The sequence below is a fragment of the Parasphingorhabdus sp. genome, assembly GCF_048267785.1.
Taxonomy (GTDB): Bacteria; Pseudomonadota; Alphaproteobacteria; order Sphingomonadales; family Sphingomonadaceae; genus Parasphingorhabdus.
The window spans coordinates 1-57,671 of sequence record NZ_JBLWWU010000006.1 but is presented as its reverse complement, the minus strand read 5'-3'; the positions used below and the strand labels follow the sequence as shown (position 1 = coordinate 57,671).

Here is a 57,671-nt window from a genome sequence, read left to right as displayed (position 1 = left end):
CCCCAGTTTGCGACATTGAACAATGTCGAGGGAATCAATACCACGGCCTATTCCGTGTCAGGCCAATATACCCGTCAATTCTCGATGAAATTTTTGACGACTACGACCGCCACCTATCTCAAAGGCAGGGATGGCAGGGGTGATAGCTATCGGCTTGGTACGACCGGCTATTATCGCCTGAATCGAGAGTGGACTTTCCGGGCCGGGGTTGATTACGCGAAATTTTCGGGACTATCGAACGCCAATGGGTTCAGCGTCAGCATCGGCTTGGTATTCCAGCCGGATTATCGCCGCCGGGCCGAAGCACGATATGAAAGCCGTAATGATCTCAAGGAAGTATCCTACAATCAGTCAGGTCTGAATCAGTTGAACAGCCTTGGCTTCGGCGCGATCGTCGCGCATGAGAACGACAGCGCGCGCGCCCAAGGCTATGCGGCTTATGCGGCAAACCGGTTCGATGCGTCGGTCAGTCACGCCAGCTTTGGTCCGAGCCTTTCCGATTTCGGGGCGGTCAATGCCACATCCGTCCGCGTCGGCACCACGCTGGCCTTTGCTGACGGCATGTTTGGCGTCGGTCGGCGAATCAATGACAGCTTCATGCTGCTTTCCGCCCACGAAAATCTGGGCGACCGCGCGGTCGTTGCCGGACAGTCGCTCGCCGAAAATAATTATATCAGCCGTAGCGGCGCGTTGGGGGCAGCCGTCAACAACTTCCTCGGTTCCTATTCCACCCAGTCCGTACAGTATGACGTCGAAGATCCACCGACCGGCTATGATGTTGGTTCGGGCGTATTCCGCGTCTATCCATCTTACAAGAGCGGCTATGCAGCGCGCATCGGAACCGATGCATTTGTCACCGCAATGGGTACTTTAATGTTGACTGCGGACAAGCCCGTCTCGTTAATAGGCGGACGAACGACCCTGCTCGACGTGGAAGAAGGCGAGAATCCGCAACCGCTTTCCTTCTTCACCAATTCGGTTGGCCGCTTTGCGATTGCGAACCTGCTCCCCGGTCGCCGCTATCTGGTTGAAACATATGGCCCGAATGGTACGATCGATAAGAGTTTTGAATTTACTGTACCGGCTGACACGGATGGACTTGTCAATCTTGGCATCGTCAAGCCGGGTATGAAAAAATAGGAGACTCTCATGCTGCGCCCATTTTTGACTTTTGTTGCCGCTTCCGTGGCCGCACCGGCCCTGGCACAGACTTCTGGCGCGGCTGCGCAATCCACAGACTGCCAGCTCCGCATCAATCCGACACCGGCAAGCTGGATCATCACCGGCTTCGACCCTTTCGCTGACGCGATGCCCGAAGGCACGTTCGGCGTTACCTTTGTCAATGAAGGAGGCGCCGAATGCCGGTTCACACCAACATTCGAGCTGAGACAACCGCCATTCGGGTTGTCAAAAGGCATGGGCAAGCCGGTCCGCTACGCGCTTTTGAACCTGACCGACACGCACGACGTGACACCACGTTCGGGCCGGTCCCAGCGCCTGGCTGCGCGGCGTGAAATCGTGGTCCAGCCCAAAGAATCGCGCTCCATCATGTACAAGCTTATCGTGGACCCCACCGATGTACGCGCGGCGGGAACATTCACGCAAGATGTGACGCTGGAAGCCCAGGATCGTGATTTCCGGTCGCTGGGAGGCTCCTCGCTGGTATTGGGTATCACCGTATTGCCGTCCGCGCGCATCGGTCTGGCCGGCGCCTACCGGATGAGCGACGGACAAGCCGTCGTCAATCTCGGCGAACTGAAACAAGGTATCGCACCGGTACCGCTACAGCTTCGCGTCAACAGCACGGGTGAATATGATATCAGCGTGACATCAGCCAATTCCGGACAACTCCGTCTGGGTTCAACGCAATGGTTCGTCCCCTATTCTGTCGCGATCGGTAACGAGAGCTTCAACCTCAGTGGAACCCGTACGGTTTCCGGGACGATTGAGCCAGAGAGATCCCGCGGCAGCCGTGATTCCTTGCCATTTCGCTTCATCATCGGTGATGTCTCGAATAAACGCGCCGGGGTGTACAGCGATGTCATTTCGGTTTCGATTACCGCACGCTGAAACCCGAACGAACGACTGATCGCTTGCCGGGCCACTTCACAAACCCGAAGGCTTGTCGATTTTCTGTTTATTGAATCGCGATACCACGCCCAACACGGTTGATACCGGGATTCCGCTGCCGCTTTCAAATGGTGAAGGGTTTGTTAACTCTAACCATTGACGTAACTTTCAACTGCTTCTGCCAAAACACGTTTATCAAAAACGAAAGTTAGGCAAAGCAATGGTCAAGAAACTGACTGGGATGGTCGCAGCAACGGTAGCTGTAGCATCCGCATCCGCAGCAATCGCAAGCGATTCAATGAGCTTCAATCTAAGGGCATTTGTTCCCGTAGCCTGTACGGTGGGTTATAATCCGACCGGGATATCATTTACCAATGATACGGTCCGCCTGGGTGAATTGCGCGAATATTGCAATGCCCCCAACGGTTATGATCTGGAAGTGCGCTATAGTCCCAACAGCTTGCGCGGGGTTACCGTCAATATCGGGAATGAGCGGGTAACCCTCGATGGTTCCGGCTTTGCAGCGATCCGGGGAGCAACGGGACCAAAAATTCAGACGCGGGCGCTTTCTGTCCAATTTGGTGAGGACGGCTTCGATACCGATGAATTCCAGGTCGCCGCGATTGCGAAATAATTCCCGAATGAATTAATCTGCCGACCGTCATCTCGTGACATCAAATGCAACGCCTGGACTCACCTCCCCTTCGGGAAAATCACGAAGAGAGAGGGTGAGCCACACTGAGATGGCGGTCCAACGCGATTGGCTTTATCGATTGCAGCTAGCTCACCAGCGCCAAATATTGCTCGCTATGTTCATATGACACCGGCGGTCTTCGCACGGTTCGGAACAAGAGCCGACTGAGCGATAGCTTTCAGATCACGACTTTGGCTGGTTGACGGTCAGGTCGAACTCCAACAGCATAAGCGTTGAATCTCCCGGACAAGTACGGGCGGAAAAACCCATTTCCTTTTCCAGTTCGATCGCCGCGTAATTGTCGCGACTTTCCAGAGACTGCAACTTCTTGATGCCGCGCCGGCGCGCTTCTTCGATAACATATTTCAGGAACGTCCAGCTCAGCCCGCGATGTTTGTAGTCGCTACGCACGACAATCGCGACTTCGGCTTCCGATTTGTCATTTTTTGCACCGACCATAGCACTGGCGATGATCGTTTTGTCATCAATATCAAACGCGATATAATCTTCCTTGTTTTCATGATCTACATTCACCAGCATGTCCAGCAGGGATCCGGGCACTTCCTGTACAGCGGAGAGAAAGCGGAAACGCAGATCCTCTTTTGATACATGGGTAAAAAATTCTGCCAGCGCTTCCTTGTCGGAAGGCTTTACCGACCGTACATGAAACTCGAATCCGGAGCGCGTGATAAGTGGAACAGCATCGCTGACAACAACGGCGTGGTCCGGCTTTATCGGCTCTACAGGTGCAGGATTTGAACTGAGGCTTTCACTTTGGGCCACGGGAAGTCCTTTCATCAGTTTGAACCTTGTCTATAGTGAAAGGGGCTGGCCGACCGATATCCGTAAAGCCCCTTAGTCCGCGAAAATTTGCCGTGCCCGCACGGCAGCAAAATGGCTTGAGTAAGGACTCCGGAAATGATGAAAATATTGGGCTGACGTCAATATTTTCGACGCCGGTGTTTCGGGCCTAGCCGATCATCACATGTCATTCATTCATGCCGCAAGGCATCGATCGGATTGAGTGAAGCGGCGCGCCTGGCCGGAAAATAGCCGAATACAACACCGATAAGAGCGGCGAAGGCGAAGGCGAGAAGGTTGATTTGCACGTTGAATATGAATGGCAGGCCAAATAGTGAGGATAAGCCTATTGTGGCAATCAGGGCCAGGATCAGCCCTATGATCCCACCAAGGCAAGACAAGACCACGGCTTCTACCAGAAATTGCAACAGCACTTCTCGCTGCACCGCGCCGATGGCAAGCCGGATACCAATTTCATGGGTGCGCTCGGTCACCGAGACCAGCATGATATTCATAATCCCGACACCGCCAACAATCAGGCTTACCGCTGCGACCGCCCCGAGCAACAAGGTCAATGTCCGGGTGGTTCCGGACAGCGTGTCCGACAACTGCTTGGAATCGAGAATATTGAAATCATCTTCAGAGCCGGACGTAAGGTTGCGTCGTTCGCGCAGCAATTTTGCAATCGCCGCGCTTACCGCCGTGCTGTCATATGCAGGGTCAACGGCAACCTGGAATGCAATCACATCCTGATTGCCTGTTAGCCGCCGCATCACCGTCTTGATCGGCATGATGACCTGATCGTCCGGGTCAAGCCCAAAGCCGGACTGTCCTCTTTTTGTCAGCAGGCCGATCACCTGACAGCTGATATCATTCAGACGGATTTTGCGGCCGATCGCCTCATCATCGCGAAACAGGCTGGAACGGACGGTTTCACCGATAACACAAACGGACTTGCCAGCCGTTTCTTCAGCCTCGCTGAAGATACGTCCTTCGGCAAGTTCCAGTTGCGAAGCCGCAAAATAATCATTGGTTGTACCGGTTACCGTTGTTGACCAGTTCTGTGCTTCATAGATGGCGGTTACCGACGCTGTCGTCTGCGGCGCAACATATTCAACACCGCCAATCTGTGTCCGGACGGCATCGACATCGTCTTCCTTGAATTGTGCCGGTGAATCACCGCCGCCGCGGCCCATGCCCTGGCCGGGTCGTACGGTAAGCAAATTTGTCCCAAGGCTCGAAATCTGCGCTTCGATGGAGGCGGTCGCGCCGTTGCCGAGCGACACCATTGTTACGACCGAGGCCACCCCGATAATCACGCCCAGCGTCGTCAGAAATGAACGCATTAGATGCCGGCGAATTTCCTTGAGCGCGAGCAGAAAAGTTGTTCCCAGCATTACACCCGATCCGCTTTGTCGCTGACATTGTCTACCAGACCATCCCGAAAGCGGATGATCCTGTGGGCATATTCGGCCATTTCGGGTTCATGCGTCACCATCATGATCGTGATCCCGGCGTTGCTGTTGAAATCAGCAAGCAGTTCCATAATCTCTATCGACGTTTCGCTGTCGAGATTACCAGTGGGTTCGTCAGCCAGTAACACTTCAGGTTCGGTCACAATGGCACGGGCAATAGCCACGCGCTGCTGCTGCCCGCCGGACAATTCTCCCGATGTATGGGTGGCCCAAGGCGCCAGCCCCACCTTTTCAAGCGCTGCCATAGCCGCCGCACGCCGGACCGCACGTTTCTCACCGCGATAGAGCAACGGCAATTCAACATTTTCCAGCGCGCTCGTACGCGCAAGCAAGTTAAACCCTTGAAAGATAAAACCGATATACCGACGGCGTAAATGTGCGCGCTGATCATTATTGAGGCTTCCAACCTGATGGCCATGGAAACGATAGCTACCCGTGGTTGCGACATCCAGACATCCGACAATATTCATCATTGTGGATTTGCCGGAACCCGAGGGGCCCATCACAGCGATAAAATCGCCCCTGTCCACATCAAGATCAACACCGCGAAGGGCCTGAAAAGCGTTCGGCCCTTGGCCGAAAACCTTGGTAATCCCGCGGAGTTCAATGAGCCGCGTCATTCGCTTTGCGCGAGTGCGCCCGTAACAATCTTCGCACCTTCCTGCAGTTTGGAACCGGTAACGATGGTTCGGGTGCCGTCGCTTGCCCCGGCGGTTACGGAAATCTTTTCAAGCTGGTCATCCGGGCCGAGAATGTAGAGCATCTGGGTGGACCCGCGCCCGATCGTGCTTTCCTGGGTTGATTGCCCTCGGGGCCGCTGGGGCAACATCGATATTCCGCCACCGCTTTCCGTTTCTGAGTCTGCCGTCGGCGTGAAACGCAGTGCCGCATTGGGTACAAGGAATACATTTTTCTCTTCGCTGGTGACAATGGTCGCGGTTGCCGTCATGCCAGGCCGCAATATCAGGTCATCATTCCGCACCGACAGGACCGCACCATAAGATATTACGGTAGAGGTAGAGGATGTTGATGTCGCGGAATTGGAACCGAGGTTTACCCGTTTGATGGTCGCCGGGAAGACCTCTCCGGGCCAGGCATCGACCGTGAAAGTTGCTTTCTGCCCCTCCTTGACCTGACCGACATCGGCCTCGTCAACCTTGACTTCCAGCTCCATCACGGAAAGGTCCTCGGCGATGTTGAAAAGCGTTGGCGTACTGAAAGATGCGGCCACGGTTTGTCCCGGTTCAATCTCGCGCGACAATATAACCCCATTGACGGATGAGCGGATTGTCGCCTTGCTCAGATTGTTGCGATCCGACGATAGCTGTGCCGCGGCGCTGCTTACGCTTGCCTTGGCGGACGCGAGGCTGGCAAGCGCGCGCGCATATTCAGCGCGGGCAGTGTCGAGCTCTGTGCGCGACGGAACTTTGCCGCCGGACAGCCGCCATACTTCTTCCTGCCGGTCCAATGTCTGCCGGGTTTGGGCAACAGTAGCACGGGATTGCTGAACACTGGCCCGGGCAGAATCAAGAGCCGCCTGACTGATCTGGATTGCGTCCCGCAACTTGACCATGTCTATTTGTGCCAGTGGTTGGCCTTTGGCAACACGGTCGTTCACGTCTACAAAGACTTCGGTAATCAGTCCGGACAATTCGGAACCAACGGACACTTCATTGATCGGTGCAAGATTGCCGGTGGCGGTTACTTCAACCTGAATATCGCCGCGTTCCAGCGTTGCCGTTGCGTAACGTGGACCGCTATCTCCGCTACTCAACCACCAGATAAAAAGCGCACCCGCCAACATCACCAGAGAGATCAGCGTCCAGCGCCACCATTTGCTGATTCCACCTGCCTGGCTGTCGCCGAGGAATTCATCCAGACTTTCGGTTGCCCCGGTTTCCTGGGGGTCACTTGGTTCGTCTGTCATGGCTTGATCCGTTCATTATCGGAGAATTGGTCAGGACTTGGCTCGACGCCCGGCATATTCCAGCCCCCGCCAAGAGCCTTGTAGAGCTGAATTGCAGCAGTGGCACGCGCAGCAGTGGCAGATGTAAGGCTGTCCTGGACTGTGAGCAGATCGCGTTGCGCACTGAGCAGGACGGTGAAGTCGCTCAAACCATTGCGATAGTTGATCTCGGACATTCGCACAGTTTCCCGTGCGGCCTGCTCAGCCGTTTTCAGCGATGCTTCCCTTTCCCGTGATCGTTTGACAGCCACCAGACTATTTTCAACATCACCGAGAGCAGTCAGCACTGTTCCGCGATAGATTGCCAGCGCCGCCGCTGCATCGGCTTTTTGCTGGTCGATCCGGGCGCGTATCTGTCCCCCCTGAAAAATCGGCGCGGTAACACTGCCGATCAGATTGCCAATCACACTATCCATCAGCCCGCCAAGAGAAAGGCTGCTGCTGTTCAACGACCCTGTCAGTCGCAATTGGGGATATAGATCCGCTTCAGCCACACCGATCAGCGCGCTTTCGGCGGCCAGATTTCGTTCTGCCATAATGATATCAGGACGCCTTTGCAGCAACCCGGCGGGAAGGCCTGTACCAATATCATCGGGCCCGATGGCGATCGGGCGCACTGGGGTGAGTTCAGCGATGCTACTGCCCGGATTTTGGCCGGCAAGGACATCGATATTATTTATCGCGGCTGCAATCGCCTGCTCAATAACGGGCACCCGTGCCGCTGTTTGATCGCGCAGCGAACGGGCTTGCTCCACATCAAGCGCACTGACCAGTCCCGCCTGGTATCGCCATTGCCCAATTTGCAGATTATCATTCTGGATCGCCAGATTGTTTTTCGTAACCGTCGATTGGGCCTGCGCTTCGCGGAGATCAATATAATTAAGCGCGACTTCCGCCAGGATTGTGCGTTGAACATTGTAAAGCGATGCCTCGCTGCTTTGGGCGCTGGCGCGCGCCGCGGTTTCCGATGCCCGCAATCCGGCAAAAACATCTGCTTCCCATGCAGCATCAAGACCAATCTGGAAACCGGTCGATTCGACACCATCTCCCCTGATCATCTCCTGCCGATTGACCGATCCCCCTGCTGACAAGCTCGGCAAACGAGCACCGCGGGCTACGCGAACGCCGGCGCGCGCCGCAGCCAGCCGCGCCCGCGCTTCGGCAAGGTCATTATTGGCAACCAGCGTCCGTTCGATCAAATCGCCCAGTATCGGATCGTCAAAATTCTGCCACCAGCTGGCCAGCGCTTCGGGCTCCATATAGGAATCGTCCTGAGCGAAATAGGCTTCGGGGAGCACCATCGCCGCTTTCATAGCGACGTTATCATATCCCGGTGAGGCACAACCGATCAGCGGCACCGCTGTAATGATCATCGCGTTCCAACGGATTGCGCTGCGCATATATCCTTGCACCGGCGTTGAACCCAAAAACCGTCGCTTGACGGCAGACATGTCCCCTTCCAGCTTATCGAGTTGCGGCATCATATTTTATTCATCCGTGCCGCTATTGCCGCTGCCGAAGCACCAAGCATTGATATTGATTTTTCAAGACCTGAACTCCTTGGAGGGATAGCATTGCGTTCATCACTGAGGATACAGTCTCCAGACAACAAGGTCAGCATCTTGTAATTACGTAATTTCCACGAGTTCGGGTCACAGAAAAATTGCAGAATTGTTGCAATCCCGTCTCATCATTTTGACGCCGTTCAATCCTCCGTCGCGAATTTCTGGCGGGATGCGAACAGGCAATGACATCGTGCAGGCGAAGAAGGGCCGATCAGGTACAATACATATTTATCTCAGGTACGATCACGCGGTAGAGGAAAGGCAACGATATGACCGAAACCATGAAAATCATATGTCCCACCTGCAACACAGCAAATCGTGTTCCGTCCAGCAAATTGAATGATCACGGCAAATGCGGGAGATGTGGCAAGGCGCTTTTTCTGGGCCAACCCGTGACCTTGACCTCCGCCAATTTTGACAAGCATTCAGCGGCGAGCGACATACCGTTGCTGGTGGACTTCTGGGCGAGCTGGTGCGGGCCATGCCGTCAGATGGCGCCAGCATTTGCCGCCGCCGCGAAACAGCTTGAGCCGAGGGTAAGGTTGGGCAAGCTGGATACCGAAGCCGAGCAGGCGATTGCCGCAAGATTCCATATCCGTTCGATACCATCGCTTATATTGTTTTCCAAGGGCAGGGAACTATCCAGAACCGCAGGAGCAATGCCAACGTCTGCCATTGTCCAATGGGCGACGACCGCTCTGCATTAGGTTATTGCAATGGCACCGATTTGCGACAAGCCGGTTGCCGACGGTCGATTCTACTCGGTTTTCTGGTCGTGGTTCAGTGCATCCCGGTGTTCCGCCAGCCCCGACCGGTAATTATCACCATCCCCATATTCCTCAAACAGACGATATCGCGCATGCGCGCCTTGCCTGCGTCGCGCATGTTTGATCGGGCACCAATATTGTTCCGTCCGTGCCGCCACTTCCCGGACATAGGCAATCACCCCGTTTGCATAGCTGCAGTAGGTGCAATTGATCTTCTCTATCAGATTCAAATAGGGAAGCTTCTGGCGATCAAAAATCAGATAATCGGAACGCCGGACACGATCGATTTTATAGGCCCGGAAACAGACCGCTTGATAAATTGTGACGGAAAGATCCAAAAATATAAAAGGGAAGATCAGCGCATATATGAACGGAGCGGTCAAAATATTGAGAATTTGCGCCCGCTTCAAATATCGGAAAATTCCGACGCGCAATGACTTCTGAAAACGAAGCATGTCCCGATCAAATTCATGTCCGCCTTTCGCGATGCGTTGGTTGAGTCGCTCTTTTTCCAGATTGATCTGTTTTTCCAGCTCCACCTCCAGATCGCGGATACGACTCACTATTTCCTGGGTCTTGCTGCTCATTTGATATTCCCTTTACGCTAACCAAAGACCTGGATCACATCTGCCTCAACCGATGCCATAACCATATTACAAGCTCTGGCTCGGGGGCGGTGCGACCGCACAGCTCGAAATATCCGGATCGGTTCAACTTGCCATAAGGTGTAATTGAGGGAAATCTGGCCGGGATATCAATAAGGGCAATTGCTTAGTTGGCCCGCTCTGCGACATTATCAGGCTCTGTCCGGCATATTACAATATCGGCCCGGACGCCGTGCCTAGGTTACAACATCGGGAGCGGTGCGGCCTATATGCCGCTCAATGCCGGCGCAATCATCGGCCGCCGCGATCAGATCCGCCAGCATTTCTGAAGTCTGACCAATTATTTCGCCTTCTGCAGGTTCATAGCGTTCGAGATAGACGCGCAGGGTAGCGCCCTTTGTACCTGTACCCGAAAGGCGGAAGACGATCCGCGATCCGCCTGCAAACAAAATGCGAATCCCCTGATTATCGCTGACCATCCCGTCGACCGGGTCAACATAGGAAAAGTTGTCAGCCGCCTCCACTGTCAGCGGGCCGAATTTGGTGCCCGGCAGGGATCCGAGCGAGCCGTCGAGTTCCGCCATCAATGCTTCTGCCCGGGCGGGCTCTATTGCCTCGTAATCGTGCCGCACATAATAATTTCGTCCAAAACGGGTCCAGTGATCCTGAGCAAGAGATTCAACCGAAACCTTGCGGATTGCCAAGATATTCAGCCACAATAATACGGCCCAAAGCCCGTCCTTTTCGCGGACATGATTGGAACCCGTCCCGGCACTCTCTTCTCCGCAGATCGTCACCATGTCGGCGTCAAGCAGGTTACCGAAAAATTTCCATCCGGTCGGCGTCTCGAAACAGGGGATATTGAGCGCTTCGGCAACATGATCTGCAGCGGCGCTTGTAGGCATGGAACGCGCAATGCCTTTGAGACCCGCGGCATATCCGGGTGCCAGATGCGCATTGGCTGCCAGCATTGCGAGCGAATCCGAGGGTGCAATGAAACATCCCTTGCCAATGATCAGATTCCGATCACCATCCCCATCGGAAGCAGCGCCAATATCCGGAGCTTGTGGCCCCATCATCAAATCATGAAGTTCCCGTGCATTGACCAGATTAGGATCGGGATGTTGATGACCAAAATTTTCAAGGGGGATTCCGTTGCGAACGGTACCAGGAGGAAATCCCAAGCGATTCTCCAGAATTTCGGTTGCATAGGGTCCGGTTACCGCGTGCATAGCATCAAAAGCCATTGTGAAACCGCTGTTCACTGCTGTTCGAATGGCATCGAAATCGAACAATGTCTCCATGAGAGCAGCATAGTCGGCCACTGGATCGACAATCTGCACAGAAGCGCCTGCGAGCGAAATTTCGCTTTGCCTGTCCAAATCGATGTCGATCGTCTCCACGGTCAACCAGCGATCGATAGTCTTGGTTCGGGCGTAGATAGCCTCCGTCACCTTTTCCGGGGCAGGCCCTCCATTGGAAATATTATATTTGATGCCGAAATCCCCGTCCGGACCACCGGGGTTATGGCTGGCGGAAAGGATCAGGCCGCCGACCGCCTTGTTCTTTCGGATCAGGTGACTGACGGCGGGTGTTGAAAGTATCCCGCCTTGGCCGACAAGAATCCGCCTGAAGCCATTGGCAATGGAAATCCGGATGGCTTGCTGAATGACAATACGGTTGTGGTACCGACCGTCACCGCCAATCACAATGGTTCCGTTGGCCTTGTCATCCGTCACGTCAAAGATAGACTGGATGAAATTCTCTGCATAATTGGGTTGCTGAAACACCTGCACCTTTTTGCGAAGACCCGAAGTGCCAGGTTCCTGATCTCCAAATGGGGCAGAAGGGACTGTTTTGATCGTCATAGCTTATCCTGAGATTGTGCATCGGGAAGGACTGGAATCTGATGATATTGTCACATCGAACGGTAGCGCGCGCAAGCACGGGAAAATACTAATATCAGACATCTTGCAGACCTCTACCATACTATCCTCGTCCAGCGTACGAGTTCCAATATCAGAGACATGATCCCCATATTCTTCACGGCACGATTCAGGGTCGTCAGTAACGCTAAACTGATGAAATCATAATATTTTTCTACAAGAGAATGGATCCGTTCGGTGGCTTGAAACCGGGAGTCAGCGCTGAGATTGCGGACGATCAGATAGTCATGGCAACAGCATTTCTGGCCGCGGACATGGCTCCTCCATTACTTAGAATCCACGAATGCAGCGTCCGGAAAACATCTGTATCCATCAAATATCGTTACTGAAGAACAGCGCAATGTTCTTCAATTCTGCATGAAAGACCGATCATGCGGGACTAGAACTGGCAGCCCATTGCCGAATGGCCACCATCACCAAATCCAGAACCAAGGACGGACTGATGAACAAACCGACCAAATTGCGCCAGGAATCTCGCGTCGCTTCGGACGAACTGATAGCAGCATTACGAGACCATGCGGAAATCCTCCCGCCACCCGAAAAATATGACGAATTTGGAGAATTTTTTGACCGGTTCGCCGACGCGCAAGTGGTTCTGCTCGGTGAAGCCACGCACGGTACATCGGAATTTTATAATGCCCGCGCGGCGATAACCCGGCGGTTGATCGAAAAACACGGATTTACCGTTGTCGCGGTCGAAGCAGATTGGCCCGATGCCGCAAGAATTGACGGCTATGTCCGCCACCATGCCCCCCGACCGCGCAGCGGAGAGAGTTTCGTGCGCTTTCCGACATGGATGTGGCGCAATCAGGAGGTTCTGGCGTTCGCCGACTGGCTCCGTCATTATAACGAAGACAAGAAAGATTTTGCCCAAGCATCGTTTCACGGTCTGGACGTTTACAGCCTGAGTGAGTCGATCGCGGCGGTTCTGGAATATCTTGATGCCGTCGATCCGGACGAAGCCGCCCGGGCCCGTTGGCGCTATGGCTGTCTGACGCCTTGGCAGGATCATCCGACAGAATATGGCAAAGCCGTGATCCATGGCCAACAGCATCCCTGCGAAGATGCAGCGGTCGAACAAATACATCAGCTCTTTTTCAAGCGCTTGAAATATATCGAAAATGATGGCGAGAAATGGTTTGATGCCGCACAAAATGCAAAAATCGTGGCCGCGGTCGAACGTTATTATCGTGCCATTTATCAAGGCGGCCCAGAATCCTGGAATCTGCGTGATCGGCATATGTTTGAAACGCTGCAGGCTATTATTGCCCATCGCGGCGTTGGCACCAAGGCCGTTGTCTGGGCCCATAATTCTCATATTGGCGATGCATCGGCAACCGCAATGGGCTGGCGCGGCGAATTTAACATCGGACAGCTCGCCCGGATCGCCTATGGTGATGACGCTGTCTGTATCGGCTTTGGCACTGATAACGGTACGGTCGCTGCTGCCAGCGACTGGGGCGCTGATATGCAGATCAAGACAGTCCGTCCGGCCAGGCCCGACAGCTATGAGCATGCCTTTCGCCTGACCGGTTATGCCCGCTCGCTCACCGACTGGCGCGGACGGGAAAAACAGAAATTTGCCCATATGTTGCGCGAGCCCCTGCTCGAACGCGCAATCGGCGTCGTCTATCGCCCGGACACCGAACTTGCCAGCCACTATTTTGAAGCGATTCTGGCAGACCAGTTTGACGCCTATGTCTGGTTTGAAACCACCAAAGCCGTCACGCCGCTTGGCCGCGAAAAGCCACATGGTGCCCCCGAAACCTATCCATTCGGCCTGTAAGGAAAGCAATATGACCGAGCATGTTCTTGAAGAAATCAAACCGACGGAAATAGATATTACGCCAATCGGACTGCAGGCAATTTTTGGAGTTCCGCCCAACGCAAGCGGTATGGTCATTTTTGCCCATGGCAGCGGCAGTGGGCGACTCAGTCCTCGTAATAATTATGTTGCCTCCGCGCTGCGCGACGATGGTTTCGGGACATTGCTGCTGGACCTGCTGACGCCAGAAGAGGAACAGGACCGGGCCAATGTTTTCGATATCGGCCTGCTCGCCTCGCGCCTGTCCATGGCGGCCCAGTGGGTGCGGGAGCAGTGGTCTGCTGCGGAGATGCCGATCGGATATTTCGGAGCCAGTACTGGGGCCGGTGCCGCTCTGGTCTCTGCTGCCCGTGATGAACCGGAAGTGGCGGCGATCGTCTCGCGCGGCGGTCGCCCCGATCTTGCCGGCGCATGGCTCAGCAATGTCCAGACGCCCACTCTGCTTCTGGTGGGAAGTCGCGATGGACCGGTAATCGGACTGAACAAACAGGCTTTCGATGCAATCCCGGCACCGAAGCGGATGACAATCATCAACGGTGCGGGCCATTTGTTTGAAGAACCGGGAACGCTGGAAGAAGTGATTGTCCACGCCAGCGCATGGTTTGGCGCATATTTCAAATGATCCCATCAAAGGAATAACAATGGAACAGATGACCAGATTGTTCGCAGATCGGCGGGATGCCGGTCGGCAATTGGCGGCCAGGCTGACAGATAAGGTCGCCGAGAACCCGGTAATATTGGCCCTGCCCCGCGGCGGCGTTCCTGTTGCCTATGAAATCGCCAAAGCGTTGGATGCTGAACTGGATTTGCTCATGGTTCGCAAAATCGGTGCGCCGGGATGGCCAGAATATGGCATTGGTGCGGTTGTTGACGGAGCCGATCCCCATCTGGTTATGAATGACGATATTGTCCGGCAGATTGCACCAAGTCCTGAATATATCCGTGCTGAATTGCAACGGCAACTCAAGGAAATCGAACGTCGCCGACACATATACTGCGGCGACCGGAAACCGGTCAATCTTGCTGGCAGAACCGTCATTATCGTCGATGACGGGATAGCGACGGGAGGCACGATCAAGGCAGCGCTCAAAGGTGTCCGTAGAAACCGGCCCCGACGGATCATCCTTGCCGTTCCCGTTGCGCCGCAATCGACGCTGGACGAATTAGAAAGCCAGTGTGACGAAATCATGTGCTTGTATGTTCCCGCCGATTTTGGCGCTGTCGGAGCCTTTTATAGGGACTTCACCCAGACAGAAGATCGCGAGATTATTTCCCTGATGGATTCATTGAACGATTCGTGAACTCCCATGCTGTCACCTACAATCACTTTCACTTCCCGTGTCAGTACCACGTGGAATTCCAGCGCTTTTTAACCAGGTCATGACCTCATGAGTTCGTGGCCAGAATTTCGCTTATCGCTTCCGGTGCGCTTTCTGGCTGACTAGATAATTCGCAATCCTCGCAGCTTGGCAATCTCTTCCGCGCCAAATCCCAGTTCTGCCATTATCGCATCCGTATGTTCACCGAGCAGTGGTGCGCGGGCAAAATCATCCACTGGCGTTTCGGAATATCGCACCGGATGCCGGGCCAAGGGAGCCGGTAAGGGCAGACCCGGATAGTCAACAGGCTGAAAAGCCTCGCTTCCAACTACATGCTCATTTTCAAGCACTTCTTGCGGACTCAACAATTCCCCGCACGGAATACCCGCTCCGGCCAGTGTAGCAAGGGCCTGCTCGTTGGTCCTGTCCTCGCACCATGTACGCATCCGGTCGCCGATAATTTCACCGTGATCGCCCCGCGACTGGTCGGTCGCGAAACGTTCGTCCGACAACCAGTGATCTTCCCCGATCATATCGGCCCAGCGCTTGAACAAACCGCCACCAACGATCTGGACCATGATCCAGCCGTCCTTCGTCCGATAAGAATCAGTCGGTGCATTATATTGCCCCCTTGTCCCCGTGCCCTCACGGCATAGCTGCAATTCAGACTGCTCGATCAACGCAGCATTGTTGAAGGTCAGTGCGGTATTCAGCAGCGATGCCTCGACTATTTGTCCTTCCCCGGTTTTCATCCTGTGGATGATCGCAGCCAGCGTGCCAAAGGCGCTGAGCGAAGCGGTACCGAAGTCACAATAAGGCGCGAAGGATTTCGATGGCTTGCCAGGCGTGCCGCTGAGATACATGGCGCCCGACATAGCCTGCGCCACCGTATCAAAACCGCCGCGCGACGTATAAGGCCCGGTGGAACCAAAGGCAGACCCCATGGTCAGAATGATATCCGGTTTGATCGCCCGCAATGAATCATAGTCCAACCCGAGCTTCTTGAGTGCAGGTGGCGGCAGATTGACGATGACGACATCGGCGGTTGCGACGAGACGGCGAAGGATTTCCTGGCCCTCGGGCTTCGCCGGGTTGAGCGTCATGCCCTTCTTGTTGCGGCCAATCTGCATATGATAGGCACCCTCGCCTTCCGCAGTGACCGGCACCGTGTAACGGTCCTCTCCCCCCTCCGGCCTTTCGACGCGGATCACATCGGCGCCCAGATCGGCGAGCAGCGTCGCGCAAAAAGGGCCGGCGATATAGCGACCGAAATCAAGGACCCGGATGCCTTCTAGCAGGCCGCTCATCAGAACTGCTCCTTAAGAATAAATCCCGATCCTGTCATACCCATCAAGCCGCGATTGAAGCGACAGATGATGCAGGCTGGCGATATTGCACAATGCGGAACCGGCTGGCGACAAACGCGAGATCCGCAAGACAGGCATTGCCGGCAGGGTTCAGCCCGGTGACATGATAATCGCTATAAGCAGCGGCAAAGTTAATCCACATCGCGCCGTGCATGTTGATGGTGAGATTCATCCCGCTGCGGACATATTCTTCAACCGCCCAGTCAACAAAATCTGCATCGGTTGAATACAGAAAGGATGAAATAGCCCCATGTTGGCGGGCCAGACGGGTCGCGTCATTCACGGCACCCTCGGCATCTTCAGCGGCAATGATGAACAGCACAGGGCCGAAATGCTCTTCACTGTATATTTCCTCATTGCCTGCTTCAAGTGTCACTATCAGCGGCGTCAAGGTGCGCGCATCCGGGAAATCAGGATGTACATAGGGCGACGCTCTGCGAATGACTTGCGCGCCCTCGTGCCCGTCCAGGCGCTCCATCAGATCCAAGACGAGATCGACGCTGTTCTGAGCCTGCACTGTCCCCATCACACCGGCCGCAGCCGCAGGCGCGTTAGCGATATCGTCGACCGCCGAAACCAGTGCCGCAGCAACATCGTCAAAGCTGGCATGCCCGTCGGCCGTCATGATACCGGATTTCGGGATATGGATGTTTTGCGGGCTGGTACACATTTGCGCCGAGAACAGGCAGGTTCCACGCGCTATGGCTTTCGCGGTTTCAGCGAGGTTTTCGGTGGAGTCGATCACTACCGAATTCAGCCCCGCCGTTTCAGTATAAAGCAGTTTTTCGGTGACGGTCTTTTCCAGATAGCCGCCATAGCGCGGGCTGCCGGTGAAATCGATGATCTGGACATGCGGATTGTCGATATATTTCTGGGCCACAGGCTCTTCAGGCGTATCCGCGGCCATCGTTACCAGATTGGGATCAAAACCAAAATCAGCGAGAACTGCACGGCATTCTTCCACGGCGATCGCAATCGGCAAAATTGCGATCGGATGCGGTTTTACGATCACCGGATTTCCGGTGGCAAGACTGGCAAACATCGCGGGATAGGCATTCCATGTCGGAAATGAAGCGCAGCAAATGACCAGGCCTATGCCGCGCGGCACCATCCGGTATTTTTTTTCCAGCACAATGTCATCTGCGCCGAAGCGCCGTTCCCAGGTCCCCGACGGCGCTACGTCCTTCATCGCCTTTGCCGCATAGGCCAGTGCTTCTATACCGCGATCCAGCGCATTGGGTCCGCTGCCGCTATAGGCTTGCGTAAAGCTTTGCCCAGCCACGTGCATGATACTGTGCGCCATTTCAAAACCGCGATCGTAGATCCGCAGCGCCATCTCCAGACACAGGGCAATACGCTCTTCAGCAGTGGTCCTGCCCCAGCTGGCCATCGCAGTCTTCGCGCTGTCCACCAGTATATCGGGATCACTCAGGGGATAGGTGATGCCGAGTTGTTTGCCGGTATAGGGTGACACTTCTGCCCCGGTCCAACCCGTGATGCCAGGCTGATCAATTTCGTATTTCTGTCCGATCCTTGCTTCAAAGGCAGCCTTGCCCTCTTCAGGCCTGCCTTCGGGATAAAATTTGCGGCTGGGAGAATCCTTGAACGGACTCCAGTTGCGGCGCGTGTTGACGGCATCCACTGCCTTTTCAATCAGCTCTTGATGCTGTGACACCAGTTCTGACAGCGATTTGGTCATTTCGTATTCCTATTCCTGTTTCAATATCACGTGGGGCCGACGGTCAGTTCAGACGCTCTACAATCATTGCGCCGCCGGATCCGGACGCCCCGCTGACCACAACCATTCCGATTTTCTGATCCGCCTCATCAAGGCAATCCAGCAGTGACGAAATCAATATCGCTCCGCTCGCTCCGAGAGGATGGCCTTTTGCGATATGACCGCCGCTGACGTTGACCTTTTCTGGATTGACCGGATAATCCCGCAGAAATTTTGCGATAGTGACCCCGAACGCTTCCATGAATTCGATCCGGTCTATCTGTTCCAGCGATAGCCCCGCGCGTTCCAGCGCCCGTTCCATGGATGCAAAGCCGGCTGTGAGTGCCGCCGCCGGATCGGCACCGCAATCCGCATAGGCCAGAATCCGGGCGCGCGGCTCACCCTCGCCCAGTCCGGCACCACCGACCAAAGCGAGACCCGCACCGTCACATATGGGTGGTGCGTGCGATATGGTGTGGATAGGATCAAAGGTTTCGTCACCCAGTGCCTCGGCATAATGTGTCGCCAGTTCACCGAAACCAGGCGCCATGGATGCAAGCGATGCCGCAGTGGTTTTACCGCGAACGCATTCATCCCGATCCAGCACAACCGACCCATTGGCATTTTTAATCGCTATTCTGGATTTCTGAAGCGCCCCGGAATCCTGGGCAACGGCGGCTTTCTGCTGTGAAGTCAGCGCGGCTTCATCGAGCTGCTGTCTTGTGATCCCCTCCCTCTGCGCCAATCGATCAGCTGCCAGGACAACGGGGATATATCGGGTTCTGGCGGGGAAACGATCATCATCATAATAGCTGGCCTTGTCGCCCATGAAGGGAACCTGAGACATCATTTCAACACCGCCAGCCAGAACCGCTTTGGCATTGCCGGAGGCTACGGATTCAAACGCCTGGCCGATTGCCGTCAGTCCCGATGCGCAATAATTATTCAGGGTGCTGGCCGACGCACTATCGGGAATGCCGGCATGCAATTTTGACACGAGCGCAATATTCCCGCCCTGGCTACCAAATTGACCAACACAACCGAGAAGAAGGGAATCAGGGTTTTCCAGTGCGCCTTGATTACGGTCTTTCAACGCCGTGTGCAGTTGACTGATCAATTCCTGCGGAGAGAGCTGTGCCAGTGGCGCATCGGCCTTTGCTTTGCCGCGTGGCGTGCGCACCGCATCATAAATATATGTAGAATTGCTCATGCTATTGCTCAATCTCCTGAAATCCTGATCTTGTGACGCTATGTCCCGATGACAAAGCTGACCGAAGTCGTCGCGCTGCCACCGACGTTGAATGTCGCAAAATTCTGTGCACCTTCCACCTGATAATCGCCCGCATCGCCGGTGACCTGTCGGGCGCTGTCCAGCGCCATACGGATGCCAGTAGCGCCAACCGGATGCCCCAGACCGATAAGCCCACCGGACGGATTGACCGGCAGCTTGCCGCCAAGCTTGATCGTACCATCCTCGATCGCACGCCAGCTTTCGCCCGGCGGAGTAATACCGAAATGGTCGATGATCATATATTCGGTGATCGAAAAGCAGTCATGCACTTCGACCCCGTCGACTTGATAGATATCGGACATTCCTGCGCGTTTCAGGGAATCCATCATCGCGCTGCGGACATGCGGAAAGACATAGGCGCTGTCGCGGCTTTCCTCGATTTTTGTCCGATATAGCATTGGTGCAGTACTATGCCCCCAGCCCTTGATACGGGGAATGCTGTCGAGCGATATCCCGCGCCGTCGGGCATAGGCTTCCGCATATTCGCGCGAGGCCAGGAAAATCGCCGCCGCTCCGTCTGTTACCTGCCCGCAATCTGATTTGCGAAGGCATCCTTCGATCGGCGGATTAAACTCATCATTATCCGCAAAATGCTCGGGAGTGATTTTCCAATCGCGGGTCTGTGCTCTGGAATTTCGCTTGGCATTGGAAAAATTATTTTCCGAAATCGCCCGCAAATGGGCCGCATCGAGACCGTAGCGTTCGCCATATTCATCCGCCAGCTCGGAAAACATATAGGGCCACAAATAGCGCGCTTCATTCGCTTCACGACCCGTCCAAGCGGCTGCGCCGAGATGTTCTGCCGCCCGTTGGCCCGGTACATTGCGCATGAGTTCCAGCCCGATAACGAGGGCCAGCCCATAACGCCCCGCCTCTATTTCCGCGCTCGCCGCCAGCATCGCGATGCTGCCCGATGCGCAAGCGGCCTCATGGCGCGATGCCGGGACACCGGAAAGATCGGGATGAACATGACCCAGAAAACCACCGAGTTGCCCCTGTCCGGCAAACAGTTCGGCAACAAAATTACCGACATGGGCCGCTTCGACGTCTTTGGGTTCGATGCCGGATGCTTCAAATGCATCTTCGGTGACGTCGCGGAACAGGTCAAAAATGCCTTTGCCTTCGCGCGCATAATTGGCCGCAAAATCAGTCTGCGCACCGCCGAGGATAAAAACTTCACCTTTGGTCATTGTCGTCTCCTGCATTGCGACCGAAAGCGGGAAGCTTTATCGCATCGTCATATTCCGCCCCCATCCGGCTGATGATATCAGCGATCGGCGCGTTTTGCGTCACCGCGCCGACGCCCTGCCCCGCAGCCCAAACGTGCTTCCAGGCCTTTCTGTCATTTTGGGGATCGGCAAAATTGATTTTGCCCGGACCACCCATATTGTCGGGATCATGTCCGGCATTGATCAGACTTTGTTTCAGCCAGTTGGCCGTCACGCCGGTAATGGCGTTGGACGGTATGATATCCTCGGCACCGGCATCGAGCACCATCTGCTTATATTCCTGCACAGCCAGGCTTTCTTCGCAGGGAATTAGCGATGTTCCCAGATAGGCAAGGTCTGCGCCGAGCACTTCGGCTGCTCGGATCGCGTGACCACTGGAAATGGCGCCGCCCAGAACAATTGCGCCATCCCAGAATTTTCTGACCTCTTCGACAAAGGCGAAACCGGCAATCTGGCCGGTATGGCCACCCGCACCAGCGCCTACCAGAACAAGTCCATCGACACCGGCTGCGGCGGCCTTGCGCGCAAACGCAACGGAATTGACGTCCGCATAAACCAGACCACCATAGCTGTGCACCTGTTCGATAATTTCGGCCGGGCTCCCCAACGCCGTGATGACCAGTGGCGGCTTATATTTGACGACGCAGGCAACATCTTCCGCCAGACGCGGATTGGATCGGTGAACAACCAGATTGGCGGCCCAAGGCGCAGCATTCGGCTCGGCCGCAAGAGTTGTTGTGATCTGCGCCATCCAGTCATCCAATATTTCAGATGTGCGGGCATTGGGGGTCGGAAAGGCCCCGATAATCCCGGCTTTGGATGCGGCAATCACCATTTCCGGTCCGGATATTAGAAACATTGGCGCTGCGATTGCAGGCAGCGTCAGATTTTGATCGGATGCGAAGTGCATTTGCCCCCCTTTTGTGATCGCCAATGCGCATTGAATTTGCAGTATTGACTTGTTTAAACATACCTTATAATCGGTGATATGTTATGGCAAGCTCCTTTTGAGAAAATTGCGATAACAAAGGGAATTAGGTTAGTTTGTCTGCGGGGTTTTTGGTTGAAATACAGTTTATGGCATCGGGTGGATGTAATGAACTGGATGTTCGGAATACCGATACAGATACAAGTAACTTGCATATAAAGACAACGTTAAATGAAAATGTCCTGGGAGGGGATTCTGATGAAATCACATATATTAAACAGCACCGCCATAGCCTTGTCCTTTGCTTTATGCAGCACGCCGGTTTTCGCACAGGATACGCAAGAGGAAGGGGGATTGGATGTCATTGTCGTTACCGCACAGAAACGCGCCGAAGGCCTGTCTGACGTCCCGATTTCGATCAGCGCAGTCTCAGGCGAGAAGATTGACTCCTACGGGCAAACCAGCCTCGAGGAAGTCTCTTCTTCAATCCCCAATCTCAAGATAACCCAGACCGCAATTGCCAATCGCATCGCGATCCGCGGCATCGCATCGGGTGACAATAAGGGTTTCGAACAATCAGTCGCAATGTTCGTTGACAATATCTACTATGGACGAGACCAACTCAGTCGTCTGCCACTTGTCGATCTGGAACGGGTCGAGGTGCTGCGCGGTCCTCAGCCGACCTTATTCGGCAAAAACGCCATCGCCGGCGCTGTCAACGTAACCACCCGCAAACCCTCCGATGAATTTGAAGGGTCGCTCAAGGCGTTATACGAATTCAATCATAATGAAGCCCAGATAACAGGCGTATTATCCGGCCCGGTATCGGAAAACATCGGCGCGCGAGTAGTCGGCTATTATCGCGATATGGACGGTTATGTCTTTAACACCTTGCAAGATCGAAACGAGCCGAATGTGCGTGAAGCATTTGTTCGCGGAATCTTGAGCTTTGAAGGCGACAGCCCGTTATCTGCCAACGTCAAATTGGAATATGCCGACTTCAAGACCAAAGGCCAGCCGCGGGAAGCATTTGGTCCAGTTGGAACTTATTCTGCGATTTTTTCAGGACCTCTTGCGGTTGAAACCGATCTTGACAATGTCCGGGCAGACGGAGGCTATGAAAGTCGCAACAAGATTTTCAATGCGGTGCTGAATGTCGATTACGAGATCGGCGATCACACGTTGACCTCGACAACCGGATATCTCGATTATAGCGTCCGGGAGCTATTGGATGTTGATTTTATTGAATTGAACTTTCTCGATGGCACCAACCAGACGGAAGATTACAGCCAGTTTTCCCAGGAACTGCGGATCGCGTCCCCGGGCGACAATCCATTCAATTATATCGCAGGCGTTTATTATCAGCACAGCAAACTCGACGCGACGGATCAGGTCAAATTCTCTCCCTTTTTCCTGGCAACGGCTTTTGCGGCGATCGGCGATACGTCCAATGACCGGGTTTACTCGCAGAAGTCGGATTTGATTTCCGCCTTTGCGCAGGGTGAAATATCGCTAACCGATTCGCTACGGCTAACCGCAGGCGCCCGCTTCAATCATGAGAAAAAAAGCGGCGACCGGGAACTTGCCATTAGCGTCGGCCCTTTGAACGCCTCACCACTTGCTGCCGTGACCGCCACATTCCGGGCCTTGAATATCGAAGCGCATAGTATCAGCGGTTCATTGAGTGAAAACTCCTTCAACCCGATGGCGAATGTCCAATATGATATCACCAACGAACTGATGTTCTACGCATCCTTTGCACGCGGGACAAAGGCAGGTGGATTCGATATCCGGTCGAACGCACTTCCCGGCTCGACAACGGTTGCGACACCGGGCGCATTTCAGTTTGGAGATGAACGGGCAGACAATATCGAAGCGGGACTCAAATATGACACGCGGAATTTTGCTCTAAATCTGTCCCTTTATCGAACCAAATACAAAGATTTGCAGGTAAATATCTTTGATGGTGTATTGGGTTTCAACGTTCGCAATGCCGCCGGTGCGACGACGCAAGGCATTGAGGCGGACATGCGCTGGGCCGTCGACAAACATTTCACGCTGAGCGGCGCAATCGCCTATCTCGATTTCGAATTCACCAACTTTCCCCAAGGCCAATGTTATTTCCAACAGACCCCGGGACCGGGTGGCTTTTGCGACTATTCTGGACAGCGCAATGCGTTGACCCCCAAATGGTCGGGCAATCTGAACGGAGATTTCAGGCATGAATTGACGGACTCTCTCAAACTGGGGATCAATTTAAACGCTGACTTTTCCAGCAGCTTTATAGCAGCGGCCAATCTGGATCCGCGGACCCGCCAAGCAAGCTATGTAAAAATGGGTGCTCGAATTTCGCTCAGTGAAGTGGATGATCATTGGAGCCTTGCCCTGATCGGCAAGAATCTGACCAACGAGCGAATCTTGACCACCGCTGGCAACCTGCCACTTTCGACAACGATTACCGGGGGTACCGGCGTCGCCTATAATGGTATATTCGAACGCCCGCGCAGTATCGCCTTGCAAGCCAATATCAAATTCTGACGACACGAAAACAGTAAGGAGAAATGGCCATGACCAAACGGATTATCAGTTCGGGCATGGCCATTTTTGCATTATGTGCCTCGACAATCAGCTTTGCACAATCTACCGATCAGCGACCGGAGGATTCCGATCCGGTAACCATGGGATGGATGCAAGGCGATCCGGTTCCACCCGACAAGATCGTCCGTCATGGCGATATGGGGTTTTACCAATTCCCGAAGTCGCGCTGGTCATTTTCCCATATGCGCGAACTGGTGCCGACCAAAAATGTAGCGAGAGGCAATGGCGCGGTATCGCTATTGCCGAGAGCAGAGCGATCTGATCTTGATGACGTGCAGTTTTTGCCGCTTGGCAGTGACCAGAGCATGACCTGGGCACAATCGCTCAAGGTAAATTATACCGACTCGATCATCGTGCTGCACAAGGGACGGATCGTCTACGAACGTTATTTCGGTGCCGCGAAACCCGACTTGCCGCACATGTCCTTCTCCGTAACAAAATCCTATTTTGGAACGCTTGCGGCGATGTTGATCAGCGAAGGGAAGCTTGACCCAGACGCACTGGTCACAAAATATATCCCCGAAATGCGGGGTTCTGCTTTTGCCGATGCAACGGTCAGACAAGTGCTCGATATGACGACCGGGATCAGCTATTCCGAAAAATATGCCGACCCGAATTCCGATGTCTGGGAATTTTCCTATGCAGGCGGTATCCTGCCACCACCGCCTGGATATGACGGAAAGAAGACATTTTACGATTATCTTCCGACGCTGAAAAAGGAAGGCGAGCATGGCGGGCAATTTATTTACAAATCGGTCAATAGCGAAGTTCTGGGCTGGCTGATCCAGCGTGTAACCGGACAAACGGCGGTCGCGGCGCTGGAAACGCATATCTGGCGCAAACTGGGCACAGAAATGGATGCCTATATGCTGATTGATTCCGCCGGCACTGGTTTTGCAGCGGGCGGGTTTAACGCGGTGTTGCGTGATCAGGCCCGCTTTGGCGAGATGATGCGACGGGGCGGATTCTTCAATGGCCAACAGATTCTGCCCAAGTCGGTTGTTGAAGATATGCGGGCCGGGGCGAGCAAATCGGATTTTGCCAAGGCGGGATATGCCACATTGCCTGGCTGGAGCTACCGCAATCAATGGTGGGTTTCCCAAAATGCCCATGGCGCTTATACGGCACGGGGAATCCATGGCCAGACCATCTATATCGATCCCGCAGCGGAAATGGTGATTGTCAGATTCGCCTCCCACCCGGTCGCCACGAATGGAAGTTTTGATGCAACGTCGCTGCCAGCCTACCAGGCTATTGCCGAGCATCTGATGGCTGAATAGCGGCGGCAGGTCGTCAGGATGCTGAAAGCTGACGCTGCCCGTTTACCGGGCTCGCCGGTGACAGATTACAAACATCTCTTTCCCGCTATTCCCAAACATCAAACTGCTGCCGAGGTTAACATATTGTCAGATGTCCCCTCTTTTTCTTCGAGAATTTGATAGTCCAGATCACCCAGATCGACCGATTCACCGCAGGCAGAACATGCCATATCGATCTGCAACGGATGGTTGCACGGACGATGGGTCAACAGCAGCGGCGGCCCTTTTGGATCGGGATACCATTTATCACCCCACTCCATTATCAACATCATCACCGGATAGACATCAAGCCCCTTGTCGGTCAGCTTGTAGGAGAATCTCTTGGGATTCGACTGATATTGTTCCTTCTTCAGAAACCCTTCTTCACAAAGGCTTTTTAGGCGATCCGTCAGAATATTCGTCGCCATTTGGGTGTCGCCCAATATCTCGTCATATTTGTTCAGATTTCGAAAGATCGAGCGAATGATCAACGACCGCCAGCGGTCTCCGATGACATAGCTGAAATTGTCGAAAAGAGCGGTATGTGGCCGCCCCTTATTGAACGCGTCCTGCCGCCGGCGACCATATTCCGCGACCATCTCGCCGCCACCAGGCCCCAGGCGCCAGTCGGTTTCCCGCGCCTTGACGTTTGATCTGCAACAACTGCATACGGGTGCTGGATCAGTAACCTTTCCACAATTCTTGTGCCGCAGTTCGATGTGGACCTTGTGCTCATTGGTCCCGTCAAACCATTTCCGTTCCCAGTGTAGCATCGCAAGAGAAAGCTTATACTGGTCACGTAATTTCTCGGTTCCAACATATTCGTATCTCAGCGGTCGCTCCGAATAGACGACTTTCTTGAAACAGCCCTCCTCGACAAGTTTCTTCAGCCGGTTGCTGACCAGCGCCTTGAGCAACCCCGTTTGCTTTCTAAACTCTTCGAACCGACGCGCACCAAGCCAATAGCTCTGGATGATCAAAAGTGTCGGTGTATCCCCGACCACTTCCAGAGCGCGCCAAATGGAACAAGCTGGAACCAATTTTTGTGTCAAAGCTACATTGTCCTTCATTCTTGTCGGTCGGCGGAGCCGAAACATCCAGATCTTGCCTAAGTGTCTCTCAATAACCGTTATTGGGAGGCAATTTCAAAGTTTAGCGACTGGCTCTCGTAGCCATACCATATGGGACGAGGCTCCGAATTGCCAATAGTCAATTCCCTGCCTCTGGATCTACCGCATACGGAAATTGCCAGAGAAAAAGAGCCAAATAGGATTTGCATATACAATGGTATGTTTATACAAGTTAGATCATGAAAGACAATATTTACATAATCGGGGCTGCAACAACGCCATTCCGGAAATGGCCAGAAAAATCCGTGAAAATGCTCGCCACCGAAGTCGTATCAGATGCCCTGCGCGATGCCGGACTGGAAGCCGACCGGATCGAGGCCGCCTGGTTTTCGAACACGCGCCAGCCTATGCTGGAGGGACAAAACACCATCCGCGGCCAGATTGCGCTTGGCGCGGCTGGACTCCCCAGTGTGCCGATATTCAATATCGAGAATGCCTGCGCCAGTGGATCAAGTGCGGTGTTTAACGCTGCCAACCATATTCGCGCGGGTCAGGCGGATATTACGATGGCGGTTGGCGTAGAGAAAATGTATTTTACCGACCGGCGCGAAAAAATGTTCGCCGCTTTCATGGGCGGCACCGATATTGAAATCGTAGACGAGACCGCGGAGCGTATGTCCGCCATCGGCAGGGACATCATTCCCGAGAGCGCTGACAATTCAGCGGAACGCAGCTTCTTCATGGACGTCTATGCAGCCATGGCCCGTCAGCATATGAAAACTTTCGGCACCACGCAGGAACATTTGGCAGCAGCGGCAGCCAAGGCCCATTTTCATTCTACGCTCAATCCCAAATCGCAATATCGACAAGACATGTCGGTTGAAGAGGTGCTGGCGGACAAACAGATCGTCTGGCCATTCACGCGGGCGATGTGTGCACCGATAAGCGACGGTGGCGCTGCTGTCATTTTGGCGCGGGGCAGCGCCCTCACCGACGACCAGAAAAAACGGGCTGTCGAGATCAAGGGGGTCGGCATAGCGTCCGCACAAAAGCGCGAGATGACCGATTATGCCCAGCATGCAGGCCGGCGTGCTGCCACGATAGCCTATGCGCAAGCCGGTGTGGACCCGGCGGATATTGACGTCGTGGAACTGCACGACGCGAGCGCCTTTGCCGAGATACAACAGATTGAAAACCTCCAGCTTTGCCCGATGGGCGAAGGCGGTGCCTTCACCGCCAGCGGCGCGACAAAGCTGGGCGGATCCGTGGTGGTGAACCCGTGCGGCGGTTTGATGTCAAAAGGTCACCCTGTCGGCGCAACCGGAATCGCGCAGCTCGAGGAACTGGTATTGCAACTGCGCGGCGAGGCCGGTGCACGGCAAGTTGAAGGGGCCAGACTTGGTGTCGCAGAAAACGGCGGAGGCTTTCTCCATGTCGAAGAAGGCGTGACCGTCGTTACCGTTCTTTCCAGATAGGCGCGCTCGAGACTGCCAAGAATAATCTCGAACAGCCTGGATTATCCAGCGATCTTGCCGCTATGTCGCGACCTCTCTACCGGGACCGGCATTTAGTTCCAGTTGGCAATCTGACTCGGCTTCATCCAGCACGCGTGAAAACCGACCGGGACATGCCGGGGAAGCGTCACGCGGGCAATCGGCCCCTTGTTGAGATCCAGCGCATCGAACACCTGTAGCTGCTGCACACTGGTTTTCTCATTCCACACAAAGGTAATTACATAACCATGATCTTCACTTTGCGGATCATCGGCCGGCGCAAACCAGGGCTCGCTATACCAGCAATCGTCATGTCCGTCCGACCACTCTCCGGCGCTCTCCCCCGTATCGGTGTTGAGCTTGCGAATACCGGTCCAGTGCAGAGTGTTAGGATTATGATCAACCACATAGGTCCAGCTTGTATGTCGCCCTGTTTCAGCGGTGTGATAGCTGGGAAATTCTACATTATGATCGGCATTCAGACATTCTTCGTGCGTCTCGCCGGTTTTCATATTCATCCGATACCGCCACAAGCGGCTATACATGCCAAGCTCGGCGATCATCCTCGCAGTGCGCGCCTCGTCATATTCGCCATTTTCCTTCATCGTCGGCATGAAGCGGCAGGCTACCATGACCACTTCATCGCCCTCTTCCCAGCAATTGACCACATGATAGAGAAAGCATGGCGTGAATTCGAACCATTTGATGCTATCGGATGCCCCGTGCCGGGGAATAACGCCGAAGCGCGTTGGTATTTTGGAGTTGAACCGAATCTTGTGCCGTCCGGCCTTCAATGCTTCTTCATCATGATAGACGGGCAGATCATGCAAAATAGAATAGTGTTCCGTGATTCCCATATCGTGCGGCAGACGGTCCCCAGGCAATTCTATCGGAACATTATGAACCAGCTTTCCTTCCCGGTTTACAACGCTGTAGGTCATGAATGGTGCATAATCAAAATAGTCGAAAAACATCAGTTCACCGGTATATTCATCGACCTTGCCATGAGCCGAAATCCCGTTGCCCGGTGCGCTGGTATATTCCGCAGCCTCGATTGTTTCGAGCGTAATCGGATCAATGATATGCGGCTTTCCCGAAAGATACCAAGTCGCCACGGCATAGCCGGCATGCCCCAGAACATCGGTATTGGCAGCATCGGCCAGCACCATATCGGTCCGGCCTTTTAACGTCTGCCGAATGCCCCAGTGGGTTTCTTCCCCGGCTGCATCATCTTCAAGCCAGCCTTCGGACCGCACCCATTTGTTCCGATAGACCACCTTGCCATTTCTAAATTCCGCGGCATGGAGCATTCCGTCACCATCAAACGGATGGTAGGCCCCTTGTGGTTCAAAGCGCGGATTTGGCCCATTGCGGAGATAGACACCGTTCAAGTCAGCAGGGATTTCTCCTTCAACCGGCAAATCGGTGAGCACGGATTCATCCGGAACCGGGGCAAATGGACCAGTTATCATTTCACCATAAGCATGGCCGAACGGTGCTTTGGGTTCCTTGAAGGGTGCATTCATTTTAGCCTCCTGAGCATAATCTGTTTGAGAGTCGTTTAACCGACTGATTAGATCATAATCCCATATAGTATGTTTATACAAGTTATAATTGGGCTGCCGCGCCATAACTTGACACTCCCGCATAGCAATTCTACCAAGTATGATTAAACAAGTGAGGGGATATATGCAGACGTCATCATGTGAGAAAATCACTGCCATGAAGCAGGCCGGATGGTGGGGCAACACGACTCTCGACCAGATATTTTCCGCCGCGCTGGCTTCCCATCCAGACGATCTTGCATTGATAGATCCGAGCAACCGTGGCGATCTGGTTCACGGCGACCCGAGACGCCTGACCTTTCGCGAAATCGATTTGTTGGCCGACCGGCTGGCATCGCGATATTTCGAGGCCGGATTGCGCCAGGGGGACCGCATCGCTGTCCATTTGCCCAATACGGTCGAGATTATCCTTGTCTATCTGGCCGCCGCTAGGCTTGGACTGATTGTCAGCCCAATGGCGGTTCAATACGGAACATTTGAAGTCAGTCATATTACCCAGACCATTGATCCCAGCGCCTATATCGCGTTCACGGATTTTCGCGGCGCTCCATTCGCAGAACCGATTCTGGATATTTTGCCAGACAGTTGTACACCGCTGCTATTCACTTCCGATAGCGATGCGACAGGGTCAAAGGCTGACGTGACGCAAGCCTATCAGGATTACCGGAACGGGCTCGCCCATTCGGCTGATGATATACTGACAATCTGTTGGACATCCGGCACCACCGGACGACCAAAGGGCGTACCGCGCAGCCACAATCACTGGTTGTCATCCAGCGTCATGTGCGGAAAGCCGGTAGAGCTCCCGACCGGCGCGGCAATGCTTTGTCCTTTCCCGTTCATCAATATGGCTGCGATAGGTGGTTTCCTTTTCCTCTGGCTCCAGTCAAAGGCAAAAATGATCCTGCACCATCCGTTTGAGCCGGCGGCATATCTGCAACAGCTGAAAGACGAGCAGTGCGCTTATACGATCGCTCCACCGGCGATATTGAGCAAACTTCTTCTGCAAAAAGACATGATCAAGGCGGCCGGGTTTCTCGAAAGCGTAAAGACGATTGCTTCCGGTAGCGCGCCGCTGGACCCTGCGATGGTGCAAGGGTTTACCGAGACTTTCGGGATCGACATTTTCAATCTGTTCGGATCGAATGAGGGCATGGCCCTGATTGGGACACCCGTCGACGTCCCCGATACGAGCGACCGCGCGACCTGCTTCCCCCGATTTGGAAGACCCGAATTCAGCTGGTCGACGGGCATTGGTGATCGCATCGATACCCGCTTGATCGACAAGGACAGCGGTGCAGAAATCACCGAGCCGGGCGTCCCCGGCGAACTGGAAATCGCCGGATCGACGGTGTTCGACGGATATTATCAATCACCGGAAGACAATGCAGAAGCCTTTACGCCCGATGGCTATTTCAGAAGCGGAGACCTGTTTGAAATTACCGGCGATAAAAATCAATATTACCGGTTTGTCGGGCGCTGCAAAGATCTGATCATCCGCGGAGGCATGAACATTTCGCCTGAAGAGCTTGATGGGATTCTGCAATCGCATCCCCGGATACTCGAAGCAGCGGTATATGGTAAACCGGACAGTATATTGGGCGAGAAAGTCTGTGCCGTGGTCGTACCGATGTCCGGCGAGACAATTACCCTCAAAGACCTTACAGATTTTATGAATGAACACGGTATCGCAAAATTCAAAAGGCCGGAATATCTCAAGATTGTCGATGCGCTACCACGATCGGCCATGAACAAGGTGCCTCGCCATATGCTGAAAGATCTTTAGACCGATCATTAACACCACGAGTTCCGTTTAAAATGAACGCAACTGGCACAAATGGCGCTGTCGGCACTTTGCTTGCAACCGGGACGTTGCTCACCGCACCGTCGTCAATGACAGAATATTGCTCTTTGCGATGGTAACCCTGCATATGAGAAACCTGAATCACTTGCCCTTCGACCTAGTCGCACCGCTTCGCCAATCAGCATCAGGGCGGGACCATCTCCCAGGGCCGATTTCGCTGAAAGCGCCAACAGATCAAGGCGCGTGCTGAACTGGCGCTTTTCGGGCAGGCTGGCGTTTTCTGTCAGAAGCACGGGTGTGTCTCCGGGCAAACCGGCGTCGACAAGCTGCCGTGAAATGGTTCCCGCGGCCGCCTTGCCCATATAGATTGCGAGCGTTGCCTTGGGATCCGCCAGCGCCTGCCAATCTAGATCGAGCTCTTCACCCGCTTTTGCGTGAGCGGTTACAAATATCAGCTTGCGGGCGAGACCGCGCAAGGTCAGCGATATTCCGGCGCTTGCAGCGGCGGCTGAGGCGGCGGTTATGCCGGGGCAGATATGACAGGCGATGCCATGTGACGCCAGCGCATCCATTTCCTCTGCTGCGCGGCCAAAAATTCCTACATCGCCGCCTTTCAGGCGAACCACTCGTTCTCCCGCCAATGCGGCGTCAACCAGCATGTCGTTGATGCTGCGCTGGTCTTTGGAATGGCGGCCAGATCGCTTGCCGACAGGAACAAGCCGCGCGGATTGTGGCGCCAGTTCCAGCACGCCCTTGCCGACAAGCGCATCGTAGAAAATGACGCTGGCAGCGCGGATCAGTTTCTCGGCCTTGCGGGTCAACAGGTCCGGATCGCCGGGGCCTGCGCCGACTAGCCATATGGTTCCGGGCGGGATGACAGTATCACTCATTCGGCGGCCTCCAATTTCGGTTCCAGTGTTTCCGCCAGCAATCTGGCAAGCGCGGGTCGGCAACTGCCGCAATTTGTCCCCGCATTCAGTGCCGTTCCGACATCTTCCAGACTGGTGAGCGATTGCTCGCCAATCGCGCTGATGATCTGTTTAACGCCGATGTTGAAACACACGCACAGGATCGCGCCCTTGTCCGGCCCGGCCAGTTTCGGGCGCGCCGCGAGCAAGGAGTGGGCATCCGCCTGTTCCTCGCTGACCAATTGTGCCGCAATCCATTCCCGTGATGGAAGTTGACCGTTGCGCGTTAGGAAAAGTGCTGCCGCCAGCCTGCCTTCGTTATCGCGCACGGCGATACGGCGCATCCCGCGTTTCATGTCTACCGCCTCGAGACGGTCGCCAACGGGCAGCAGTCCGTCCATGTCAATATTGCCCGCGCCCGCCATTTCAGTGAGCCAACCGCCCGCGATCTTTGCGCTCGTCCAATACAGCAGGGCTGGCAATGCCGGCCGCTTGCTGCTGACCAGAAAGGCCCGCCATTCCGATTCGACCGTTTCGATATTACACGGACTGTTTTTATATGCGGGTTGGCCCGATACCGGGTCGACCGTTTGATCGGGCAAGCGGTTGGCACGACCGCCGCCGCTCATCTGATCGGTCCAGTGCATCGGGACGAACATCTCGCCCTTGCGTTGCGCCTCGGTAATCTGCACCCGAAAGATGCTGTCACCCTGTGGGGTGGTAATACGCGCCAGATTGCCGTCTCCAATAGCGCGCTCGCTGGCATCATCCGGGTGAATTTCGACCAGCGCTTCGCGGCGATGTTGTGACAGCCGCGGACTGAGACCCGTTCGGCTCATCGTGTGCCATTGATCCCGATAGCGGCCTGTATTGAGACGGAGCGGGAATGCACGATCGACCGGCGCCGGAGAAGAAGGAGCAACGGCAACCAGCCTTGCCTTGCCATCGGCAGAGGTGAATTTCCCCTCCGCGAAAGGTGATGCACCACCCCAGGCTTTCGGCACCCAGTCGTCATATTCGTTATCGCGGGTGTCAGCCCATTCGGATATATCCAGTTTGCGCTGGCCGTCGTTACGAAATCCGGTTTGCCCGGCATATTCGCGGAAGATAGCAGCCGGCCCGTCGAAGGAAAATGCGTTGCCAAATCCCATGCGGCGAGCAACCTCCTGCACGATCCACCAATCGGCTTTGGCCTCTCCTGGTGCAGCGAATAACGGACGCTGGCGACTGATGACACGTTCGCTGTTCGTGACGGTGCCATCTTTCTCACCCCAGGCCAGTGCCGGCAGTTTCACATCGGCATAGGCAGTTGTGTCGGTTTCGGCGATAACATCGGAAACCACGACAAAATCGCAGCGGTTCAATGCCTCGCGGACATAATCAGCATCCGGCATCGAGACCGCCGGGTTGGTTGCCATGACCCAGATCGCCTTGATTTTTCCATCATGGACATCGCGGAACATGTCGACAGCCTTGCGCCCTGGTTTGCGAGCGATTGTCGGACTGCTCCAATATGTTTGGGCGGCTTCGCATTCTGCATCAGAAAAACCCATATGCGCAGCAAGCATCGAAGAGAGCCCTCCGACCTCACGCCCGCCCATGGCGTTGGGCTGGCCGGTGATCGAAAATGGCCCCATGCCGGGCTTGCCAATCCTGCCAGTTGCAAGGTGCAGGTTGATGATCGCATTGCCCTTGTCGGTGCCGCCCGCCGACTGGTTCGTACCCTGACTGAACAGGGTGACCATTTTTGGATGGGCGGCCACCAGATCGGCAAGCTGATCGAATACATCAGGATCGATACCCACTGCTGCCGGATCACCGTTCAGCCCGTTCCAGAATCCGGCCGGTGCGGCCACATGATCGCGCAAATAATCTTCATCCAGCAATCCCCTTGTCATCATTTCGGCAAGCAAGACGTTGAACAATGCGACGTCCCCGTCGAGCGCGATGGGTAAATGGAGATCGGCACATTCGGCTGTTTCGGTGCGGCGCGGATCAATCACCACCAGTTTCGTCCCGCGTTCGCTGCGCGCCTTTTCGATGCGCTGCCAGATCACCGGATGACACCAGGCGGTGTTCGACCCGACGAGCAGGATGAGATCGGCATTTCCCAGATCATCATAGCTGCAGGGCACGACATCTTCGCCGAACGCCCGCACATGGGCGGCAACCGCACTGGCCATGCACAGGCGGCTGTTGGTGTCGATATTGGCGCTGCCGATAAAGCCCTTCATCAGCTTGTTGGCGACATAATAATCTTCGGTCAGCAACTGGCCGGAGACGTAGAACGCGACGCTGTCCGGGCCATGCTCGCGGATTGTCTCGGCAAAGCGATTGGCCACCAGATCGAGCGCCTTGTCCCACTCCGCCGGCTCACCGTCTATTTCCGGACGGAGCAGCCGTCCTTCAAGATTGACCGTTTCCGCCAAATGCGTTCCCTTGGAACAAAGCCGGCCGAGATTCGCTGGATGCTCCTCGTCACCCGCGATGATCACATCGCGGTCACCGGTGATTTCGGCTTTGATGCCGCAACCGACGCCGCAATAGGGACAAGTGGTGCGAACCGGAGTCACACGGCCCCAGCGAGGGCGGGAGCGCGTTCGATATAAATCCGGCCCGCGTCAATTTTGACCGGGATCACCGGCACGCACCCCTTGTCCTCGCCCAATGCCTCGCCCGTTAGTAAGGAAATGCGCCAGTTATGTAGAGGACAGGTTACGCTGGTGTCGTGAACGATCCCCTGACTCAGCGGCCCGGCCTTGTGCGGGCATTTGTTCGCCAGAGCATGAATGCTGCCCGTAGCGGTGCGGAATATCGCTATCTCCTGGCCGCCTTGTACCGGCAGCGTCCGCGCGCCCATGGCAGGCAGTTGTTCGACCGGGCCGATATCGATCCATTTTGCATCTACCATCATGCTGGCTCCAGAACGGCAAAGGGCCGAATTTCGGCGATATGCTTGTGCAGGTGACCTTCAGCCCCGGCGACACGTTCCGCCCATGGGTCTTTCTGATGCACCGACTGGGCAAACAGAAAACGTTCCTGCAATTCCTTGCGACCCGCCTCGTCTTCGACAATGCGGCCCTTGATATAGTCCATGCCAACCCTTTCTACCCACGGTGCCGTGCGATCGAGATAGCGCGCTTCCTCCCGGTAGAGCTGGATGAAGGCGGCCATATATTCGAGCGCCTGCTCTTCGGTCTCAACCTTGCACAGGAAGTCGGTGCCACGCAGATGGATCCCGCCATTGCCGCCAACGCTCAGCTCATAACCGCTGTCGACACAGATGATTCCGAGATCCTTGATCGATGCCTCTGCACAATTGCGCGGACAGCCTGACACGGCGATCTTGAATTTATGCGGCATCCAGCTGCCCCAGGTCATCTGTTCGGCCTTAATCCCAAGACCGGTCGAGTCCTGCGTACCGAAGCGGCACCATTCACTGCCGACGCAGGTTTTGACCGTGCGCAGCGCCTTGCCATAAGCATGGCCGGACACCATCCCGGCGGCGTTCAGGTCTGCCCAGATAGCGGGCAGGTCCTCTTTCTTGATACCGAAAATATCCAGCCTTTGGCCGCCCGTGACCTTGACCAGCCGCGCTTCATATTTATCGGCGGCATCGGCAATCGCGCGCAGCTCATTCGGCGTCGTTATCCCGCCCCACATTCTGGGGACCACCGAATAAGTACCGTCTTTCTGGATATTGGCATGCATCCGTTCATTGACGAACCGGCTTTGCGGGTCTTCCTCATGCTCCGTGGGCCAGGCGCACAGCAGATAATAGTTGAGCGCCGGACGGCAGGAGGCGCAGCCGTCCGCCGTGGTCCAGTGCAACTCCTGCATCACCTGCGGAATCGATTTCAGCTCTTTTTCTAGAATATTGCGCCGGACATCTTCGTGGGTGAAACTGGTGCATTTGCACATTGGCGTAACCGTTCGCGCGCCGCCATATTCCTCACCGAGCGAAAGGCTGAGCAGACTTTCAACCAGGCCGGTGCAGGAACCGCAACTGGCGGATGCCTTGCAACCGGCGCGAACGCTATCGAGGTCATTGGCTCCACCATCGATGCACGCGACCACCTGTCCCTTGGTTACGCCGTTGCAGCCGCAGATTTCTGCGTCGAGGGACAATGCTGCAACGGCGCTGTCAGGGTCCAGCGTGGCCCCTCCCGAAGCAAAAGCCTGGCCGAAAATAAGCGCTTCGCGGATATCGGATATGTCTTCCTGGCGCTTCAGAAGATCGAAATACCAGCTGCCGTCTGCCGTATCTCCGTACAGCACAGCTCCGATCAGCTGGTTTCCCTGCACCACCACGCGTTTGTAAACGCCGCGGGAAGCGTCGCGCATGACGATGTCTTCGGTATCGTCACCGCCCGAGAAATCACCGGCGGAGAACAGGTTGATGCCGGACACCTTCAGCTTGGTTGCGGTAACCGAACCGGCATATCCGGAAGGATCATCGGTCATAAAATCGGCCAGGGCACGGCACATTTCCCACAGGGGCGCGACCAACCCGTAGCAGGCGCCGCGATGCTGCACGCATTCCCCGACCGCGACTATTACCGGATCGCTGGTTACCATATTGTCGTCCACGATTATGCCGCGCTCGACCTCCAGTTCCGCCAGTTTGGCCAGACCTGTCGACGGCTTTATCCCGACCGCCATGACAACAAGGTCGGCCTCAATTTCGGTCCCGTCCTTGAGCTTTACGCCCGTGACATGGCTGTCTCCCAATATTTCCGCAGTATCGGCCTGGGTAATGATCGTTTGTCCGCGCCGTTCGAGTTCGCTTCGCAACAGAAAGCCTGCCGCTTCATCCAGCTGCCGCTCCATCAGGGTCGGCATAAGGTGCAAGACGGTCACCTTCATCCCGCGCAGGGAGAGACCGTGCGCCGCTTCCAGCCCCAGAAGTCCGCCGCCAATGACAACGACATTCCCGCCGGATTCTGCTGCGGTCAACATCTTGTCGACGTCATCGAGATCGCGAAAGGTGATGACGCCCGGCAATTTATGGCCTGGCACCGGAATGATGAACGGATCGGATCCTGTGGCGATCAGCAGCCGATCATAAGGCGTCACCCGGCCCGAGGCACTGACCACCTCTCTGGCTTCGCGTTTGATCGCGATGACAGCATCGCCGCTAACCAATTCTATTCCGTTATCCTCATACCAGCTTTGATCATTGATGATGATTTCTTCGAAGCTCTTGTCGCCCGCCAGAACGGGAGACAGCATGATCCGGTCATAATTGACCCGGGGTTCGGCGCCGAAGATGGTGATGGCGTATCGGTCAGCGTCGCGGGCGAGGATTGTCGGGGCCGGCAACATCAATTTCCCGTCCGTCCAAAATGATCCCGCCATCGCTGATCTCGTTCAGTCCCGCAGCCATTGTGAGCACGGTCGACTTGCCGCAACCGGAGTGGCCGATCAGCGAAATAAACTCGCCCTTGTCCATCAGGATATTCACATCCTCGACCACCGTCAGCGGACCTTTGGGCGTTGGGTAGATTTTCTTGAGTTTGAAAAACTCGAGATAGCGGGATGTTAACGGGCTCTGTGCCGCATCAATATAGGCTTGCGGCAGACCCGCATCCTTCCCGTCCTGTACCCCTGAAAGGTCGAGGGGCGTGATATCTGGTAGGCTGGTCGATTCCGATGCAACGGCTTTCTGATCGCTGCTCAATATGTCCAGATAGCCAACAATCTCGTTCCGCAACGTTTTATATGCGGCACTTTCATTCATTGCCTCGCGTTCACGGGGCCGCTCGATATTCACATCGAAAATCTTGCCAATCGTAGCAGATGGCGCCGGGGTCAGTATCGCCACACGGTCGGCAAGCAGCAGCGCTTCGTCCACATCGTTGGTCACCAGAACAATCGTCCGCTTTTCGTGTTTGCGGATGCGCTCGATCTCGTCCTGCAATTTTGCCCGGGTCAGTGCATCGAGCGCGGACAAAGGCTCGTCCATCAGCAGGATTTCAGGCTCCATTGCAAGGGCACGCGCAACCGCGACACGCTGCCGCATGCCTCCCGACAGCTGGGCCGGCTTGCGGTCCATCGCGTGGTCGAGGCCAACCAGTTCGATCTTCTGTTTTACCAGCTCCGCGCGCTCTTCCCTGCACTTGTCCTGATGAACCGCATCCACCGCCAGTGCGACATTGGCTTCAACGCTCAGCCAGGGGAAAAGCGAATAGCTTTGGAAAACGAGGCCTCGGTCCTTGCCCGGGCCTTTGCAAGGTTCGCCTTTGACCAGCACATCACCGCTATCGGCTTCCGCCAATCCGGCGATGCAATTTATCAACGTGGTCTTGCCGGCACCGGAAAAACCGAGAATGGCTATGAATTCTCCCTCGGCGACATCGAGGCTGATATTGTCGAGTACGTCTGTCCGGTTTCCTGATCCGTCGACAAAAGATTTGCTGACGTTGTTCAGGGACAGGATGGGAAGGCTATTGCTCATACTATCCTCCTCAAACCGTACGATTGCGACTGGCGAAATTTTGCAGAAGCATCATGATCCGGTCGAGCAAGAAGCCGATCAGGCCGATCACGATGACCGCGAACATTATCCGGGCGAGCGACTGGCTCGATCCGTTCTGAAACTCATCCCAGACGAATTTGCCAAGTCCGGGGTTTTGCGCGAGCATTTCCGCCGCGATCAGAACCATCCAGCCAACACCCAATGACAGCCGCATGCCGGTAAAAATATAGGGAAGAGCCGATGGCAGGACGAGGCGGGTCAGCTTGGCGAACCAACCGAGGCGAAGCACCTTACCGACGTTCATCAAATCCTTGTCGATCGAGGCGGCTCCAATCGCGGTATTGATCAGCGTAGACCAGAGCGAGCAAAGCATCACGACGATTGCGGAGATCACGAAGCTTTTTGGCAGGCTCGGATCGGGATCGGTCATCGTCGCCGAAATGACCATGGTGACAATCGGAAGCCATGCCAGCGGGCTGACCGGTTTCATAATCTGCACGATCGGATTGATCGCGGCATTGAATGTTCTGGACAGACCGCAGATCAGGCCGAGCGGCACGGCGATTATTGTGGCCAGAGCGAAGCCAAGGGCAACCGTCGCCAGGGACGTCCAGATCTGGTCCAGAAAAGTGGGCGGACCACTATATTCAAAATTCCGTGTTTCGCCGCCATTGGCAAGTGCCGCTGCATTGTTGGTGTCCTGCGCCGCATAAAATTCCGCTTTCTGGTCTTGCGCGGCGGACCATTCCTCGAAAAGCGAAACCCCTTGAGCGGAAACTTCGACCGGCCCCGGAAGACTACCAAGCGATGTATCCACCTGTGGTGCCAGTGCAGCCCATAAGGCAAGAAAAGCCAATATCCCTATAGTCGGAGCCGCAAGACCTTTCAGCCATGCGAGGATTTTCTTCGGTTCAATCGGCCAGCTTTTTCCAGCCTTGGGGCTCGGCTTGGTGGATGTTACCGGATCGACCGAAACATCTGAAACGCCAGCCTTCCCTTTTGCCGGAGAAGCCCCGCCATTATCGCTGTGAACCTTATCTACAATGACGGTCGCCATGTCTTTGTTTCCTTTATTCATCAGAAGCTTAGTTGACGCCGGAAGCGGTCACTTTTTGCCCTTTTTTCAAACCGATCGGGAATTTCGCGAGATAGGCATTGGGCGCTTTTCCGTCGTAGGTGAGGCCATCGATAAAGCCGGATTGCTCGCTCTTGAAACCGTCGGTTTCCGGGATGCTTTCCGCAGGAATGGTTCCCTCGTCCGCCAGCTTTTTCGCGGCGGCAAGATAGAGGTCAGGCCGATAGACCGCTTTCGCTGTATCGAAATACCATTGGTCGGTCTGGTCATCGGCAATCTGTCCCCAGCGCCGCATCTGGGTGAGATACCAGATTGCGTCCGAGTAAAAGGGGTAGCCGGCATAGTCGTTGAAGAAGATGTTGAAATCGGGAGCCGGCCGCGTGTCTCCGGACTGGAAAGTGAACTGCCCGGTCATCGAGGCACCGATTACGGCTTCGTCCGCGCCGACATAATTGGATCGTGCCAGAATTTTAACGGCTTCCGCACGGTTCTTGCCGCCATCGACGTCCAGCCATTGCTGGGCCTTGATGATCGCGCGGAGCATGGCGGCTGTGGTGGCAGGATATTTCTCGGCAAAATCCTTGCGTAGACCGAGGACTTTTTCCGGGTTCTTTTTCCAGATTTCGTCATCGGTAATGACCGGCACGCCGATTTTCTTTTGTACCGCTGCCTGGTTCCATGGCTCGCCCACACAATAGCCGTCGATCGTGCCGGCCTCCATCGTGGCGGGCATCTGCGGCGGAGGCGTGACGGACAAGGCCGCCTGCGCGCCAACGGTACCGCCGACATCGCCGGGCGTGTAATAGCCCGGTTCGATACCGCCCGCCGCCAGCCAGTAGCGCAATTCATAATTATGCGTGGAAACCGGGAAAACCATTCCCATTTTAAATTGCTTTCCCTGCTCCTTGTAGCTTGCGATGACCGGCTTCAGGACGGAGGCACTGATCGGATGCTGAGGCTTTCCATCGGCATTTTTCTTCAAGCCCGGCTCGATCTGGGCCCAGACCCTGTTGGAAAGGGTGATCGCATTGCCATTGAGATCAAGTGAGAGCGGAGCAATAAGGTCAGCCTTCGTGCCATAGCCGATCGTTGCCGCGAGTGGCTGGCCAGCCAGCATATGCGCACCGTCAAGCTGCCCGCCAATCACACCGTCCAGCAACACTTTCCAGTTCGCCTGCGGTTCCAGAGTGACGTTCAACCCTTCTTCCGCGAAAAACCCCTTTTCCTTGGCGATAGCCAGCGGTGCCATATCGGTGAGCTTGATGAAACCGAGTTTCAGGGACGGCTTTTCAATCGCACCGTCGATGGTCGAAGGCTTGGCTGACCCGCCGCTATTTGACGAGTTGTCGCCACCGCTTCCGCATGCAGACAAAGCCACTGCACAGGCAGCCATGAGAAGAAAATTGCGGCGGTTCGATTTCATTGCTCAATCCCTTTTTCATTGCCGGGCAACGCAAGGATGGAACGAAAAAACACACAAAAAAACCGCCTCAAGCAGCAGTCCTTCAGACTGGCTTGGGCGGCGACATTGCCTATTCGAATGTAGTTCGTTCTACCATGCGTTTGCCCGCCATTGGACAAACCGGTAAATATGGTGCCGAGGATTTTCCCGACCCGAATCAAATAACATCAGCAGATCTAAAAAGGCAAGTTAAAATATTGCGCTGCAGCAAACTTTAGATTTTTGGCAATGAATCCAGATAGTTTTCGACTTCCATAGGATCAAAGATACGGCCATCGAAAAACGGATTGGCACCCAGTGTCAATCGCCCCTGAGTCGAACCGACCGGCAAGCTGCCGGTCACGCTGCCTTCCAGTTTGGCATTGGCACCCGGTATCGGGGTGTCCAGTCCCTTCAACGCCGTACGATAGACATTGGGTCGAAAAACTTCCTCGGCGCGCAACTGATCCTCTGCATTATAGGTCAGATGATCCCAGCGCAGCATTTGCGAATAGAGCCATGCCGCCTGACTTTTCCAGGGGAAGTTTGCCGCCTCCCGATATTGAAACATGAAATCCGGTACATCAATTGTGCGCGCGCCTGCGGTCAGCATGATCCGGTCCGAGATCGCCCGGTTTATCAGCTTCGCCGAGCCATCCAGATAATCCTTGCGGGCAAGTATTTCGGCATTGGCATCCCAATTTTCTGGATCGACAAAATGCTTGGCGGCGAAATGCAGTGCCCGAACCAGACGCTCAAACTTGTCCCGATCATCATCAAGCTTATCGGCGGGAATGGCCAGCACCTTTTCGACGCCGCGACGCCAGATTTGCGCCGTGACAAGAACGATCCGGCCGACGCCACGCTCGACGGCGACGCTATTCCAAGGTTCGCCCACACATATTCCGTCCACTTCGGCATTCGCCAGAGCATCAGCGGCGAACGGGGGCGCGATGGTCACGATATCAACGTCGGCATCAGGCACAATGCCGCATTGTGCCAACCAATAGCGTAGCTTGTAATTGTGACCGGAATAGCGATGCACAACACCAAATCGAATACGATTTCCTGCCACAGCGCGTTCCGCAACTTCCCTTTTCAGCCTTTCTCCGACGGAGACGGGATCGCCGAGCTTGCCACCCGGTGCTACCTTGTCTGCCAACGCGTGGGACATCGTAATCGCGTTGCCGTTCAACCCCAGGATGAAAGGCACGGACAGTGCCTTGGCTGGACGGCCCCTCCCCAGCGTGGTTGCGATCGCAAGCGGTGCGAGCAAATGGGCTGCATCGGTATGCCCATAGAGCAGCCTGTCCAGCACAGATGCCCAGCTTACATCCCGAATGAAGTTTAAATGCAGTCCCTGCTCTTCGGCAAAGCCGTGCTCCTGGGCCAAAATCGGCAAGGCCGCATCCACCAGTGGCAGAAAACCGACATTCATTTGATCAATGCTCACAGGCCGCCCCCTAATAATTTTTCGGCCATGACGATGGCTTCGGCCACCTCCGCCATTCGCTTGTTGCTGTTCATGGCATGGTCACGGAGCAGCTTGTGTGCTTCCGGCTCGCTGATATTCCGCTTCTGGATCAGTATTTTCTTGGCATTGTCGACGATTGTTCGCTCGGAAAGCGCATCACGTGCCTCTTTCAATTCTGTTTGCAACCGTGAAAACGCCTGAAATCGCCTCACTGCCAAATCAAGGATCGGCTTCATTCGGCGCTGGGAAAGGCCATCGACGATATAGGCTGACACTCCGGCATCTATCGCGGCTGCAATTGTATCGTCGTCAGATTGTTCGACAAACATGGCGATTGGTCGCGATACAGCGCGGCTGACAGCAAAATATTCCTCCAGCATATCACGGGAGGGATTGCCCAAGTCGATCAGTATAACATCCGGATCGATCGTCTCTATCGCACGCGCCATGCCAGAACGCTGAGAGATCACGAAAACATCGCGCTCACCCACATCGGCAAGCCCGTCTTCAATTATGGCCGCGCGAACGGGATTCTCATCGATAACAGCAATACGCAACTGCGACTCCGATTGCGGAAGTGACTTCAGACAGTCTAACGCCTTTATGTTCGCAGGTGCAACATGAACGATCAAATCAATCATTAAATTGCCAATCGTGGCACCGGATGCCATGAGATATCCATGCGGCTGCGTCAGATCGAAATATTCTATCATGTGTATCGGGAAGGCTCGATCACCGGCGCGGCGCGGACGCTCCATGTCTCGCAGCCATCAGTGAGCAAGGTGCTGCGCTACGCCGAGGATCAACTGGGGTTTCTATTATTCAGGCGCGAAAAAGGCCGGTTATATCCAACCCCTGCTGCCGATGAACTATTTGGCGATATCAAGGACATATACCAGCGGATCGCAGCTTTTGACCGGTCCGCGCAGAATATAAGAAACCGCAAAGGCGGCCATATCCGCCTCGGTGTCCTGCCGTCACTGAGTCTTGATATTGTACCGGAATGCATCGCTGAAATGCGCAGATCCCAACCTGAGCTCAGCTTTGAAATTTCGACGCTCCATTCGCATGAAATCAAGGCCGCTATCTTGGAGAACCGGTGCGATCTCTGTTTGGGATATGGCGCGATCACGGACGACAGACTTGATATCCGGCAGCTTGCTGAAGGCCAGTTGATGCTGGTCGCGAATGATGAGCAACCGATTGATTCCGAGGGAACGGTGCCGCTCTCGGCTCTGCACGAGCGGCCATTTGTCGATTTGAAAGACAGTGGCCCACTGGCAGAGATATTGGCCCACGAGTTGGAAGAACAGGAAGTCTGTCCCGAGACAATCGTTACCGCCCAAACTTATTATGTGGCCTTGTCGCTTGTGCGCAAAGGGTTGGGCGTTACGGTGACCGATCAGTTCACAGCCTGTTCCCAGCTGTGCGCAGGCCTGGAACGATATCCATTTTCACCGCCGCTGGGATTTTCTATTATTTCGGTCGTCCAAAAGGGTCATCCGCAAGGAAAATTGATTGAAGCGTTTGTCGACGTGGCGAGCGATTTTATTCAGTCGCAGATCAGCTCAGGCGATATTGCATAGCGGTTGGCCGAGCGAGGTCATAGCCTACGTTTATGCACTTCTATCCATAATGTAAGGGTCAGAATATTGCTTTTGCGCCGCTAAAGGTGTCACATTCTGATGGGGTTTGGACAATCGAAGCACAATATCTTCGAATCCAGATGAAAAACTGACGGTCTTTCAGGGAGGCAAACATGTCAAAATTAAACAAAGTAATTAGCCATCTGTTATGCTCATCGGCGTTGATCGCCGGAACCAATAGCACGGCATGGGCGCAAGACGCGGCGGCACAGGGCGCAACAGATAGTGAAAATGTTATCGTGGTCACCGGCTCGCAGATCAAAGGTGCGAAAATCGATGATGTCCTTCCGGTAACGGTGCTTGACGAAGTGGCGATCGAAGCCACCGGCGCAGATTCTGGCGATGATCTGTTTCGGGCCATCCCGCAAGCTGGCACGGTCGAATTCAATGACCAGAGCAGCCAGTCGAACAGTCCAAATGCGGCGCGCGGCGACATTGCATCAATCAACTTGCGCGGGTTGGGCACGGGTAACACATTGCTGCTGATTAACGGGCGCCGGATGGTTCTGAACCCGGGTTTTCAGACCGAACTATTTGTGCCGGTGGTGTCAGCTGACACGAATGAGATCGCTCCCGGTGCCGTCCGTCGCATTGAGGTTTTACGGGATGGAGCCTCTGCGCTTTATGGTGCCGACGCCGTCGCCGGTGTGGTGAACACGATATTGAAGGACAATCTCGATGGCGGTTTTTTGCGCGCCAACTATGCTGCATCGATGGGTACGAGCCTGTATAATTCGAGCATTCGCGGTGGCTATGGTTTTGATTTTAATGAGGGTCGCAGCAACCTGACTCTTTATGGCTATTATTATCATGAGAACGGCGCACCGACGTCGATGCGCGACTATTCCTCAAGCAGCGATCTCCGTCGGCTTGTAGAAGGCACGGATTTTGAAGGCGATTCCAATTTTCACAACAGAACCTCGGACACGCCCTGGGCGACGTTTGACATTCAGGGATCGGGTGCGACCTCCAGCAATATCTGGGCGGTGCGCGATGACGATTTCCACATCCAGCCCTGCAGCTTTTTGTCGGCAGGGGATACAAGGTCTGTTGCTCTCGGCAACGGCCTTTGTGCGGATAACGGATCCAGCGTGGATGCCGATCTCCGGTATGATTCCAATACGGACCGGAGCCTGTATTCCGAAAAGGATCGCTACAACGTGTCTGCGCTCTTCAATCATGAATTGAGCGACGCAGTAGAATTTTATGCCGAAGGGTCCTTTTATCGGTCCAAGTCGACGCGCGTTCGTGAGCAAAGCGGTCCCCTGACTGCCGTGCCACTGGGCGTGCTGTCATCGGCTTACTACAACCCGCTGGGCGCGACGACCCTCCTCGACGGGTCCCCAAACCCCAATCGCTTGGCGGGCCTGGGTTCCGGAGTCAGCGATTCCGGTCGCGACCTGTTGCTGGAAAATTACCGGGTTATCGACGCCGGGCCGCGCAATATCACGGTGTCCAAAAACACCTATCGTATCGTCGCAGGTTTGAAAGGTGATTTGTGGGGCTGGGATTTCGACACCGGTTTTCTTTATTCGCAGGCCAATACAACCGATCTGGCCCGCAACCGGATATCCAGCAGCCTGCTGCAGGACGCAATTAACCGTAATGATGCGACTGCATATAATCCGTTCAATGGGGGCTGTCTCGACAATGTAAATGTCGGCGACTGCACACCGAGCAATGATCAGGTTCTCGAAGATATTTCCATTGACGTATTCCGCAAGGGCGAAACGACACTGGCCTTGGCCGATTTCAAAGTATCTAGGTCTGATATCTTCGTCTTGCCAGGCGGTGACGTCGGTCTCGCCGGGGGAATAGAATTTCGCCGAGAGACGTTTCTCGACGATCGCGATCCCAGACTGGACGGAACGATAACCTTCACCAACGCCGTTACCGGCGCAACCAATGGCAGCGACGTCGTCGGCAGCAGCCCCACGCCGGATACCAGCGGCAATCGCGAAGTATATTCCGCATTTGTCGAAACATTCGTGCCCCTGATCTCGGAGGATATGGAGATTCCGCTTGTCCATTCGCTGAATTTGCAATTGGCCGGCCGGTTTGAAAGTTTCTCGGATACCAGCAGTGCCTTCGTTCCCAGAGCGGCCGCATCATGGGAGCCATTTTCCGGTTTAATCCTGCGCGGTGCATGGTCTCGCGGATTCCGCGCGCCGAACCTGATACAAATCAATGATAGCGGTACAACCCGTTCAAACTCCGAACGGCCCGCGGTTGAATGTGTTGCAGAGCTTATCAAAGGCATTGAAACGGATGCCGGAGATTGCGGCACCCGATCGGTGGTCGACTATCGGACGGGCAACGATCTTGAACCGGAAAAGAGCCAGAGTATCAACTTTGGCGTGGTCGTTTCCCCGGGCTTTATTCCTGGACTGACGCTGACGGCCGACTATTGGCGTGTGAGACAGACTGGCATTGTCGGTATCTTTGGCGCACAAAATGCCTTGTATCTCGATTTGGTTGAGCGCCTGCAAGGCCGGAGCAATCCCAATGTTGTACGCGCCGACCCGGACCAAGATCAGCTAGATCTATATGCTGGAACCGGCATTCTGCCGGCCGGTGATATCATCGAGATTTTGAACCCGTATCGCAATCTGGACTCACGGGTCAGTAAAGGCTTCGATTTTGGTCTATTCTATACGGTACCGGATTTTGGTATTGGCAAATTCAAGCTCACCCTGAACGCGGCACGTTTGAAGAGCATTTACCAGACTCCCGGCGCTGATGGATTGCCTTTGCTGACCGACCTGCCCGATTTGCTCGCTGCGATACCGGAGGTCTCGGCAGCCAGTATTGCAACCTTGCGGCCTGAAGGATTCGGTGAACAGCTTGAACTGGACGGTCGCCCGAAATGGCGGCTTAGCGGATCGGTAAACTGGCGGTCCGGTCCGGTCGCGGTCAACCTGTTCGGCCGTTATGTCGGCAAGATATTCGATGTCAGCGCGGTCCAGAACGATACAGGGGATTTCTACCGTGTGGATGACTGGTTTACCATGAACGCATCAATCAGCTACACCATCAACAATGATACCGGATTGGATGGGACGCGATTAAAATTCGGGTTCAACAATATCTTCAATGAGGATCCGCCGCTGTCGGATGAGCTATTCGGTTTCGACGGTGCATTGCACAGTGCAAGGGGCCGTCAGTTCCGTTTCGAGATTCAGAAAAAATTCTGATCAATGGACAATGTATTTGAATCGATGCCGGATCGTATTTTTCGTGCCGATCTGAGAGTGATTTTGCTTGGGGTGGCCGCGCTTGCTTTGGCCTCTTTTCTGCCGGCTCCCGCGCAAGCGGCGGGGGCCGGTGACAATATTCGATGTGAAACGGAACATGTCACGCTGGACACGGCTTTTCCTTCGGGCAACGTAGCGTCGTGCAGCCTTTCGGGTTCGAAACGGATCGAGGTCAGGCTGGCGCCCGAAGACAAGCCTCCAATCAACTGCAGTGCCTGGTATGCATTTCGGTTGACGCCCCGAACGCCTGGCAAGGTTACTTTGATCCTCAACTATGAAGCTTGCGGACATCGCTATTGGCCAAAGACCAGCACGGACGGGGTGAATTGGGACTATTTACCGAAGAAATTCGTGAAGGTTGAAGAGATCGACGGCCTGAAACGGGCGCGGGTTACCGTGAAGCTCAAGAACGTTCCGCTATTTGTTTCCGCACAGGAAATATTGCCGCCATCGGTCTATCGTGCCTGGCTGGGCCGGATCACCAAATCTCCTGCCGCCGAAAGCTGGTTGCTCGGTAAATCTGCAGAAGGGCGTGATATTCCCGCGCTTACCATCCGGAAAAGCGGTACGGAGCCGCTTGAGCAGGTCGTCTTGCTCGGTCGACAGCATCCTCCCGAAGTAACCGGCGCTCTGGCAATGTTATCCTTCGTCGAAACGCTGCTGGCCGACACGCCCCTTGCAGAACGTTTTCGCGAAAGGTTCGAAACGATCGTTGTTCCCATGCTCAATCCGGACGGTGTGGTGCGTGGTCATTGGCGCCACAGCACAGGGCACATCGACCTGAATCGGGATTGGGGGCCGTTTACCCAGCCGGAGACCCGGCTGATGAAAGGGCTGCTGGATGGTATCGAAAAGGAGCCAAACAAGAATTTGCGCCTGTTTGTCGATTTTCATTCCACCATATATGATGTTTTTTACACTATACCGGATAGCTACGAAACAAGACCTCCACTGTTTCTGAGAAACTGGCTGGGCTTGCTGGAGCAGCATTTACCGGGTTATCAGATCAATCGGGATGCCGGTCACAATCTGGGGCAGCCGAATTCCAAAAACTATGTCCACAAAAGATATGGTGTGCCAACGATGACTTATGAGATGGGGGATGAAACGGATCGCCAGAAGGTGCGCAAAATTGCCAAGGCGGCTGCAACCACGATGATGGAAACGCTCATGGAAACAGAAGCGCCGCGATGAAGGACCGCAAGATTCTGGCGCAATCGCTCGCTCCATTTGCATTGTTGCTGCTTGCTGGCTGCGAGACCTATTCTGAAGAGCCGACCGATATTGCGACAGATTATCTGATTGAAAATGGTCTGGTTTACGACGGCAGCGGGACTGCGCCCCGGATCGCTGACATTGCCCTACGGGCTGACCGGATCGTGTTCATCGGCGATGCGGCCGAAGGGCAATTTGCCGATGCAACAGTGATCGATGCGGCGGGTCTGATCGTGGCACCCGGGTTTATCGATCCACACACCCATGCGGACAACCAACTGACCTCCAGTGATCCACAGGAACGCCAGAACAAGGCATATGCGTTTCAGGGAGTCACGACCGTTCTGGTTGGAAATGACGGTCATGGCAGAACAGAAATATCGAAAATGGCGGCACAAGTACGGCAGGAGCCTATCGGGACCAATGTCGCCTATCTGGCCGGGTTCGGATATATCCGCAAAACCGTGATCGGTGAGGATGATCGCGCTCCAACGGAAGCGGAATCATCGCGGATGAAAGACATGATGACCCGGGCAATGTGCGAGGGCGCGGTCGGCCTGTCGGCCGGACTCTACTATACACCGCAAAATTTTGCCAGAACCGCAGAAGTCATCGAACTGGCCAAAATCTCTGGTCGCAAGGGCGGCTATTATGACACGCATTTGCGCGATGAAAGCAGCTATAATATCGGGTTGATCGGGGCGGTCAACGAGGCGATCAAAATTGGCGCGCAGTCCGGAGCGGCAGTGCATATATCCCATATCAAGGCGCTGGGGCCGGCCGTGTGGGGACAGAGCAACCAGATAATCTCGCTTGTCAACGCGGCGCGAGAAAAGGGTCAAAAGATCACTGCCGATCAATATCCCTGGGCCGCCTCGGGTACGCGTATAAGCAATGCACTTGTTCCGAGATGGGCGCTGGACGGAGGTCTGGCAGGACTGCGCGAGCGTCTGGACAATGCAGCCACGCTCAACCGGATCAAAAGCGAAATGGCGGAAAATCTTGAGCGGCGCGGAGGAGCGGATAAATTGCTCATCACCGGCGCATTGGAAGATGCTGACATAGAAATAGGTCGAACGTTGGCTGATCATGCCGTTCAGCAGAGAAGCGATCCGCTGGACGTCGCTGTCGATATATTGAAGACCGGTGATGCACGTGTTGCCTCGTTCAACATGGACACGGACGATATCATAGCATTTGCCAGGCAGGAATGGGTCGTAACAGGGTCGGACGGCAGTACGGGGCATCCGCGCAAATATGCGAGTTTTCCCAAGGCCTATCGGGACTTCGTGGTGGACGGGAAATTAATGTCCCTCTCCCGGTTCATTCGCCGGAGCAGCGGGCAGACGGCCGACATTGTGGGGCTGAAAGATCGCGGCTATCTGAGGGTCGGGATGGCGGCAGATATTACGGTGTTTGATTCGGAATCATTTGCACCAAGGGCGACTTACGAACAGCCGCGTCTATTATCGACAGGCGTGCGGCATCTGTTTGTCAACGGCCAACCCGTGATACTCGATGGACAATCAACCGGAGCTTTGCCCGGAAGACCGCTGCTCAAGGAAACCCAATGTTGAAATTCTGGTTCAAAATCCCTTTGTGGCAGCGTGTCGTCGGGGCGCTTGTGCTCGGCATCGCCGCGGGCTTGTTCTGGGGGCCGGGGGCAGAAAGCATCAAATGGATCGGTGATCTGTTCATCCGGGCGATCAAGATGCTGATCGTCCCGCTGATTTTTTTCTCGCTGGTATCCGGTATCGCGGCGCTGGGGGATTTGAAGAAACTCGGCAATGTCGGCGGCAAGGCCCTGCTGCTTTTCGTTACCACGGCGATCATTTCGGTTTCGCTCGGCCTTACCATGGGCACGATTTTCCAGCCAGGCGTAGGACTGGATATAAGTTTGCCAGCCGGCATCGATATACCGCAACCGGCTGCAACCTCGCCAACGGACATGATCCTGGCACTGATCCCGGAGAACCCGGTTATGTCGATGGCCGAAGGGCAAATATTGCCGCTTATAATCTTTGCGATGCTTTTCGGTATTGCCTTGCTCATGGCCGGCAAGGAGGCCGCTCCTCTCATTCGTGGCGTCGATGCCGGGTCTGTCGTCATGCAGAAAATGACCATGCTGGTGATGGAACTGACACCCTTTGGCGTATTTGCGCTCATGGCCTGGGTCGCCGGGACGTTTGGCTTCGAGGCCCTGCTGCCGCTCGCGAAAATGGTGGCGCTTAACTATGCCGGCTGTTTCATCATCATATTGGTGGTCTATCCGGTGATCTTGAAGACCATCGCCAAGCTTCCCGTCATCGATTTTTTTCGCGGTATCGTTGATGCACAGGCGGTCGCATTTTCAACCGCGTCCTCCAATGCCGCCTTGCCGGTCACCTTGCGTTGTGTGCAGCGCAATCTTGGCGTGTCGAAAAGTGTTGCCAGTTTCACCGTTGCTCTGGGCGCGACCATCAACATGAACGGAACCGCCATGTATCTGGGGTTGGTGGCATTATTTGGCGCACAGATTTACGGGATTGATCTGACCTGGACATCCTATCTGCTCATCGGCCTGACGGCGACACTGGGATCGGTCGGCGCTGCGGGCATCCCGGGTTCCGGGCTGGTGATGATGAGCCTCGTACTCAGTTCGATCGGCGTACCGCTTGAAACCATCGCCTTTGTTGCCGGCATCAATCATATCATGGACATGATGCGGACGATGACCAATGTCACCGGCGATGCCACTGTGGCTGTTGCGGTCGGCAGGATGGCAGGCGAGATTGATGTCGAGGAATATATTTCCGCCGATGACGTCTAGCTTTCCGGCTAGTTTGCAAAAATCCGCTCGGCCAGTTTTTCGCCGGATCCCATGGCGAGCGTCCAGCCCAGCATACCGTGGCCGGCGTTTATCGCCAAAGTGGGGCTAGGCCGCGATATTATTGGGAGCGAATTAGGGGTCATGGGACGAAGACCCGACCAATGGTTTCGCGTCGCGCGATAGTCTGCTGCTTCGGGAAAGGCCGCTTGCGCGGACGCAATCAAATCAGCCATTCTTTCGGGCCTGACATCGGCACTATCATCCCCCAGATCGGCTAGCCCGGCGATCAGCATTTCGTCTCCAATCCGGGTGAAAACCAGCTTTCGGACGACATCGGTGATGCTGACCTGTGGACTGGCCTTGGTGGCGGGAGCAATGAAGGAATAGCCCTTCATCGGGTAAATGGGTGCCTTTATATTCGTTGAACGCAATAATTTTCCGGCAGCCGCTCCTGAACAGACAATCGCGATATCCGCCTGCAACTCGTCGCCGGAATCCATTTTGACAACCGCATGATTGCGATCCGACTCTATTCCCGTGACCACAACGTTGAACCGCAACGAAACGCCGTATTCGCGAGAAACAACGTCCCCCAGCCTGTCGGCAAAAACGGCGGCATTTCCGGTCTGTTCGGTCGGTGAATAGATCACGCCTGCGACGGGGTGGGCAACTGCATTCAAAGCGGGCTCGATTTTTGTGGCCTCATCATAGGTCAGTGCCATCTGCCGCTCCTGATGCCGGGCTTTCATATACATGATCGCGCGCCCTCTGGAAAAGGCAGCGTTGTTGTCAAAAAGTAACATCTTGCCGGCGGTGCGGTGACCAAATTCGATGTCATGCTTGGCCAGCAATGCCGCCATCGCATCGCGTGATTTTCGCGCAAGCATCAGGCCGTTCAGACTATTTTGCCGAAATTTGCGTTCGGTGCAATTTCGCAGGAATTGCAATTTCCATTTGATCGACACAGCGTCAAACCGGGGGTATATCCGGAATGCCGGGTCACAACCAAGCGCAAGCCGCGGGATCTTGCCCAGCAGATCACGGCTCGCAAGCGCATCGGTATAGCCGTAGCTCAACTGCCGCCCGTTGCCGTAGGATGCACCCATACCGGCACCTGGCATCGCATCGAGTATCGTGACGGCCACACCCCGCCGCGCCAGCGCATAGGCGCTCGCCATGCCGACAACACCGGCACCAATGATCAACGCTGTACGAGGTGTTCTCAATTGCTCGTCCCATAATTAGAAGGCTTATCCTGTTTATATTTCTGCCAATCATCTAGTATTGTTAGACACGTCTAGCATAGCCTTTGGCTATGGGCTTTTGTTCGATGAGCATTGGATGTCTTTCCTGTTTCGCTTATCAACAATCCAAGGTTGCACGGGTAAAAAGCCCATTCGCAGGAAAGCGAGAATCATGATGGATATTGGAGAGCCAGCCCTGACGGCGAACATGCATGAATCTGGTCATACTATTCAGGACCGCTATCTCATTATACTGGGGCTTCTGGCCTGTTTCCTTGCATATACGCCGCTGATTGCAGGCCAGCCTGATACTGTGGTGATAGAAGGCAGGGTGGTCGCAGATAACAGCAGGCTTGCGGACAGTGAATTGACGGTTTTCGTTAACGGTCAACCTTTCCCCGCGAAGATCGGCGGTCGTTATATTGCCAACATCCCACGGGCTGATATCTATCGGCTTCGCTTCGATGGCAAAGCGACCTTCACGGGCGTATACACCTTTGCCGAAGCAGAGCTTCCACAGTCGGATGATGGCCAATATCTTGTCCCGGACGTTGAACTGATTGCACGTCAACCAGGGCGTGTCGAATTGATTTTTGCCGGAGATGTGATGATGGGCCGGCGATTTGAGAAGCCGCTGTGGCGTTCGTCACCGCTTATCCGTCCAGCCGCCCGAACCGGCGATATGGCGGCTCTGCTCGCACCGATGGCTGATTATCTTCGGGCAGCTGATTTCGCAGCGGTTAATCTGGAAACGGTACTCGTGCCGACCGAGCCTCCGGGGAAAGCGGCAAAGTCTATCACATTCTTCAGTCATCCCGAGGCAGTCACCGCACTGAAAGGCGCCGGTATAGATTATGTGACTTTAGGGAATAATCATGTTTATGATTATCTTGATACAGGGCTGCAATCGACAACAGCAGCGCTGGACTCAGCTGCCTTGCTTTATTCTGGGGCCGGTCACTCCGAAGAAGCTGCTTTGAAGGCGGCTCGTGTCGACATTGGTGGACGCAAATATTCGATGCTCGGTTTTGTTGGGTGGCGGGGCAGCGTGTCTCCCAATCAGGTCGCAGAGACCGGCAAAGGCGGGGCTGCGTACGGAACGGCAGAAAATATCAGCCACGCGCTGCAAAGTGAAGTCGCCGATAATCGTATCGCGGTTGTGCAATATCATGGCAGCCGCGAATATAGTGACGCCCCCACTGAGATATCGCAGGCCCGCCTGAGACATGCTGTTGATGCCGGCGCCGATCTGGTCGTCGGCCATCATCCCCATGTCACCCACGGGCTTGAAATCTATCAAGGCAAGCTGATCGCTTATTCTCTGGGTAACTTCGTGTTCGACCAGTATTTTTTTGAAGCACAGCTGGCCTATGTCCTAAAGGTCTGGATGGACGGTGATCAGTTTTATCGGGCAGAAGCGATCCCTGTCCAACTGCTTGACTATCGCCCCGTACCCGCAGTCGCCGGAATGCGTGCAGGGGTTTTGCGAAGGCTATTCAGCCAATCTCGAGCGATGGGAACAAGACTCTCCATGTCCGGCGGCCATGCGGTTATCCAGAATTCCGCGGCGGAAGAGGACAGCCCCATAATGACCTGCCCTGATCCGGAGCTTGAGGACAATGGGGTGAAATATCTTTCCTTCAATCTAGCGACAGGACCCGAGGCCTGCATCGATCGACCTGGAAGCAACCAGAATTGGGGAGAGGATATCTGGCATCGCGGAGATTTTGAATCCAGTGAATATATGGATGCAAGCGACCAGAGCTGGGAGGTGGTGAATGCCGATGCCTCATTGTCAGCAAACAGCCGAACAGGGCGGCATGCATTGCAACTTCGACAAGCCCCGACCACCGGCGGTGTCTCGATTACTCCTCGAACTTTTCTTCGGGTGTTGAACGGTTCTGAATATTCAGTTGTCGGATGGATCAAGACAGACAAGCCGGTCCAGCTTTCAGCATCTTTGCAGTCCAGACCACCGGGTAGCAGTCGGTTTAAGGCTTTGAAGGAAGCCGAATGGAGGGATATGGGATCCATTGCGATACAGGCGGGAAGCTGGCAGCCCTTCCGTTTCGATTTTAAGCCGCTCCATTCCAAAAAAGGCAAGTTGCTGCCAATGCGCCCAAGTTTGCAAATGATGGGATCGGACGGGGCTACGATATTATTGGATGATTTTGCTGTGATCGAACAGGCTGAAACGGACAAGGGTTTCAGCGTAGCCGATCGGTTGCGCCAGAATTTCTGGATAGATAGCAAAGCGGTGAGCCCGAAGACGCCTGCATCTGCAGAGTAGTAGCGATGCGGATTTGACCAAAAGTTTTCTGTGACTCCTCCATCTGGCTGCATGGTGCGCGTGGATGATTTGGACAGTCGAGGCGGGATTCCCAACAATCCACCGATAACATCAAGACGATGATGGAAGCCGGCAAACGCCGGCTGGCCGGTGATTTCGCCCGTGTCGCAACCAGAGATGAAGCAAAAGATCTGCGGCGCGACTCGCGTGCTCTGAAGACATGCGACGCCGTGCCATGAGACGTTGAAAATTAAGGAAAAAGGTGGTGCGCGACGCAGTCTCTAGCGAACCGGTCTCAGGCGTTCTTTTCCTATATTCGTGGGAAAGTAGTGGGAAAAACGCCCTGATACGGCTGAACCGCACCGATTGAACTGTCAGAGCCCCAGCAATGGCGCGGCTTCAGGACAGTTTTCCCATATCGGATGTTCGTGGGAAGGCTGGACCATGTTTGTGGGAACGAGATGCAATCTCAAACGAAAATTCAATCCTCTTGTTCCTTTTCAGCCGATTATGTATTTTCTCGAGGTCCAGATAATTTCAGGCTGGACAAATCCTGCCCAGAGAAACATATAGGGAATGTCGACTTTAGGGCCGACACTTTTCACCACGGAAATTGTAAGTTTTTATCAATTTTTGAAAGGGAAAAGTCATGCCCAAATCACACACAAAATCTAAAATCCCTTCCCGCCTCCTCGCATTCAGCTACGTGCCGATCGATGAGGTGATTGTCTATGCGGACAATCCCAACACGCATACGCGTGCCCAGATAAAGAAGCTCCAGCGCAGCATGAGGAAGTTCGGATGGACCAATCCGCTCCTCATTGATGACGCGGGCAACCTCGTCTGCGGGCATGGCCGTCTGGAGGCGGCGCGCCTGAACGGCGAGACCCACGTTCCGGTGATCAACCTGGGCGAAATGAACGAGCTGGATCGCCGCGCCTATATCATTACCGACAACAGGCTCGCCCAAGACGCCAAATGGTCCAAAAAGCTGCTGCGCTCCGAACTCTCCGGCCTGATTGATCTCGGCTATGAAGTGGAACTCACGGGATTCGACACGTTCGAGATCGACGGCATTCTAAGTATCGGAGAAGAGGAGCCGGAGGACGAGGACAATGTCGAGCTGCCGGCCAATGACGCAGTACCGGTTGCGAGAAATCGAGATTTCTGGAAAGTCGGCAATCAATGGTTGCTGATGCCCGCGACCCGGAGGCCGTCGAGCGCCTGCTTGCAGGCGAGCGGGCCCAGCTAATTGTCACCGATCCTCCCTATGGATGCACGATCCAGAACAACGTCTCGGGCAACGGCAAGGTCAAGCATGACAATTTTGTCATGGGCGCAGGCGAGGTGTCGCTGGCCGAGTTCGGCATGACGCTGCTGCGCCCGGCCTTCAAGGCGATGGCCGCGCACTGCGCACCGGGCGCCATTGCCTTTGTGTTCATGGACTGGCGGGGAGCGCCCTATATGCTCGATGCCGCGCAGGGCGTGTTCCATGAAGTGAAAAACATGATTGTATGGGCCAAGAATCCGGGCATGGGCGCGTTCTACAGGTCAGCCCATGAGCTTTGCTATGTGTTCAAGGTGAGCCCGGGCACGCATATCAGCAATATTGCGCTCGGACGAAGAAATCGCAGCAATGTCTGGCGATATCCATCCGCTAACACGTTTCGTGCAGGGCGGATGGAGGATCTCGCCGATCATCCGACCGTCAAGCCGAAACAGATGATTGCCGATGCCATCCTTGATTGCTCGCGGCGCGGCGACATCGTGCTCGATCCCTTCGCCGGATCCGGCACGCTTTTGGCCGCCTGCGAGATGACGGGGCGGCGCGGCCGGGCGATCGAGCTGGATCCCGTTTACGCCGACGTGATTCTGCGCCGCACCGCCGAGGCTACCGGCTGCGAGCCGCTGCTGGACGGTGTCACGCCGTTTCATGAAGTCGCCAAGGCGCGGCTGGGAGAGGCATCATGAGCGACACTGAAAGCGGCGAAGAAAATGACGAGAAGCCGCCATCCCGGCAGGGACGCCGCAAGGATGGCAAACCTTTCAAGGAGGACAATGTCCGCGAAGATGGATCCTACGAGGTTGGCCGTAACCGGCCGCCCAAGCAGCACCGGTTCGCCGCCGGCGACGGGCGGAAGCGCGGAAGCCGGAAAAAGGGTGTGCCCAATGCCGACACGGAGTTTCTGCAAGAACTTCAGCGCAAAACGACCGTCAGCGAGAACGGCAAAAAGCGCCGGATGACCAAAAGACGCAGTATCGACCTCAGGCTGATCGACAATGCCTCGGTCAAAGGACAGAACAGGGCGATCGAGATCGTTGATAAGAGATGTCAGCGGATTGAAACTGCCCAGCAGCAGAACCGGCGCTACCATACCCTTGGCGATAAACAGATACTGGAAGCCTATCTCAAGGAACGCGCGCAGGAACTGGGGATTGATCCA

The 57,671-nt window shown here is 55.0% G+C and carries 44 protein-coding genes (1 of these 44 running past the window's edge); 20 read left to right on the top strand and 24 right to left on the bottom strand.

Annotation, left to right across the window (positions count from 1 at the left end; translation table 11 throughout):
- The 3 genes from ACN0VD_RS06480 to ACN0VD_RS06470 form a co-directional block, all read left to right on the top strand.
- A protein-coding gene (locus ACN0VD_RS06480; protein ID WP_417592842.1) for a hypothetical protein crosses the window boundary here: on the top strand, positions 1–1,140 show its end. 1,533 nt of this gene lie to the left of the window's left edge; the window shows 1,140 of its 2,673 coding nt (coding positions 1,534–2,673); the start codon falls outside the window, past its left edge; its stop codon occupies positions 1,138–1,140.
- 9 nt (positions 1,141–1,149) lie between these two features.
- Positions 1,150–2,070: a hypothetical protein gene (locus ACN0VD_RS06475; protein ID WP_417592840.1), complete on the top strand. Its 921-nt coding sequence runs from the start codon at positions 1,150–1,152 to the stop codon at positions 2,068–2,070.
- A gap of 220 nt (positions 2,071–2,290) precedes the next feature.
- On the top strand, positions 2,291–2,704 hold the full coding sequence (locus ACN0VD_RS06470) for a hypothetical protein (protein WP_417592838.1): 414 nt from the start codon (positions 2,291–2,293) through the stop codon (positions 2,702–2,704).
- A gap of 243 nt (positions 2,705–2,947) precedes the next feature.
- On the opposite strand, the gene ACN0VD_RS06465 is transcribed toward ACN0VD_RS06470, so the two are convergent.
- The 5 genes from ACN0VD_RS06465 to ACN0VD_RS06445 all read right to left on the bottom strand — a co-directional run bounded on the left by ACN0VD_RS06465 (position 2,948) and on the right by ACN0VD_RS06445 (position 8,490).
- Entirely contained in the window at positions 2,948–3,562 is a 615-nt protein-coding gene (locus ACN0VD_RS06465) for a GNAT family N-acetyltransferase (protein WP_417592836.1), read from the bottom strand.
- A gap of 194 nt (positions 3,563–3,756) precedes the next feature.
- Entirely contained in the window at positions 3,757–4,962 is a 1,206-nt protein-coding gene (locus ACN0VD_RS06460) for an ABC transporter permease (protein WP_417592834.1), read from the bottom strand.
- The gene (locus ACN0VD_RS06455) at positions 4,962–5,660 is read right to left on the bottom strand and encodes an ABC transporter ATP-binding protein (protein WP_417592832.1); all 699 of its coding nucleotides are present in this window, start codon (positions 5,658–5,660) and stop codon (positions 4,962–4,964) included. The genes ACN0VD_RS06460 and ACN0VD_RS06455 overlap by 1 nt, the downstream gene beginning before the upstream one ends.
- Entirely contained in the window at positions 5,657–6,967 is a 1,311-nt protein-coding gene (locus tag ACN0VD_RS06450; protein WP_417592830.1) for an efflux RND transporter periplasmic adaptor subunit, read from the bottom strand. Before ACN0VD_RS06450 ends, ACN0VD_RS06455 begins: the two co-directional genes overlap by 4 nt.
- Entirely contained in the window at positions 6,964–8,490 is a 1,527-nt protein-coding gene (locus tag ACN0VD_RS06445; RefSeq protein ID WP_417592828.1) for an efflux transporter outer membrane subunit, read from the bottom strand. The genes ACN0VD_RS06450 and ACN0VD_RS06445 overlap by 4 nt, the downstream gene beginning before the upstream one ends.
- A gap of 350 nt (positions 8,491–8,840) precedes the next feature.
- Between ACN0VD_RS06445 and trxC the strand changes: the two genes are divergently transcribed.
- Positions 8,841–9,278, top strand: coding sequence for a thioredoxin TrxC (gene trxC / locus ACN0VD_RS06440; RefSeq protein ID WP_417592826.1), 438 nt, complete (start codon positions 8,841–8,843; stop codon positions 9,276–9,278).
- 50 nt (positions 9,279–9,328) lie between these two features.
- On the opposite strand, the gene ACN0VD_RS06435 is transcribed toward trxC, so the two are convergent.
- Positions 9,329–9,925 carry a hypothetical protein gene (locus tag ACN0VD_RS06435; RefSeq protein WP_417592824.1) on the bottom strand — a complete coding sequence of 199 codons (597 nt, stop codon included), beginning with the start codon at positions 9,923–9,925 and terminating at the stop codon, positions 9,329–9,331.
- A 254-nt stretch (positions 9,926–10,179) separates the two neighbouring features.
- Positions 10,180–11,811 carry an alpha-D-glucose phosphate-specific phosphoglucomutase gene (locus ACN0VD_RS06430; RefSeq protein ID WP_417592822.1) on the bottom strand — a complete coding sequence of 544 codons (1,632 nt, stop codon included), beginning with the start codon at positions 11,809–11,811 and terminating at the stop codon, positions 10,180–10,182.
- Between the two features lie 520 nt (positions 11,812–12,331).
- Here ACN0VD_RS06430 and ACN0VD_RS06425 point away from each other — a divergent pair.
- The 3 genes from ACN0VD_RS06425 to ACN0VD_RS06415 are packed head-to-tail and all read left to right on the top strand — an operon-like array spanning position 12,332 to position 15,015.
- Entirely contained in the window at positions 12,332–13,675 is a 1,344-nt protein-coding gene (locus ACN0VD_RS06425) for an erythromycin esterase family protein (RefSeq protein ID WP_417592820.1), read from the top strand.
- 10 nt (positions 13,676–13,685) lie between these two features.
- Positions 13,686–14,336, top strand: coding sequence for a dienelactone hydrolase family protein (locus tag ACN0VD_RS06420; protein ID WP_417592818.1), 651 nt, complete (start codon positions 13,686–13,688; stop codon positions 14,334–14,336).
- A gap of 19 nt (positions 14,337–14,355) precedes the next feature.
- On the top strand, positions 14,356–15,015 hold the full coding sequence (locus ACN0VD_RS06415) for a phosphoribosyltransferase (protein WP_417592816.1): 660 nt from the start codon (positions 14,356–14,358) through the stop codon (positions 15,013–15,015).
- 140 nt (positions 15,016–15,155) lie between these two features.
- Here the strand turns inward: ACN0VD_RS06415 and ACN0VD_RS06410 are convergent, their stop codons facing one another.
- Genes ACN0VD_RS06410 through ACN0VD_RS06390 form a run of 5 tightly spaced genes read right to left on the bottom strand, consistent with a single transcriptional unit; the run spans position 15,156 to position 21,547 of the window.
- The gene (locus ACN0VD_RS06410) at positions 15,156–16,340 is read right to left on the bottom strand and encodes a CaiB/BaiF CoA transferase family protein (protein WP_417592814.1); all 1,185 of its coding nucleotides are present in this window, start codon (positions 16,338–16,340) and stop codon (positions 15,156–15,158) included.
- Between the two features lie 43 nt (positions 16,341–16,383).
- Complete coding sequence (gene paaN / locus ACN0VD_RS06405) at positions 16,384–18,099, bottom strand: phenylacetic acid degradation protein PaaN (RefSeq protein ID WP_417592812.1); 1,716 nt, start codon at positions 18,097–18,099, stop codon at positions 16,384–16,386.
- A gap of 43 nt (positions 18,100–18,142) precedes the next feature.
- Entirely contained in the window at positions 18,143–19,327 is a 1,185-nt protein-coding gene (locus tag ACN0VD_RS06400) for an acetyl-CoA C-acyltransferase (RefSeq protein ID WP_417592810.1), read from the bottom strand.
- A gap of 38 nt (positions 19,328–19,365) precedes the next feature.
- Positions 19,366–20,598: an acetyl-CoA acetyltransferase gene (locus tag ACN0VD_RS06395; RefSeq protein ID WP_417592808.1), complete on the bottom strand. Its 1,233-nt coding sequence runs from the start codon at positions 20,596–20,598 to the stop codon at positions 19,366–19,368.
- Entirely contained in the window at positions 20,585–21,547 is a 963-nt protein-coding gene (locus ACN0VD_RS06390) for an NAD(P)H-dependent flavin oxidoreductase (protein WP_417592806.1), read from the bottom strand. The genes ACN0VD_RS06395 and ACN0VD_RS06390 overlap by 14 nt, the downstream gene beginning before the upstream one ends.
- A gap of 276 nt (positions 21,548–21,823) precedes the next feature.
- Here ACN0VD_RS06390 and ACN0VD_RS06385 point away from each other — a divergent pair, with 276 nt between their 5' ends.
- Complete coding sequence (locus ACN0VD_RS06385; RefSeq protein WP_417592804.1) at positions 21,824–24,103, top strand: TonB-dependent receptor; 2,280 nt, start codon at positions 21,824–21,826, stop codon at positions 24,101–24,103.
- A 29-nt stretch (positions 24,104–24,132) separates the two neighbouring features.
- Positions 24,133–25,443 (top strand): serine hydrolase domain-containing protein, encoded by a 1,311-nt coding sequence (locus tag ACN0VD_RS06380; protein WP_417592802.1) that lies wholly within the window; start codon positions 24,133–24,135, stop codon positions 25,441–25,443.
- A 98-nt stretch (positions 25,444–25,541) separates the two neighbouring features.
- On the opposite strand, the gene ACN0VD_RS06375 is transcribed toward ACN0VD_RS06380, so the two are convergent.
- A complete protein-coding gene (locus tag ACN0VD_RS06375) occupies positions 25,542–26,513 on the bottom strand; it encodes a winged helix-turn-helix transcriptional regulator (protein ID WP_417592800.1) in 972 nt (323 codons plus the stop codon).
- A 257-nt stretch (positions 26,514–26,770) separates the two neighbouring features.
- Here ACN0VD_RS06375 and ACN0VD_RS06370 point away from each other — a divergent pair, with 257 nt between their 5' ends.
- Positions 26,771–28,006 carry a thiolase family protein gene (locus ACN0VD_RS06370; RefSeq protein WP_417592798.1) on the top strand — a complete coding sequence of 412 codons (1,236 nt, stop codon included), beginning with the start codon at positions 26,771–26,773 and terminating at the stop codon, positions 28,004–28,006.
- A gap of 92 nt (positions 28,007–28,098) precedes the next feature.
- On the opposite strand, the gene ACN0VD_RS06365 is transcribed toward ACN0VD_RS06370, so the two are convergent.
- Positions 28,099–29,550: a carotenoid oxygenase family protein gene (locus ACN0VD_RS06365; protein WP_417592796.1), complete on the bottom strand. Its 1,452-nt coding sequence runs from the start codon at positions 29,548–29,550 to the stop codon at positions 28,099–28,101.
- Positions 29,551–29,713: 163 nt separating this feature from the next.
- Between ACN0VD_RS06365 and ACN0VD_RS06360 the strand changes: the two genes are divergently transcribed.
- Positions 29,714–31,375, top strand: a complete 1,662-nt coding sequence (locus ACN0VD_RS06360; RefSeq protein WP_417592794.1) for a class I adenylate-forming enzyme family protein — start codon at positions 29,714–29,716, stop codon at positions 31,373–31,375.
- A 104-nt stretch (positions 31,376–31,479) separates the two neighbouring features.
- Here the strand turns inward: ACN0VD_RS06360 and cobA are convergent, their stop codons facing one another.
- The 9 genes from cobA to ACN0VD_RS06315 all read right to left on the bottom strand — a co-directional run bounded on the left by cobA (position 31,480) and on the right by ACN0VD_RS06315 (position 43,326).
- Positions 31,480–32,283 (bottom strand): uroporphyrinogen-III C-methyltransferase, encoded by an 804-nt coding sequence (gene cobA / locus ACN0VD_RS06355; RefSeq protein WP_417592792.1) that lies wholly within the window; start codon positions 32,281–32,283, stop codon positions 31,480–31,482.
- Positions 32,280–34,874 (bottom strand): molybdopterin-dependent oxidoreductase, encoded by a 2,595-nt coding sequence (locus ACN0VD_RS06350; protein WP_417592790.1) that lies wholly within the window; start codon positions 34,872–34,874, stop codon positions 32,280–32,282. The genes cobA and ACN0VD_RS06350 overlap by 4 nt, the downstream gene beginning before the upstream one ends.
- Positions 34,871–35,212, bottom strand: a complete 342-nt coding sequence (gene nirD, locus ACN0VD_RS06345; protein ID WP_173205622.1) for a nitrite reductase small subunit NirD — start codon at positions 35,210–35,212, stop codon at positions 34,871–34,873. The genes ACN0VD_RS06350 and nirD overlap by 4 nt, the downstream gene beginning before the upstream one ends.
- Positions 35,212–37,659, bottom strand: coding sequence for a nitrite reductase large subunit NirB (nirB, locus tag ACN0VD_RS06340; RefSeq protein WP_417592788.1), 2,448 nt, complete (start codon positions 37,657–37,659; stop codon positions 35,212–35,214). Before nirB ends, nirD begins: the two co-directional genes overlap by 1 nt.
- Positions 37,589–38,758, bottom strand: a complete 1,170-nt coding sequence (locus ACN0VD_RS06335) for a nitrate ABC transporter ATP-binding protein (RefSeq protein WP_417592786.1) — start codon at positions 38,756–38,758, stop codon at positions 37,589–37,591. The genes nirB and ACN0VD_RS06335 overlap by 71 nt, the downstream gene beginning before the upstream one ends.
- Before the next feature lie 10 nt (positions 38,759–38,768).
- The gene (locus tag ACN0VD_RS06330; protein ID WP_417592784.1) at positions 38,769–39,836 is read right to left on the bottom strand and encodes an ABC transporter permease; all 1,068 of its coding nucleotides are present in this window, start codon (positions 39,834–39,836) and stop codon (positions 38,769–38,771) included.
- A 28-nt stretch (positions 39,837–39,864) separates the two neighbouring features.
- On the bottom strand, positions 39,865–41,277 hold the full coding sequence (locus ACN0VD_RS06325; protein WP_417592782.1) for a CmpA/NrtA family ABC transporter substrate-binding protein: 1,413 nt from the start codon (positions 41,275–41,277) through the stop codon (positions 39,865–39,867).
- A 253-nt stretch (positions 41,278–41,530) separates the two neighbouring features.
- The gene (locus ACN0VD_RS06320) at positions 41,531–42,748 is read right to left on the bottom strand and encodes a CmpA/NrtA family ABC transporter substrate-binding protein (RefSeq protein ID WP_417592780.1); all 1,218 of its coding nucleotides are present in this window, start codon (positions 42,746–42,748) and stop codon (positions 41,531–41,533) included.
- Positions 42,745–43,326 carry an ANTAR domain-containing response regulator gene (locus tag ACN0VD_RS06315; RefSeq protein WP_417592778.1) on the bottom strand — a complete coding sequence of 194 codons (582 nt, stop codon included), beginning with the start codon at positions 43,324–43,326 and terminating at the stop codon, positions 42,745–42,747. Before ACN0VD_RS06315 ends, ACN0VD_RS06320 begins: the two co-directional genes overlap by 4 nt.
- Positions 43,327–43,449: 123 nt before the next feature.
- Between ACN0VD_RS06315 and ACN0VD_RS06310 the strand changes: the two genes are divergently transcribed.
- The 5 genes from ACN0VD_RS06310 (at position 43,450) to ACN0VD_RS06290 (ending at position 51,693) form a co-directional block, all read left to right on the top strand.
- On the top strand, positions 43,450–44,355 hold the full coding sequence (locus tag ACN0VD_RS06310) for a LysR family transcriptional regulator (RefSeq protein WP_417592776.1): 906 nt from the start codon (positions 43,450–43,452) through the stop codon (positions 44,353–44,355).
- 173 nt (positions 44,356–44,528) lie between these two features.
- Complete coding sequence (locus ACN0VD_RS06305) at positions 44,529–47,609, top strand: TonB-dependent receptor domain-containing protein (protein ID WP_417592774.1); 3,081 nt, start codon at positions 44,529–44,531, stop codon at positions 47,607–47,609.
- Between the two features lie 3 nt (positions 47,610–47,612).
- The gene (locus tag ACN0VD_RS06300) at positions 47,613–48,863 is read left to right on the top strand and encodes a M14-type cytosolic carboxypeptidase (RefSeq protein ID WP_417592772.1); all 1,251 of its coding nucleotides are present in this window, start codon (positions 47,613–47,615) and stop codon (positions 48,861–48,863) included.
- Complete coding sequence (locus ACN0VD_RS06295; RefSeq protein ID WP_417592770.1) at positions 48,860–50,461, top strand: N-acyl-D-amino-acid deacylase family protein; 1,602 nt, start codon at positions 48,860–48,862, stop codon at positions 50,459–50,461. Before ACN0VD_RS06300 ends, ACN0VD_RS06295 begins: the two co-directional genes overlap by 4 nt.
- Entirely contained in the window at positions 50,455–51,693 is a 1,239-nt protein-coding gene (locus ACN0VD_RS06290) for a dicarboxylate/amino acid:cation symporter (protein WP_417592768.1), read from the top strand. The genes ACN0VD_RS06295 and ACN0VD_RS06290 overlap by 7 nt, the downstream gene beginning before the upstream one ends.
- Positions 51,694–51,701: 8 nt before the next feature.
- Here the strand turns inward: ACN0VD_RS06290 and ACN0VD_RS06285 are convergent, their stop codons facing one another.
- Positions 51,702–52,919 (bottom strand): FAD-dependent oxidoreductase, encoded by a 1,218-nt coding sequence (locus ACN0VD_RS06285; RefSeq protein ID WP_417592766.1) that lies wholly within the window; start codon positions 52,917–52,919, stop codon positions 51,702–51,704.
- A 190-nt stretch (positions 52,920–53,109) separates the two neighbouring features.
- Between ACN0VD_RS06285 and ACN0VD_RS06280 the strand changes: the two genes are divergently transcribed.
- From ACN0VD_RS06280 to ACN0VD_RS06265, 4 genes are all read left to right on the top strand, one after another.
- A complete protein-coding gene (locus ACN0VD_RS06280) occupies positions 53,110–55,227 on the top strand; it encodes a CapA family protein (RefSeq protein WP_417592764.1) in 2,118 nt (705 codons plus the stop codon).
- 649 nt (positions 55,228–55,876) lie between these two features.
- Positions 55,877–56,479, top strand: a complete 603-nt coding sequence (locus tag ACN0VD_RS06275) for a ParB/Srx family N-terminal domain-containing protein (protein ID WP_417592762.1) — start codon at positions 55,877–55,879, stop codon at positions 56,477–56,479.
- Entirely contained in the window at positions 56,413–57,198 is a 786-nt protein-coding gene (locus ACN0VD_RS06270; RefSeq protein ID WP_417592760.1) for a DNA-methyltransferase, read from the top strand. Before ACN0VD_RS06275 ends, ACN0VD_RS06270 begins: the two co-directional genes overlap by 67 nt.
- Positions 57,195–57,671 (top strand): DUF5681 domain-containing protein (locus ACN0VD_RS06265; protein ID WP_417592758.1); only part of this gene is annotated, 477 nt, incomplete at its 3' end. The genes ACN0VD_RS06270 and ACN0VD_RS06265, both read left to right, overlap by 4 nt.

Coding starts and splice junctions, on each gene's coding strand:
- ACN0VD_RS06475 (WP_417592840.1), top strand. CDS start 1,150: ATGCTGCGCCCATTTTTGACTTTTGTTGCCGCTTCCGTGGCCGCACCG.
- ACN0VD_RS06470 (WP_417592838.1), top strand. CDS start 2,291: ATGGTCAAGAAACTGACTGGGATGGTCGCAGCAACGGTAGCTGTAGCA.
- ACN0VD_RS06465 (WP_417592836.1), bottom strand. CDS start 3,562: ATGAAAGGACTTCCCGTGGCCCAAAGTGAAAGCCTCAGTTCAAATCCT.
- ACN0VD_RS06460 (WP_417592834.1), bottom strand. CDS start 4,962: ATGCTGGGAACAACTTTTCTGCTCGCGCTCAAGGAAATTCGCCGGCAT.
- ACN0VD_RS06455 (WP_417592832.1), bottom strand. CDS start 5,660: ATGACGCGGCTCATTGAACTCCGCGGGATTACCAAGGTTTTCGGCCAA.
- ACN0VD_RS06450 (WP_417592830.1), bottom strand. CDS start 6,967: ATGACAGACGAACCAAGTGACCCCCAGGAAACCGGGGCAACCGAAAGT.
- ACN0VD_RS06445 (WP_417592828.1), bottom strand. CDS start 8,490: ATGATGCCGCAACTCGATAAGCTGGAAGGGGACATGTCTGCCGTCAAG.
- trxC (WP_417592826.1), top strand. CDS start 8,841: ATGACCGAAACCATGAAAATCATATGTCCCACCTGCAACACAGCAAAT.
- ACN0VD_RS06435 (WP_417592824.1), bottom strand. CDS start 9,925: ATGAGCAGCAAGACCCAGGAAATAGTGAGTCGTATCCGCGATCTGGAG.
- ACN0VD_RS06430 (WP_417592822.1), bottom strand. CDS start 11,811: ATGACGATCAAAACAGTCCCTTCTGCCCCATTTGGAGATCAGGAACCT.
- ACN0VD_RS06425 (WP_417592820.1), top strand. CDS start 12,332: ATGAACAAACCGACCAAATTGCGCCAGGAATCTCGCGTCGCTTCGGAC.
- ACN0VD_RS06420 (WP_417592818.1), top strand. CDS start 13,686: ATGACCGAGCATGTTCTTGAAGAAATCAAACCGACGGAAATAGATATT.
- ACN0VD_RS06415 (WP_417592816.1), top strand. CDS start 14,356: ATGGAACAGATGACCAGATTGTTCGCAGATCGGCGGGATGCCGGTCGG.
- ACN0VD_RS06410 (WP_417592814.1), bottom strand. CDS start 16,340: ATGAGCGGCCTGCTAGAAGGCATCCGGGTCCTTGATTTCGGTCGCTAT.
- paaN (WP_417592812.1), bottom strand. CDS start 18,099: ATGACCAAATCGCTGTCAGAACTGGTGTCACAGCATCAAGAGCTGATT.
- ACN0VD_RS06400 (WP_417592810.1), bottom strand. CDS start 19,327: ATGAGCAATTCTACATATATTTATGATGCGGTGCGCACGCCACGCGGC.
- ACN0VD_RS06395 (WP_417592808.1), bottom strand. CDS start 20,598: ATGACCAAAGGTGAAGTTTTTATCCTCGGCGGTGCGCAGACTGATTTT.
- ACN0VD_RS06390 (WP_417592806.1), bottom strand. CDS start 21,547: ATGCACTTCGCATCCGATCAAAATCTGACGCTGCCTGCAATCGCAGCG.
- ACN0VD_RS06385 (WP_417592804.1), top strand. CDS start 21,824: ATGAAATCACATATATTAAACAGCACCGCCATAGCCTTGTCCTTTGCT.
- ACN0VD_RS06380 (WP_417592802.1), top strand. CDS start 24,133: ATGACCAAACGGATTATCAGTTCGGGCATGGCCATTTTTGCATTATGT.
- ACN0VD_RS06370 (WP_417592798.1), top strand. CDS start 26,771: ATGAAAGACAATATTTACATAATCGGGGCTGCAACAACGCCATTCCGG.
- ACN0VD_RS06365 (WP_417592796.1), bottom strand. CDS start 29,550: ATGAATGCACCCTTCAAGGAACCCAAAGCACCGTTCGGCCATGCTTAT.
- ACN0VD_RS06360 (WP_417592794.1), top strand. CDS start 29,714: ATGCAGACGTCATCATGTGAGAAAATCACTGCCATGAAGCAGGCCGGA.
- cobA (WP_417592792.1), bottom strand. CDS start 32,283: ATGAGTGATACTGTCATCCCGCCCGGAACCATATGGCTAGTCGGCGCA.
- nirD (WP_173205622.1), bottom strand. CDS start 35,212: ATGGTAGATGCAAAATGGATCGATATCGGCCCGGTCGAACAACTGCCT.
- nirB (WP_417592788.1), bottom strand. CDS start 37,659: ATGGCGGGATCATTTTGGACGGACGGGAAATTGATGTTGCCGGCCCCG.
- ACN0VD_RS06335 (WP_417592786.1), bottom strand. CDS start 38,758: ATGAGCAATAGCCTTCCCATCCTGTCCCTGAACAACGTCAGCAAATCT.
- ACN0VD_RS06330 (WP_417592784.1), bottom strand. CDS start 39,836: ATGGCGACCGTCATTGTAGATAAGGTTCACAGCGATAATGGCGGGGCT.
- ACN0VD_RS06325 (WP_417592782.1), bottom strand. CDS start 41,277: ATGAAATCGAACCGCCGCAATTTTCTTCTCATGGCTGCCTGTGCAGTG.
- ACN0VD_RS06310 (WP_417592776.1), top strand. CDS start 43,450: ATGCGGCTGCGTCAGATCGAAATATTCTATCATGTGTATCGGGAAGGC.
- ACN0VD_RS06305 (WP_417592774.1), top strand. CDS start 44,529: ATGTCAAAATTAAACAAAGTAATTAGCCATCTGTTATGCTCATCGGCG.
- ACN0VD_RS06300 (WP_417592772.1), top strand. CDS start 47,613: ATGGACAATGTATTTGAATCGATGCCGGATCGTATTTTTCGTGCCGAT.
- ACN0VD_RS06295 (WP_417592770.1), top strand. CDS start 48,860: ATGAAGGACCGCAAGATTCTGGCGCAATCGCTCGCTCCATTTGCATTG.
- ACN0VD_RS06290 (WP_417592768.1), top strand. CDS start 50,455: ATGTTGAAATTCTGGTTCAAAATCCCTTTGTGGCAGCGTGTCGTCGGG.
- ACN0VD_RS06280 (WP_417592764.1), top strand. CDS start 53,110: ATGATGGATATTGGAGAGCCAGCCCTGACGGCGAACATGCATGAATCT.
- ACN0VD_RS06275 (WP_417592762.1), top strand. CDS start 55,877: ATGCCCAAATCACACACAAAATCTAAAATCCCTTCCCGCCTCCTCGCA.
- ACN0VD_RS06270 (WP_417592760.1), top strand. CDS start 56,413: ATGGTTGCTGATGCCCGCGACCCGGAGGCCGTCGAGCGCCTGCTTGCA.